At 68.4% G+C, this 46,583-nt stretch carries 38 protein-coding genes; 17 read left to right on the top strand and 21 right to left on the bottom strand.

Annotated elements, in window-relative coordinates; translation table 11 throughout:
* Window positions 1–319 precede the first annotated feature (319 nt).
* Together H0X91_RS27785 and H0X91_RS27790 are read right to left on the bottom strand one after the other, a co-directional pair.
* Window positions 320–514: a YqaE/Pmp3 family membrane protein gene (locus H0X91_RS27785; protein WP_058902411.1), complete on the bottom strand. Its 195-nt coding sequence runs from the start codon at window positions 512–514 to the stop codon at window positions 320–322.
* 179 nt (window positions 515–693) lie between these two features.
* On the bottom strand, window positions 694–2,370 hold the full coding sequence (locus H0X91_RS27790) for an alkaline phosphatase family protein (protein ID WP_006487965.1): 1,677 nt from the start codon (window positions 2,368–2,370) through the stop codon (window positions 694–696).
* A 251-nt stretch (window positions 2,371–2,621) separates the two neighbouring features.
* Between H0X91_RS27790 and H0X91_RS27795 the strand changes: the two genes are divergently transcribed.
* Window positions 2,622–2,843, top strand: a complete 222-nt coding sequence (locus H0X91_RS27795) for a hypothetical protein (RefSeq protein WP_034178311.1) — start codon at window positions 2,622–2,624, stop codon at window positions 2,841–2,843.
* Window positions 2,844–2,911: 68 nt separating this feature from the next.
* On the opposite strand, the gene H0X91_RS27800 is transcribed toward H0X91_RS27795, so the two are convergent.
* Window positions 2,912–6,733, bottom strand: a complete 3,822-nt coding sequence (locus tag H0X91_RS27800; RefSeq protein ID WP_196433530.1) for a DUF748 domain-containing protein — start codon at window positions 6,731–6,733, stop codon at window positions 2,912–2,914.
* A gap of 151 nt (window positions 6,734–6,884) precedes the next feature.
* Window positions 6,885–8,321, bottom strand: a complete 1,437-nt coding sequence (locus tag H0X91_RS27805; protein ID WP_006486342.1) for a DUF1254 domain-containing protein — start codon at window positions 8,319–8,321, stop codon at window positions 6,885–6,887.
* 447 nt (window positions 8,322–8,768) lie between these two features.
* Between H0X91_RS27805 and H0X91_RS27815 the strand changes: the two genes are divergently transcribed.
* Together H0X91_RS27815 and H0X91_RS27820 are read left to right on the top strand one after the other, a co-directional pair.
* The gene (locus H0X91_RS27815) at window positions 8,769–9,092 is read left to right on the top strand and encodes a type II toxin-antitoxin system HicB family antitoxin (protein ID WP_034203176.1); all 324 of its coding nucleotides are present in this window, start codon (window positions 8,769–8,771) and stop codon (window positions 9,090–9,092) included.
* A gap of 189 nt (window positions 9,093–9,281) precedes the next feature.
* On the top strand, window positions 9,282–12,332 hold the full coding sequence (locus tag H0X91_RS27820) for a heavy metal translocating P-type ATPase (RefSeq protein ID WP_196433531.1): 3,051 nt from the start codon (window positions 9,282–9,284) through the stop codon (window positions 12,330–12,332).
* A gap of 134 nt (window positions 12,333–12,466) precedes the next feature.
* Here H0X91_RS27820 and H0X91_RS27825 read toward each other — a convergent pair whose 3' ends face one another.
* The 4 genes from H0X91_RS27825 to H0X91_RS27840 all read right to left on the bottom strand — a co-directional run bounded on the left by H0X91_RS27825 (window position 12,467) and on the right by H0X91_RS27840 (window position 15,647).
* Window positions 12,467–12,946, bottom strand: a complete 480-nt coding sequence (locus tag H0X91_RS27825) for a GNAT family N-acetyltransferase (RefSeq protein ID WP_034203175.1) — start codon at window positions 12,944–12,946, stop codon at window positions 12,467–12,469.
* Between the two features lie 214 nt (window positions 12,947–13,160).
* On the bottom strand, window positions 13,161–13,316 hold the full coding sequence (locus tag H0X91_RS27830; RefSeq protein ID WP_006481665.1) for a hypothetical protein: 156 nt from the start codon (window positions 13,314–13,316) through the stop codon (window positions 13,161–13,163).
* Between the two features lie 175 nt (window positions 13,317–13,491).
* The gene (locus tag H0X91_RS27835) at window positions 13,492–14,856 is read right to left on the bottom strand and encodes a flagellar hook-length control protein FliK (RefSeq protein ID WP_196433532.1); all 1,365 of its coding nucleotides are present in this window, start codon (window positions 14,854–14,856) and stop codon (window positions 13,492–13,494) included.
* Window positions 14,857–14,948: 92 nt separating this feature from the next.
* A complete protein-coding gene (locus H0X91_RS27840; RefSeq protein WP_006481660.1) occupies window positions 14,949–15,647 on the bottom strand; it encodes an MgtC/SapB family protein in 699 nt (232 codons plus the stop codon).
* Between the two features lie 115 nt (window positions 15,648–15,762).
* On the opposite strand from H0X91_RS27840, the gene H0X91_RS27845 reads away from it, so the two are divergent.
* Window positions 15,763–16,872 carry an AGE family epimerase/isomerase gene (locus H0X91_RS27845; RefSeq protein ID WP_043204485.1) on the top strand — a complete coding sequence of 370 codons (1,110 nt, stop codon included), beginning with the start codon at window positions 15,763–15,765 and terminating at the stop codon, window positions 16,870–16,872.
* Here H0X91_RS27845 and H0X91_RS27850 read toward each other — a convergent pair.
* A complete protein-coding gene (locus H0X91_RS27850; RefSeq protein ID WP_196433533.1) occupies window positions 16,845–18,464 on the bottom strand; it encodes a methyl-accepting chemotaxis protein in 1,620 nt (539 codons plus the stop codon). The genes H0X91_RS27845 and H0X91_RS27850 overlap by 28 nt on opposite strands.
* 281 nt (window positions 18,465–18,745) lie before the next feature.
* Here H0X91_RS27850 and H0X91_RS27855 point away from each other — a divergent pair, with 281 nt between their 5' ends.
* On the top strand, window positions 18,746–19,189 hold the full coding sequence (locus tag H0X91_RS27855; RefSeq protein WP_006480333.1) for a PaaI family thioesterase: 444 nt from the start codon (window positions 18,746–18,748) through the stop codon (window positions 19,187–19,189).
* 58 nt (window positions 19,190–19,247) lie between these two features.
* Here H0X91_RS27855 and H0X91_RS27860 read toward each other — a convergent pair whose 3' ends face one another.
* The gene (locus tag H0X91_RS27860; RefSeq protein ID WP_048987747.1) at window positions 19,248–20,300 is read right to left on the bottom strand and encodes a CaiB/BaiF CoA transferase family protein; all 1,053 of its coding nucleotides are present in this window, start codon (window positions 20,298–20,300) and stop codon (window positions 19,248–19,250) included.
* Window positions 20,301–20,425: 125 nt separating this feature from the next.
* Window positions 20,426–21,175, bottom strand: a complete 750-nt coding sequence (locus H0X91_RS27865) for an IclR family transcriptional regulator (protein ID WP_048987749.1) — start codon at window positions 21,173–21,175, stop codon at window positions 20,426–20,428.
* A 134-nt stretch (window positions 21,176–21,309) separates the two neighbouring features.
* Here H0X91_RS27865 and H0X91_RS27870 point away from each other — a divergent pair, with 134 nt between their 5' ends.
* From H0X91_RS27870 to H0X91_RS27900, 7 genes are all read left to right on the top strand, one after another.
* Window positions 21,310–22,092, top strand: a complete 783-nt coding sequence (locus H0X91_RS27870; RefSeq protein ID WP_006481671.1) for a crotonase/enoyl-CoA hydratase family protein — start codon at window positions 21,310–21,312, stop codon at window positions 22,090–22,092.
* An 80-nt stretch (window positions 22,093–22,172) separates the two neighbouring features.
* Window positions 22,173–23,393: a CaiB/BaiF CoA transferase family protein gene (locus H0X91_RS27875; protein WP_006481673.1), complete on the top strand. Its 1,221-nt coding sequence runs from the start codon at window positions 22,173–22,175 to the stop codon at window positions 23,391–23,393.
* A complete protein-coding gene (locus H0X91_RS27880; RefSeq protein WP_006481661.1) occupies window positions 23,390–24,187 on the top strand; it encodes an enoyl-CoA hydratase/isomerase family protein in 798 nt (265 codons plus the stop codon). Before H0X91_RS27875 ends, H0X91_RS27880 begins: the two co-directional genes overlap by 4 nt.
* Before the next feature lie 81 nt (window positions 24,188–24,268).
* The gene (locus tag H0X91_RS27885) at window positions 24,269–25,321 is read left to right on the top strand and encodes a porin (RefSeq protein WP_006481652.1); all 1,053 of its coding nucleotides are present in this window, start codon (window positions 24,269–24,271) and stop codon (window positions 25,319–25,321) included.
* A gap of 10 nt (window positions 25,322–25,331) precedes the next feature.
* Window positions 25,332–26,654 (top strand): MFS transporter, encoded by a 1,323-nt coding sequence (locus H0X91_RS27890; RefSeq protein WP_006481669.1) that lies wholly within the window; start codon window positions 25,332–25,334, stop codon window positions 26,652–26,654.
* A gap of 38 nt (window positions 26,655–26,692) precedes the next feature.
* Window positions 26,693–27,847 carry an acyl-CoA dehydrogenase family protein gene (locus tag H0X91_RS27895; RefSeq protein WP_006481666.1) on the top strand — a complete coding sequence of 385 codons (1,155 nt, stop codon included), beginning with the start codon at window positions 26,693–26,695 and terminating at the stop codon, window positions 27,845–27,847.
* A gap of 38 nt (window positions 27,848–27,885) precedes the next feature.
* Complete coding sequence (locus H0X91_RS27900) at window positions 27,886–28,824, top strand: alpha/beta hydrolase (protein ID WP_006481650.1); 939 nt, start codon at window positions 27,886–27,888, stop codon at window positions 28,822–28,824.
* 58 nt (window positions 28,825–28,882) lie between these two features.
* Here the strand turns inward: H0X91_RS27900 and prpF are convergent, their stop codons facing one another.
* The 4 genes from prpF to prpB all read right to left on the bottom strand — a co-directional run bounded on the left by prpF (window position 28,883) and on the right by prpB (window position 34,884).
* Window positions 28,883–30,073 carry a 2-methylaconitate cis-trans isomerase PrpF gene (gene prpF / locus H0X91_RS27905; RefSeq protein WP_196433534.1) on the bottom strand — a complete coding sequence of 397 codons (1,191 nt, stop codon included), beginning with the start codon at window positions 30,071–30,073 and terminating at the stop codon, window positions 28,883–28,885.
* A gap of 24 nt (window positions 30,074–30,097) precedes the next feature.
* A complete protein-coding gene (gene acnD, locus H0X91_RS27910) occupies window positions 30,098–32,692 on the bottom strand; it encodes a Fe/S-dependent 2-methylisocitrate dehydratase AcnD (RefSeq protein WP_006481668.1) in 2,595 nt (864 codons plus the stop codon).
* 85 nt (window positions 32,693–32,777) lie between these two features.
* Complete coding sequence (gene prpC, locus H0X91_RS27915; RefSeq protein WP_196433535.1) at window positions 32,778–33,950, bottom strand: bifunctional 2-methylcitrate synthase/citrate synthase; 1,173 nt, start codon at window positions 33,948–33,950, stop codon at window positions 32,778–32,780.
* A gap of 40 nt (window positions 33,951–33,990) precedes the next feature.
* Window positions 33,991–34,884: a methylisocitrate lyase gene (prpB, locus tag H0X91_RS27920; protein WP_006481649.1), complete on the bottom strand. Its 894-nt coding sequence runs from the start codon at window positions 34,882–34,884 to the stop codon at window positions 33,991–33,993.
* 170 nt (window positions 34,885–35,054) lie between these two features.
* Between prpB and prpR the strand changes: the two genes are divergently transcribed.
* Window positions 35,055–37,043: a propionate catabolism operon regulatory protein PrpR gene (prpR, locus tag H0X91_RS27925; RefSeq protein ID WP_059722160.1), complete on the top strand. Its 1,989-nt coding sequence runs from the start codon at window positions 35,055–35,057 to the stop codon at window positions 37,041–37,043.
* 15 nt (window positions 37,044–37,058) lie between these two features.
* Here the strand turns inward: prpR and H0X91_RS27930 are convergent, their stop codons facing one another.
* Entirely contained in the window at window positions 37,059–37,688 is a 630-nt protein-coding gene (locus H0X91_RS27930; protein ID WP_006494358.1) for a CGNR zinc finger domain-containing protein, read from the bottom strand.
* 121 nt (window positions 37,689–37,809) lie between these two features.
* On the opposite strand from H0X91_RS27930, the gene H0X91_RS35270 reads away from it, so the two are divergent.
* Complete coding sequence (locus H0X91_RS35270; protein WP_006494357.1) at window positions 37,810–37,935, top strand: hypothetical protein; 126 nt, start codon at window positions 37,810–37,812, stop codon at window positions 37,933–37,935.
* Window positions 37,936–37,964: 29 nt separating this feature from the next.
* Window positions 37,965–38,348 (top strand): VOC family protein, encoded by a 384-nt coding sequence (locus H0X91_RS27935; RefSeq protein ID WP_006481651.1) that lies wholly within the window; start codon window positions 37,965–37,967, stop codon window positions 38,346–38,348.
* 186 nt (window positions 38,349–38,534) lie between these two features.
* Here the strand turns inward: H0X91_RS27935 and H0X91_RS27940 are convergent, their stop codons facing one another.
* Complete coding sequence (locus H0X91_RS27940; RefSeq protein WP_006481667.1) at window positions 38,535–39,383, bottom strand: ureidoglycolate lyase; 849 nt, start codon at window positions 39,381–39,383, stop codon at window positions 38,535–38,537.
* A gap of 663 nt (window positions 39,384–40,046) precedes the next feature.
* Between H0X91_RS27940 and H0X91_RS27945 the strand changes: the two genes are divergently transcribed.
* Together H0X91_RS27945 and H0X91_RS27950 are read left to right on the top strand one after the other, a co-directional pair.
* Window positions 40,047–40,868, top strand: a complete 822-nt coding sequence (locus H0X91_RS27945) for an IclR family transcriptional regulator (protein ID WP_062910186.1) — start codon at window positions 40,047–40,049, stop codon at window positions 40,866–40,868.
* 176 nt (window positions 40,869–41,044) lie between these two features.
* Window positions 41,045–41,596, top strand: coding sequence for a hypothetical protein (locus H0X91_RS27950; RefSeq protein ID WP_034178622.1), 552 nt, complete (start codon window positions 41,045–41,047; stop codon window positions 41,594–41,596).
* A gap of 655 nt (window positions 41,597–42,251) precedes the next feature.
* On the opposite strand, the gene H0X91_RS27955 is transcribed toward H0X91_RS27950, so the two are convergent.
* From H0X91_RS27955 to H0X91_RS27970, 4 genes are all read right to left on the bottom strand, one after another.
* On the bottom strand, window positions 42,252–44,609 hold the full coding sequence (locus H0X91_RS27955; protein ID WP_060211046.1) for a GNAT family N-acetyltransferase: 2,358 nt from the start codon (window positions 44,607–44,609) through the stop codon (window positions 42,252–42,254).
* 581 nt (window positions 44,610–45,190) lie between these two features.
* Window positions 45,191–45,496: an H-NS histone family protein gene (locus H0X91_RS27960; RefSeq protein ID WP_006494353.1), complete on the bottom strand. Its 306-nt coding sequence runs from the start codon at window positions 45,494–45,496 to the stop codon at window positions 45,191–45,193.
* A 103-nt stretch (window positions 45,497–45,599) separates the two neighbouring features.
* Entirely contained in the window at window positions 45,600–45,872 is a 273-nt protein-coding gene (locus H0X91_RS27965) for a hypothetical protein (protein ID WP_012493616.1), read from the bottom strand.
* Between the two features lie 61 nt (window positions 45,873–45,933).
* Window positions 45,934–46,461 carry a BON domain-containing protein gene (locus tag H0X91_RS27970; RefSeq protein ID WP_080330673.1) on the bottom strand — a complete coding sequence of 176 codons (528 nt, stop codon included), beginning with the start codon at window positions 46,459–46,461 and terminating at the stop codon, window positions 45,934–45,936.
* Window positions 46,462–46,583 lie beyond the last annotated feature (122 nt).

The raw sequence follows: 46,583 nt of genomic DNA on the forward strand, positions 1-46,583 counted from the left end.
GAGCGCGGCCACGATCTGCTCCACCGAATATTGCTTGCGCTTCATCGCCAACCTCCCGTTCCTATTGGGAAAATTGCCTCCGAAACACTAACACTCATTTGTGTCCAGGATTTCTAGAGCAGATCAGTCGAACGATGGACGGGGCGGCCGTTTTGTCATTGGGCAGCGGTTTCGGCTGGATACATCAAGCCGAACAACGCACGAATCCGCCATTTAGGCAGAAATCCATGCAAATCACATCGCCGATGTGAATGAAATATATAGATTTCTACCGAAATACGAACCACGCGGCCGAATCACCCCACCGCGCACTGCGCGTCTACGGCCGCCCGCGCAGCGCCGCCTCGATCTTGCGATCGGTCTTGTACTGGCTCAACGCATACACCGACCAGATCGCGGCCGGCAACCAGCCGATGATCGTGAGTTGCAGGAGCAGGCAGATGATCCCGGCGATCGGGCGGCCGATCGTGAAGAACTGGAACCACGGGAGCAGCAGGGCAAGCAAAAGGCGCATGAACGGTCCTCTCGGTACGTCGTTGAACGGGTGATGCGCGACGAATATGCCGGTGCACGCGCCTGAATTCAAGCCATGCACCGGCATCGCGGCGCCGTGATCCGCCCGGCGCCGCGTTCACCCCACTCAACTTCCGAAACGCCCGCGTCATGCCGCGGACGCACCGCCCTTCCCCACGCTCAACGCCCGATACCGAGCCCCGGCAGCACGCGCGTGTTCTCGGCCACGACCGCCTGCAGCAGGCGCGGGTCGGCGCCGAGCAGCGCGAGGATCGTCGGCGCGACCTGCTTCGTGCCGACGAGGTCGTTCACCGTGCGCGCACGATGAATGCCCGGATACGACACGAGCAGGCCGAGGTGGCTGTCGTCCGGCGCGTTGCCGCCGTGCTCCTCGTCCTTCTTCGTGCTCGACGTGTAGATCACGCCCGGATTCGGCTGGACGACGATGTCCGGCGTGCGGCCGTTGGCCGGATCGCCGAAGCGCTCGGCGAGCGCCGCGCCGTACAGCACGTACGCCTGCGGGCCGTCCGCGCAGATCCCCGGCGCGTTGCAGCCGAGGTTCGCCTTCAGCGTCTGCACGACGGCCGTGCGCTGGCTGCGGTCGCGCAGCCAGATCAGCCCGACGTCGTCGGTCTGCACGAAGCCCGTGCCGACCAGGCCCGAACCGTCGTTCAGGTTGCCCGTCGTCGTGTTGTTCTGGCCGAAGTTGCCGTTCGGGTCGAGGAAGTTGTTCGCTTCGAGCAGCTTCGTCAGCGTGTCGCCGTTCTTCACGAGCTTCGTGTGATCGCTCGGCGACTGGCCGTGCTTCGACGTGACGATCACGGCCGTCGACGAATACAGGTTCGCCTGCTTCAGCGCCGCGACGACATGGCCGATCGCGTCGTCGACATACGTGATCGCGTTCGCGACCTGCCCGTTCGGCGTGAAATCGGCGTCGAGATAGCCGCCGCCCTTCGCGACCGGCGCCTTCTGCGCGACGCTCAGCGTCTGGAAGTTCGCGCCGAACAGCGTCGGCACCGGTGCGGTCTTCGTGCCGGTCGAATCGCGGCCGCCGATCTGGTTGATCAGCGCCTGCACGTGCAGGTTGTCGAAGCGCGCGGTGTGCGAATAGACGTCGGTGTACGCGGTGTTGGTCGCCGGGTCGATCGAATTGATCTCGGTGCGCATCAGGTCGTCGACGCCGGTGCCCGACGGGCCGTTCAGCCAGTCGTAGCCCCACGCGTGCTTGTCGGCCCACGCGGTGCGCGCATTCGGCACGCCGGCCTTCACCGCCTCGAACACCGTGTTGGTCTTCACGTAGTTGTGCGGGTAGACCGGCACGCACTGGCCGTTGACCTTCGCATGCGGGATCGCCTGCGGATTGAACGCGCCGCCGCCGTCGAGGTGCACGAGCGCGCCGCCGTTCTGCGCATCGATGCCGGTCGTCTCGTCGAACACGACGTTCCAGCCCTGCTTGCCCGAGCACGTGGTGTCGCTCGGCGCGTACAGGTTGCGGTCGTACGACACGTCGTAGAACAGGCCGGCCGTCTTCGGCGAGCCGCCCGTCACGAGCGCGGCGAGGCCCGGGAACGAATCCGACAGGCCCGGCGTATACGCATTCGCATACGTCACACCGCTCTTCGCGAGCACCGCGATGTTCGGACACGTATTCGCGCCGATGCAGCGCGCGAGATCCTGTTCGTGCAGGCCGTCGATGCTCAGCAGCAGCACGTGCTTCACGACGCGGCTCGCCCGGCCGTTGTCCCCGCCCTGAGCGTTGCCGTCCTGTTGCGCCGCATGCACGCCCGCGCTGGCGAGCGCCAGCGCGCCCGCCACCATCGCCGCCATTTTCCGTTGCTTGATGAACCTGGAAATCATCACCCCACCTCACCGATTGATGTTGAACCACGTGACCTGCCTTCAGGCGCGCAAAATATCGCCGGATCGTGCGGCGCTCGGATGAAGCGGGGCTTTCTGTTCTCTGTCAAACGTAACCAATCGCAAATGACATCACGCGGTCGCAATCCGCGGCCCTCGCGTGCGCCGGCCCGTGCGGCGGGATTTTTTTTCGGGTTGGCCCGCGACTATTGGCGTGCGATAAAGGGTTTTCCCTGACCCGGAGCACGAGTATGTCGACCCTGGAAGCTCTCCGGTTCGTGCTGGACGATGCACGTACCCCTGAAATCATCCGTCATCACGTCGTCGACGCGCTGCAGTACGCGTTGCGCAACTACGGACCGGTGTTCACCGCGAAGGAAATCGAATGGCTGACGCAGTGGGACGACGCGCGTCTGCCGCTGGCCGCGAGGAAGGAACTGGACAAGCGCGAACCGGCGATCGCCGGCCGCTGAAAAAAAGCCGCCGCGCCCGACGAGTACGGGCGCGGCGGCGGATGCGGGATGACGGACGGCGGTAACGCTTACTGCAGCCCGAAGTCGACGCGGGTCGTCGCGCCCTTGTCCGAGATGCCCTTCGCATCGAGCTTCGGCGCGACGACGAACATGCGGCTCGAATCGATCTTGCCGTCGAGGTACTGGCGCACGGCCTGCGCGCGCTGCTGCGCGAGCGCACGCAGCGCGTTGTCGTCGGCCGGCGCATGATCGGCGAGCGCCTGCTTCATGTCCGCATCGGGCAGCGTCTTCTGCAGGCCCACCAGGTTGCGCGGCTTCTTGAAGTCGGCGGCCTTGTACGCGCGCGTCAGGTACTTCGAGTATTCGGCCTTGTCGACCTTCACCGACATCGGATCGACGCTCTCGCCCTGCCCGACCACGTCCTTCAGCTTCTGCTGGCGCACCAGCCGCTCGACGTACGCGTCACGCAGCCCCGGCGTGTCCTGCGCCGGATCGACGCGGCCGATCAGGTCGAGGCGGATCGACGGCTTCTCGGTCAGCATCTTCACGACCGTGTCGAGCTTCTTCTGCTGCGTGTCGGTCAGCGCATACGATCCCGGCGCGAACTCGACGTAGCCGAGATCCTCGCCGCCGCCGCCGAACGCATTCGCGAGCAGCGTGAACGGCGACGTGACGGCCTTCGCGATCAGGTTCAGCACCGCATGCCAGATCAGCCCGCCGACGCTGAACTCCGGATTCGACAGCGAGCCCGACACCGGCAGGTTCACGTCGATCTGGCCGCGCGTGTTTTTCAGCAGCGAGATCGCCAGCTTCACCGGCAGCTTCGTCGCCGTGTCGTTCTCGACCCGATCGCCGAACGTCAGCTGATCGATGAAGATGTGGTTGTTCGCCGACAGCTGGTCGTTCGCGAGCTGGTAGTGCAGGTCGACGTTGAGCTTGCCCTTCGTGATCGGATAGCCGGCGTACTTCGCCGAATACGGCGTGAGGTTGGTCAGCTCGATGTCGTGCGCGGTCGCCGTGAGGTCGAGCGCCGGCTTCTCGATCAGCGGGTTCACCGAGCCCTTGATCGAGATCGGCCCGTTGCCCGCGAGGTTCGCGGCGACGTCGACCGGCGCGGACGTCGTCGAATCCGTGCCGAACGCGCCGACCGTGCCCTTGATCGCGACGAGGTTCGCCGTGTAGTTCGGCTTGATGAAGTTGTCCGTGTACGTGACGCGGCCGTTCTGCAGCACCAGTTCGCCGAAGTGCATCCGCACCGGGTTCTGCGGCTGCGGCGCGGCCTTCACGACCACCGTCGCCGACGCGGCGGCCGGCACGGACGCCTGCTGCGCGGCCGCGGCCGATGCGGCCTGCGCGGCGGCCGGCGGCGTCACGCCCGGCGACAGCGGCACGGGCTCGCCCTTGCTCGCGTCGCGCGTGAGCGACTGCGCAGGGCCCGTCTCCTTCGCGACCACGTCCTTCAGGTTCAGCCGCCCCTGCGCATCGAGCAGCACGCGGCCGTAGAAGTTCGAGAACGTCACGCGCGCGGCGTCGACGTCGGTGCCCTTCTCGTCGTAGTTTGCCTTCAGGTTCGACAGCGCGAGCGAGCGCCAGCCGGCGAACGGGTCGGACGTCGCCTTGTCGAGCATCCGCACGTCGACCAGCGCGACGTCGCCGCGATAGGCCGCGCGCGGCGTGTCCTTCACCTGCGCGAACGTCAGGTTGCCCTGCGCGTTGAGCAGCGCGCTGGCGATCGTCGCGTTCAGCGCGCTGCCGAAGTACGGCTCGAACGCGGCCGCGTCGAGGCGGTTGCCGTTGATCTTCAGGCCGAGCTTCAGCGGCTGCGCGGTCACGTCACCCGTCACGTTCAGCGAGCCCTTGCGGTTCAGCGTCGCTTTCAGTTGCACGGGCAGCGGCTTCGTCAGGTCGTCGCTCACCTTCTGCACCGACAGCTCCAGCGGCTTGATCGCCAGCTTCACCGGACGCGGCGTCGACAGGTCGGTGAAGTTCGCGGACGCCTCCTTCACGTTCAGCGCGTCGATCCGGTAGTGCCACGACGGCGCGGCGGCCTGCGCCTTGCGCGCGACCGTGCGCTTCGGCACCGCCGCCTGCGCGGGTTCGGCGAGCGCCGCGAGGTCGATCTTGCCGTCCTTCAGGCGCTTCACGTCGAGCGCGAGCCCGCTTGCGTCGACGCTCGCGATCTCCGCGGTGCGCGCCGCGACGTCGACCTTCGCGATCTTCGCGCTCGCGTCGGGCAGCACGATCGCGGGCGCCTTGTTGTCCGGCGCGGCGATCTTCAGCGACTTCAGGCTGACCGTGCTGTCGGCGACTTCCGCGGCGAGCGGCGTCTTGCCCCAGTCGGTCTTCGCGTTGACGGTCGCGCCGAGCGTGCCGTCGAGCACGCGTGCGCGCGTCGCCTCGCCGAGGTACGGCTGCAGCGCCGGCAGCGCGAGCGCGGCGACCGTCAGCTTCGTGTCGGCCTGCTTCGCGGCGAGATTGAACGCGCCTTCGGCCGTCACGTCGCCGCCGCGCGACAGCGACGTCGACAGCGTGTATTTCGCGGGCGTCTTGCCCTGCAGCGAGAAACCGTCGAGCGTCGCGGCGAGCTTCGTCAGCGACATCGCGGTCGGCGTCGCCGGCACACGGTCGTCGACGTTGATCGTGCCGCCGTCGATCGCGACATGACGGATCGTCAGGTCGAGCGGCGGCGCTTCCTTCGCGGCGGCGCTACGTTCGGCCTTCGCGCCGCTGGCGGCGGCGACGGCGCCGGACGCACCGGATGCGGCGGCGACGGCCGACGCGGCCGGCTTGCCAGCCCCGGCCTCGACCTTCGGCGCGGCGGCCGGTTGCGCGACGAGCTTCTCGACGTTCAGCACGCCCTGCTTGTCGCGCGACAGGTCGACCACCGGCCGGTCGATCCGGATCTCGTCGAAGTGCATCGCGTTGCGCAGCGGCTCGAGGCCGGCCGCCGCGACGTGCACGCCGCGCGCGGCGAACAGCGGCGCCGACGCGCGGTCGGTCACCTTCGCGTCGTTCAGGTCGACGGTGCCCGACACGCGCAGCGCCGGCGTCTCGCCGCTCATCACGAAATTGACCGTGAGGTTGCTGCTGAGCAGGCCGCTCGTCACGGCCACCGGCAGCTTCGCCGGCACGTACGAGATCAGCTTCGGCACGTCGAGGCGGTCGAACTTCAGCGCGATCTCCGATTCGCGCGACTGCGCGAACGGCTTGGTCTTGCCGTCGATCGAGATCGGGCTGCCGTCGAAGCGCGCGCGCAGCTTCGGCTCGACGAAGATGTCGGTCTTCGAGGCGAGCGTCGCGATGTACGGGATGCCGAGCGTCCAGTTGTCGACCACGTGCTTTTCGTTCAGCAGGCGATCGTCGAAATCGATCCGGCCGTCGTTGACCTGGATGTTCGACACCGAGAATTGCGTCGGCTTGCTGTCGGGCTTCGGCCTCGGCGACGAGAACTTCTCGATCAGGTCGGTGAAATTGAAGCGCTGCGCATCGTAGCGGACGATGTGAAAGCGCGGCGAGTCGAGTCGGACCTCGTTGACGATCGGCGCGCCGCGGAACAGCGACGACCACGACGGCCGCACGACCAGCTTGCCGATGTCGATGAAATCGCCCTGGCCGCCGCGCTCGCCGAGGTGGATGCCGTCGGCTTCGAGGTTCAGCGTATACGGGTTCAGCGCGATGCGCTGGATCGTGGCCGGCCGGTCGAGCTGCTTGCTCAACTGCTGTTCGGCGACATGGCGGATCAGCGGCGGCGCCGCGAAGAAGCCGAGCAGTCCGAATAAAACGATGAAGATCAGCACCCCGATGCCGATACGCCGGGTGCGGCGCGAGCGTGCAACGCCGCCGAGGGCATGGAGGGTCGAGGGTACGGTTTCTTTGTCTGCGCTTGCCATGCTTGAATGCCTCGGGAATGGATGCCGGGCCGCACCGGATAACCGGGCGGCCGCGCACGCTATCCCGAAAGTATAGGCTCAGGAGGTGACGGTACGGAGGTCGGGCGCCGCCGCAGCGCCCGCCGGTCGGACAACGGCGACGGTCAACCGTTCATTTCCGGACGATGACGGGCGGCATCCAGGACCCGTCGCTCGCCTGCGGCTTCGGCGCGTACAGGCGCAACGCGAGCGCGAAATCGGTACGCGGCGCCGGCAGCCAGTTGGCCGCATGCGTGCCGCCCGGCGACGCCGACACGACGATGTCGATCGAGCCGTCATGGTTGCGGCGCAGCCGGTCGCGATCGCCGAGCGAGCGGCGCGCCGACCCGACGTCGGGCAGCGCGCCGTTGGTCGTGTACGGCGTGAGCGTCCAGAATGCGCGCACCGGCGGCAGCGCGCCCGGCGCGAAATGCAATACGTAGCGGTTCGCGCCGTTCAGCGGATGGCCGTCGCTGTCGACGCGGGCGACCGCGAGCGTCTCGTCGTCGCGCGTCGCGGTGCCGAACTGCGTGTAGGCCGCGTACGCGCGCAGTGCGTAGTCCTGGCCGTACTTGCCGGCCGTATCGCCGATCCAGCTCCAGCCGTTCGCGTTCAGCAGGTTCGACGGCGCCGCCGCGAGCCGCGCGCGCGCCTCGGCGACGCCGGCCGTCGCGGCCGTCAGACGGTCGCCCGTCCACAGCACCGGGTAGCCGGCCGTCACGCCGATGTCGGCGAGCGATTCCTGCGCGTGCGCGTCGTCGGCCGGCGCCGGATTGTCCTGCAGCGCCCGCGCGAAGCGCGTGAAGAACGCCTTCGGGTCGAGCGCGGCGACCTGCTCGGCCGGCGTGCCGCCCCCCACCGCCTCGGACGGCGCGCTGCCCGCATGGACCGCGACCGACGCACCGCGCTCGGCGCCGGTGTACACCGACAGCGGCACCACGCGGATCGCGCGCTGCAGTTTCTTCACGTTCGTCAGGTCGCGCCCGCCGCTCGTCTGCAACCGCACTTCGAGCCACGCATTGGCGGACGGCACGTCGACACGCAGCACGCCCTTCGGCAACGTGCCTTGCCAGTCCTTCGCGGCGAAGGCAATCGTTTGCGATCGGCCGGCACCACGGGGGCCGCGTGCGGCGACGCTCGACGACGACCACAGCACGTTGGTCCACATGTCGAGCGCACGCGCGTCCCAGTAGCGGCCGCGCGTGTCGGGCAGCGTGACGATCACGGGTTCGGCGGCGACATCGAGCCAGCCGGTCGAGTCGAGCGTGTCGACGCCCGGCAGCGGCGGGTTGACCGCGCCGACGGGCGGCAGCGCCTGCGCGTGGCGCAGCGTGTTGAGCGGCGCCTGCCCCGGTTGCGCGCCGTCGCCGCCCGTCGCGGCTTCCTTCGCGACGTCCATCAGCACGAGCGGATACGCATAGATATAGGAGTCGGCAACTTCCGCCCGCATCCAGCCGGTTTTCCGCTGGATCGCGTCCGGTTGCGACGCGCATCCTGCAAGCAACGCCGCAATGGCCAGCGACGCGCACGCGCGTCGCAGAGAAACTGATTCTCGCTGGTTTTCAATCATCGATTACTGGCCGAATATCGTTCTTTTCAGTCAACGCCCTGTTCGTCTCGCGAACGGCTAAAACAGGGCACCCCAGCGTACCCGGATGACCGTTTCGCTACGTTTCGTAACGGTGGGCGCTGATGTCAGGCCGGTATCATAGCGCCTAAGGGCATCCCCCAATATGCCGAATAACGGGTAAAACGGTAGTCGAACTATCAACGAATCTGAAATATTGCACAGGATTCGACAAAAATCTGAAACGGCGCCATCGCGCCGGAATGATGGCCAGACGAGGGCCGTCGACGATGATCGACCAATGGTGTCACTATTGACACCACAGGCTACGCCAAGCGAATGGAAGATCCTCGACCAAATGACGCGCAAACCCGCGAAGGTGCGCTTCATCGATCTGTTCGAGATCTCGCAGGTTCTCGACGCGATCGATCGACTGAAGGAACAGAAATCATGACCCAAGACCACTTTACGTACCGCGTAACGTGGTCCCCGGAGGACGGGGAGCACGTCGGCCTCTGCGCGGAATTCCCGTCTCTTGCGTGGCTCGACGCAACACCGGAAGGCGCGCTGGTCGGCATTCGCCGGCTCGTCGCCGACGTCGTGCGCGAGATGACGGCGAATGGCGAGACGGTGCCCGAACCGATCGCCGACCGAACCTACAGCGGCGAATTCAAGGTTCGCATCCCGCCGCAGGCGCACCGCGCGCTGGTCATCCAGGCCGCCGAGCAAGGCGTCAGCCTCAATCGCCTCGCAAGCGCCAAGCTCTGCGCCTGAGCGCACCCCCCCCGGCACGCTCGGTCGCCCGGTCGTCCGTCCGGAAGCCGGGCGATCGCTTTTTCCGCGTTGTGACAACCTGTGTACATCGACCTGCGTCGCATCGTCGCCGGCGCTTGACCTTACCATCATGGGAATGTTGATACTGGAACCATTCGCGGCACGAACCGCGCTTTTGGGGAATCCGACATGACTGAACCACTTGCCTCCGCGGCACGGCAAACGATCGCGCTGAGCGTCGACGGCATGCATTGCGGCGGCTGCACGGGCCGCGTGCAGCGCGCGCTGGCCGCCGTGCCGGGCGTCGTCGATGCGGCGGTCGATCTCGATACACAGGCGGCGACGGTCACCGCGCAGGACACGGTCGAGCCCGAGCGGCTCGTCGACGCGATCCGTGAGGCCGGCTACCACGCAGCGGTGCGCGACGCGGCCGTCGAAGCCGGTGCGGTCACGCCGGCGGCGCGCGAAGCAACGCCGCCTGCGCCGGCCGCCGCCGCGACGATCGAACTCGATATCGAAGGCATGACCTGCGCGTCATGTGTGTCGCGCGTCGAAAAGGCGCTCGCGAAGGTGCCGGGCGTCACGCGCGCATCGGTCAACCTTGCGACCGAACGCGCGACGGTCGACGCGTCGGCCGGGGTTTCCGCCGCGCAATTGGCAGATGCCGTGAAACAGGCCGGCTATGGCGCGACGCCGACAGCGTCGGATACCAATGCCCCGGCCGCCGCCCCGACCCGCCCCGCTACGCCCGCGAGCATCGAACTCGACATCGACGGGATGACCTGCGCGTCGTGCGTGTCGCGTGTCGAGAAGGCGCTCGCGAAGGTGCCGGGCGTCACGCGCGCCTCGGTCAATCTGGCAACTGAACGCGCGACGGTCGACGCGTCGGCCGACGTATCCGCCGCCCAGCTTGCCGAAGCGGTGAAACAGGCCGGCTACGGCGCGACACCGGCGGCCGTCGCCACGCCTGCGGCCCCCGCCACTTCCGCGGCCGCCGACGTCGAACTCGACATCGGCGGCATGACCTGCGCGTCCTGCGCCGGCCGCGTCGAAGAAGCGCTGGCCGCCGTGCCGGGCGTCGCGCGCGCGACGGTCAATCTCGCGACCGAGCGCGCGTCGGTGCACGGCGCCGGCGCACTCGACGCCGCCGCGCTGATCGCCGCCGTCACCACGGCCGGCTACCATGCATCGCTTCCCGCCGCGTCACCCGCCGGCGCAACGGCCGGCGCCGACGCGCAACCGGCCGGCCCCGCGCCGGACGCCGACGCACGCAAGCGCCGCGAGGCCATCCGCGAACGCAACCTCGTGATCGGCGCCGCCGTGCTGAGCGCGCCGCTCGTCGCGCCGATGCTCGCCGCGCCGTTCGGCCTCGACCTGATGCTGCCCGGCTGGCTCCAGCTCGTGCTCGCGTCGATCGTGCAGTTCGGCTTCGGCGCACGCTTCTATCGCGCGGCCTGGCATGCGGTGAAGGCGCGCACCGGCAACATGGACCTGCTCGTCGCGCTCGGCACGTCGGCCGCGTACGGGCTGAGCCTGTGGATGCTGCTGCGCGATCCCGCGCATCCGGGCCATCTGTATTTCGAAGCGTCGGCCGTCATCGTCACGCTCGTGCGCTTCGGCAAGTGGCTCGAATCGCGCGCGAAGCGCCAGACCACCGAGGCAATCCGCGCGCTGAACGCGCTGCGCCCCGACCGCGCGCGGGTCGTCGAGCACGGCGTCGAACGCGACGTGCCTCTATCGCACGTGCGCGTCGGCACGCACGTCAGCATCCGGCCCGGCGAGCGCGTGCCGGTCGACGGGCGGATCGTGTCGGGCCGCTCGCACATCGACGAATCGCTGATCACCGGCGAAAGCCTGCCCGTGCCGAAGGACGACGGCGACGCCGTCACGGCCGGCTCGATCAACGGCGAAGGCGCGCTCGTCGTCGCAACCACCGCGATCGGCGCGGAGACGACGCTCGCGCGCATCATCCGCCTCGTCGAATCCGCGCAGGCCGAGAAGGCGCCGATCCAGCGGCTCGTCGATCGCGTCAGCGAGGTGTTCGTGCCGGCGATCCTCGGCATCGCCGTGCTGACGCTGGTCGGCTGGCTGATCGCCGGCGCCGGGATGGAAACCGCGATCCTCAACGCGGTCGCGGTGCTCGTGATCGCCTGCCCGTGCGCGCTCGGTCTCGCGACGCCGGCCGCGATCATGGCCGGCACCGGCGTCGCGGCCCGGCACGGCGTGCTGATCAAGGACGCGCAGGCGCTCGAACTCGCGCAGCGCACGACCGTGATCGCGTTCGACAAGACCGGTACGCTGACCGAAGGCAAACCGTCCGTGACGGCGTTCGACGCCGTCGGCGTGCCGCGCGACGAAGCGCTCGCGCTCGCGGCGGCCGTGCAGCGGCAGAGCGACCATCCGCTCGCTCGCGCGGTGGTCGCCGCGCATGACGCCGACGTGGCCGCACGGGGCGGCGCAGCCGCGCCGGTCGTCGCGACCGATGCGCGCGCGGTGGCCGGGCGCGGTGTGGAAGCGCACGTCGGCGGGCAACAACTTGCGCTCGGCAGTACGCGCTGGCGCGACGAACTCGGCATCGCGGTACCGCCGGCGCTCGACGCGCGCGCGGCGGAACTCGAACGCGCCGGCAACACGATCTCGTGGTTGATGCGCGTCGATGCGCCGCGCGCGGTGCTCGCGCTGATCGCATTCGGCGACACCGTGAAGCCGGGCGCCCGCGACGCGATCGCGGCGCTGTCGGCGCGCGGCGTCGCGAGCGCACTCGTGACGGGCGACAACCGTGGCAGCGCGGCGGCCGTCGCGGCGGCGCTCGGCATCGGCGAAGTGCACGCGCAGGTGCTGCCCGACGACAAGGCACGCGTCGTCGCCGAGCTGAAGCGCACGCACGGCGGCGTCGTCGCGATGGTCGGCGACGGGATCAACGATGCGCCCGCGCTCGCCGCGGCGGACGTCGGCATCGCGATGGCGACCGGCACCGACGTCGCGATGCACACGGCCGGCATCACGCTGATGCGCGGCGACCCGGCGCTCGTCGCCGACGCGATCGACATCTCGAAGCGCACGTACCGCAAGATCCAGCAGAACCTGTTCTGGGCGTTCGTGTACAACCTCGTCGGCGTGCCGCTCGCGGCGCTCGGCTTGTTGAACCCGGTGATCGCGGGCGCCGCGATGGCGTTTTCCAGCGTCAGCGTCGTAACCAACGCGCTGCTGCTGCGGAGATGGAAAGGCCGCGCGCGTTGAGGCGGCAAGCGATGAATGGCGGACGGCCGAACGGGCCGTTCGGCGTTCGATCGACGGGAAGGATCGGGAAGACGGCCGGCTACGCAGTGCGCCGAACCGACAGCACGCGACGATGCATCGCGATGCCGGCGGATTCAGTTCGACACGACCGGTTTGATCAACGTCGTGGTGATCGGCGCGAAGCCGCATGCTCGATACAGCGCACGCGCCGCCGCGTTGTGATTGAACACCGACAGCCCGATCTCGGTGACGCCGTACCGGCGCGCCTCGGCGTCGAGCGCATCGAGCGCGCGCGTGGCCCAGCCCTGGCGGCGCCGGGACGGGACGATGTCGAGGTCGTAGATGAACAGCGTGCGGTTCGGCCCTTCGGGGACGATCGCGTACCAGAGGTCGCCCACCGTGTCGCCGCTAGCGCCATCGATGAGTGTGACGAGGGTCTGGCCGGCGGTCAGCAGGCCGTCCGGCAGCAGCGTGTCGAAACAGGCGCGCGCACGGTCGGGCGCGTCTTCGACAGCATTTTGTCCGGAGGAAACGAGGTCGCGCGCGTAGCCGTCGATGGCTCGCGTGCGGTACGCGTGGAATTCGCCGGCCGTCATCGGCCGCATCTGCAACATGGCCCGGTCGCCGTGAACGGAATCGGACTTCCAGTGTAGCGGGACACTCGCACCGGCGCGCGATGCGGCGGTGGACACGGGCAGGCAGGTGCGGCGGACGCCGCGCCGAATCAGCGAATCAGCGAATCAGCGAATCAGCGAATCAGCGAATCAGCGAATCAGCGAATCAGCGAATCAGCGAATCAGCGAATCAGCGAATCAGCGAATCAGCGAATCAGCGACGGTACAGGACGATCGGCACGAGGTGCGCACGACGCACGCGCTCGGCTTCGGCACGACGCGCGGCGTACGAGTATTCGGCGTCGAGCGGCAGGTGCGGGGACACGAACAGGTCGTCGATCTTTTGCAGTAGGGCGAGGATGAAGCTCATGTGAGACTCCTGACAGATGTGACTAGGGTTTTCCCTTAGATGACCTCCATTCTAAGGGTTTTCCCTTAACTCTGCCAGTGCGCTGCATCGGTTTGCCGCACGCACGCGACAGCCGCGCGTCGGTGCGAAACGGCGATCCTTGCTGCGCCGGGCTTCCGGGATAGGGTCGAAACGATTAACGCGTGCGGCGGACCCGCTTTGCGACGGCCGCCTCGCGGTTCGCGTTGCGTTGCAGCCGGTCGACTTGCGACAGCAGCGCTTCGTGGTGCTCCTCGAGCGTCATCAGCGTGGCCTGCTGCGTCGACAGGTCGGCCGCGAGACGATCGATCCGTTGCTGCTTGGTGGCGACGTCCTGCTTCAGATGCGCGATCTGCCGCGTTTGCAGCACCAGCGCGACGAGCCCCGCCAGCACGACGACGGCCAGCGCGAGCAGCAAGCGGTTGACGCGGCGCATCTCGCGATCGGCCGCGCGGGTCAGGCCGTCGACGTCGGCCTGCAGCGCGGCGAGCCGGTCGGTCAGCGGGCGCAGGTGGGTGTCCGGATCGAAGGCCGGCGCGGCCGGTTGCGTACGCTCGGACGATGGCCTGGTCACGAACGACGCGACGGATGCCACCGGCTGTGCAACCGGCGACGGCGAAGCGTCGGGCTGCGCCGCTGCGTCGCGAGGCTTCGCGAATGGCGTGGCGATGACCGGTTCGGGCGGCTGTGCGGACGGTGCCTGCGTCTGCGGCTCGGCCGGCGCAGCCGGGACCGACGGCGGGTTCGAATCGACCGCTTCCGGCTTCGAATCGACGCTCGGCGCAACCGGCACGGCCGGCGTCGCCGCCGCTTCGTTGGCATCGGCAGCCGCCCGGCGTTTGCCGCCCGACGACGCGCGGCGTTCCTTCGCGGCATCACCGGAAGATTTCCCTTCGCGGGATTTGACGACCGCCGCCTCGACTGCAGGCTGCGCGGCTTCGACGTCCGCTGCTTGCGATTCGACCGTCCGCGCCGCAACGCCATCGGCGGCTTGCAGCTTCGTCGCCGCCTTCGCGGCACCGTCGATCACGGGACCATCGATCTTCGTGGCGGCGCCAGCGCCCGCGGGCAAATCGGCGGCCTGCGCTGCAAGACGCTCTGCGGATGCGCTGTAGACGTTCGCGGCCGTCCCGCCTTCAGGCGTCGAAACGGCCTCGACCGCCGCAACCGTCGCCGCCGCACTCTCCGCTTCCGCACGCGTTGCCAAGGCCGCATCCGCTGGCGGACTGAACCCGTCCAGCATGGCCTGTCGACCGTCGTCGACACCGGCTGCCGCATCGCCCTCCACGCTCGCTTCATCGTGCGCCGCCACCGGCATGCGCTCGCCCGGCTCGAGCACTGGATCGCCGAACAGGTCGAGCGTCCGTTCGTCGCGCGGCGCGTCGCCGGCCGGCGCGCTGCCGGATCGTGCCGTCGCCCGGGCGGACGTGCTGCCTGCGGCAGCGGCCGAGCGCGGGCGCGAACGGGCCGACGAACGGGTGGAACGGGAGCGGGAGCGAGGCGTGGAAACGGATTCGGTCATGGAAATCGGATGGCGGGGCCCGCAGGCGCGGACCCGGATGTCGAACGGAATCGGTGATCGGCCATTGTCGCACGCCCCGCAACCGATTCACGCTATTCGTCGCCCGACAGCCCGTTCCCGCCGTCGAAACGCGTGACGCCCGGAAGCGCGCGCAGCTTGTCGCAGATCGCCTTGTATTCGAGTTCCGACACGCGCGCCAGCGCGATGCGCACCTCGTCCTGCTCGCCCGTGTCGTCCGCGCGCTGCACGATGAACTGCTTCACGCGCGCACTGTCGGGGCCGAGCGCCGCGTGCAGCGAATCGAACGTCAGCGTGCCGCCGGCCACCGTCAACGCGAGCTGGCGCCGCTGGCGCACCGTGAAATAGCGTCGCTCCAGCGGCTTGATGCCGGCCAGGATGATCAGGATGATGATGGTCGCCGAAATGGACGCGACATAGAGCCCGCCGCCCACCGCCAGGCCGATCGCGGCGACCGACCACAGGCTCGCGGCCGTCGTCAGCCCGCGCACGATCTCGCCGCGCAGCAGGATCGAGCCCGCGCCGAGGAAACCGATGCCCGACACGACCTGCGCGGCGATCCGCGACGGATCGAGCACGACGTGGTCGCTGGTGCCGAGCACGTCGGCGAAACCGAACGCCGACACGATCATGATCAGGGTCGAGCCGACGCACACCAGCATGTGCGTGCGCAGGCCGGCCGCCCACGACAGGCGCTCGCGCTCGAAGCCGATGACGCTGCCGAGCGCCGCCGCGAGAACGAGCCGCATCACGAGTTCCAGGTTGCTGAGCATCCTATTTCTCTCCTTTTTTTGGTGCCGGCCGCGCGGAATGTTTTATCCTTGGCCCCGGCCGCGCCGATTCTCCGGGCCGCGCCGACACGTTTCGATCCAAGCGCTCAACCCCGCCATGTCCGTTTCCGACTCCGCTTCCGCCCAGGCCGCCCAGCTGCGCCACCATTTCGCGCACGTCGTCTTGCCGATCTGGCGGGGTTCAGGGTTCGACCCAGCATTGCAACTGCCGTTCGAGGCCGTCGATCCGGCCACCCATGCGCCGCTGCCCGTGACCCGTTATCGCGCAATGGCGTGCGCAAGGCAACTGTTCGTGTTCGCGCAGGCCGGCGACACCGCGCACGCGGCCACGCTGTTCGACGCGCTGTGCCGGCACTTTCGCGACCCGCGCCACGGCGGCTGGATCTACAGCGTCGACGCGCAGGGCGCGCCGCTCGACACGACCAAGGATCTCTATACGCATGCGTTCATCGTGTTCGCATGCGCCGCGTGGCATGCGGCGTCGGGCGACGCCGCCGCGCGCACGGTGGCCGAAGCAACCGCCGCGCTGATCCAGGACCGCTTCGCGCCGCGCCCCGGCGACGCGCTGCTCGATGCCGCACGCCACGCCGATTTCTCGTCGTCCGGCAGCGGCGCGCTGCAGAATCCGCTGATGCATCTGACCGAAGCGTGGCTCGCGGCCGCCGATGCGTTCGGCGATACCGCGTTCGACGATGCGCTCGCGCGCACCGCGCAGGCCGTCGAGCGCACGTTCGTCGATGCGGCGACCGGCTGCGTGGCCGAGCTGCCGCTCGGCGCGGCCGACAACCGTTTCGAGCCCGGCCATCAGTTCGAGTGGTTCTATCTGGTGGATGCGGCCGGTGCGCGGCTCGCGCGGACCGGGCTGCCCGCCGCGCTGTCGCGCGCGTTCGCGTTCGCCGAGCAGTACGGCGTCGATCCGCGGACGGGCGGCGTGTGCGCGGCGCTCGACGCGCACGGCGCATGCATCGACGGCACGCAGCGGATCTGGGCGCAGACCGAATACCTGCGCGCGCTGGCGACGCACGGCGGCACGCCGGCCTCCGCGCCGCTCGCGCGGCAGATCGAGCGGTTCGCCGCGCGCTTCCTGCATCCGCGCGGCTGGTTCGAGTGCAAGACGGCGGACGGGCAGGTGTCGCGCGCCGACATGCCGTCGACGACGCCCTACCACCTCGCGACCGCCTACGCGGCGCTGCCGACCGGCGCGTAACCCGCCGCGGCGAACGACGGCGCCGCGCGCTCGCCATGCGCGGCGCGCCCGTCGCCCAGTTCGAACACCGACACCGCCTGCATCAGGTGCGCGGTCTGGTCGTTCAGCGACGCGGCGGCCGCCGCGACTTCCTCGACCAGCGCCGCGTTCTGCTGCGTGAGCTGGTCCATCTGCGTGACGGCCTGGTTCACCTGCTCGATCCCGACGCTCTGCTCGACCGACGCCGCGGTGATTTCCGACATCGTCTGCACGACCCGCGTGATCGACGCCGACACCGTGCGCATCGCGTCGCCGGCGCGCTCGACGAGCGCCGCGCCGCCGTTGATCTGCGCGACCGAATCCTCGATCAACGCCTTGATCTCCTTCGCCGATTGCGCGCTGCGCTGCGCGAGCGAACGCACTTCGCCCGCGACCACCGCGAAGCCGCGCCCCTGTTCGCCGGCCCGCGCGGCCTCGACCGCCGCGTTCAGCGCGAGGATGTTGGTCTGGAACGCGATGCCGTCGATCACCGAGATGATCTCCGCGATCCGCCCCGAACTCTGCGCGATGCCGCGCATCCGGTCGATCACGCTGTCGACCACGCCGCCGCCGTGGCTCGTCGCTTCGAGCGCCGCGTCGGCCAGCGCGCTCGCCGCGCGGGCGCTGTCGGTGTTCTGCCGGACCGTCGCGGTCAGTTCCTCCATGCTCGCGGCGGTTTCCTCGAGCGACGCGGCCTGCGTGCCCGTGCGCGCCGACAGGTCGGCGTTGCCGCCCGCGATCTCGCCCGCGCCGAGGTGAATCGCGTCGGACGCCTGGCGCACCGTGCGCACGGTGCCCGCGATGCTCGTCTGCATCGCGGCGAGGCCGCGCAGCATCCGGTCGATCTCGAACACGCCGCCCGCCTGCACGGCTTCGTCGAGACGGCCTTGCGCGATCCGCTCGAAATGGCGGCCGGCCTGCTCCAGCGGCGCGACGACCGCGCGCCGCGCGGCCGCGTAGATCGCCGCGCTCGCCGCGAGCATCGCCACCAGCAGCACGATGCCGACCGACTTGAACCACAGCATGCCGCCGTCGATAGTGTCGAGCGCCGCGCGGCTCGACGTGCCGCCATAGTCGGTGAAGCGATGCAGCTCGGCGATGTACGCGTCCTGGAAGCCCTGGGTCGGCTGGTCGAGGAACGCCTGGATGTTGTCGGCGTCGAGGAACTGCACGAGTTCGCCCAGCGCGCCGCGCAGCGCGCGATAGCGCTCGGTGAGCGCCGCGACGCGCGCGCGGTTGGTGTCGTCGACCGCCTGCGCGGCCGTCAGTACGGCGAACGCCTTGTCCGCTTGCGCGAGCGACGTGCCCGCGTGGCGGATGATGTCTTCGGGCTTCGGCCCGCCGCGCACCATCCGCGTGCCGGCACGCGACAGGTTGATGCGCGCGTCGAGCAGTTGCTCGGTCGCCCGGCTGGCCGCGTCGACCTGCGCGATCGCGACATTCGACAGATCGTCGACGCCGCTGCGCGTCGACGTGAGCGCCCAGAAGCCGAGCGCTTCGATCGCGAACAGGAAGAAACAGAACACGGTCAACACGCCGAGCAGACCCGACGCGAGCTTGATTTTTCCGAACATGGGGGATTCCTGGAGAGCGGACGATGAGGCGATGCCCCGGCATTAGCGGCATTTCTTCGTCGGACTTTAGGCGGAATCAGCGGCAACGCAGGTCAAGTGCGCGCTTCGCTCGCGCATTCGCGTCGAATCGCGCGCAAACGCGGAGATCTTGTGTATTCGGCGCAATAATCGCGTTGCATCGCGCCAGGATTTGCACGAAACGCGGACGAATTTCCTTGCTTATCCGGAGCCCCCTTCCTAGAGTTCAGCGCAAGCGGGCACGCATTTCGAAGGAAAGTTCGATGACCGACATCACGGACCACGCGCGCGGCGCATTGCGCGCGCAGCCGTTCAGCATGCTGCTGGGCACGGAGCTGATGCACATCGGCGACAACGAAGTGTCGCTGTGCCTGCCCGTGCGCGAGGAATTGCGGCAGCAGCACGGTTTCGTGCACGGCGGCGTCATCAGCTATCTCGCGGACAACGCGCTGACGTTCGCCGGCGCGCTCGTGCTCGGCCCGCGCGTGATCACCGCCGAATACAAGATCAACTATCTGCGGCCGGCCGTGAACGGCACGCTCGTCGCCCGCGCGAAGCTCGTCTACGCTGGCCGGCACCAGGCGACCTGCCAGTGCCATGTGTTCGTCATCGACGGCGATCACGAGCGGCTCGTCGCGATCGCGCAAGGCACGATCAACCGCGTCGGCGACGGCAAGATGCCGGATGCGCCGGTGGAAACGGCGTGAGAACGGCCTGAACGGCCGGCGCCCAATATCGCGGCCGCCTGGCGCCCAAGTCGCGCCGCTAGGCCGCGTCGTCCCCCACCAGCGGCAAAAACCGCGGCGCCACCCGCGCCCGCACGTTCCCGTGCTCATCCGTCCGATAGATCCCGCGCGCCGCGTTGTGCGGGTGCACGGCCGCGTCGGCCACGCTCAGCACCGGCGCGAAACACGCATCGGTGCCTTCGAGCAGCGCGCGCCAGTGCGCGGACGGCTGCCGCGCGAACACGTCTGCGAAACGCGCCTTCAGCGCGGGCCAGCGCGCCCGGTCGTACTGCGACGCGGGATCGACGTCGGTCAGCCCGAGCCGTTCGACCAGCAGCGCATAGAACGGCGGTTCGAGCGCGCCGATCGTCACGCATTCGCCGTCCGCGCAGCGATACACGTCGTAGAACGGCGCGTCGTGGAACAGGCTCGGCTGCGCACCGTCGAGCTGGCCGTTCGCGCGCGCCCACAGCGCGAGCGAACCGAGCATCGACACGATGTCGACGATCGCGCCGTCGACCACCCGCCCCGGCCCGCCGCCGCGCACGTCGAGCAATGCGCAGACGATGCCGAACGCGAGCCCGAGCGCGCCGCCCGCATCGCCGACGACCGTCGGCGGCACGCCGGGCCGACCGTCGCGGGGCGCGGACAGCGACAGCAGCCCGGTCAGCGCGACGTAGTTCAGGTCGTGCCCGGCCGCGGCTGCCAGCGGTCCATCCTGGCCCCAGCCGGTCATGCGCCCGTAGACCAACTTGGGATTGCGGCGCGCGCAAACGTCGGGCCCGAGGCCGAGCCGCTCCATCACGCCGGGCCGCAAGCCCTCGATCAGCGCATCGGCTTGCGCGATCAGATCGAGCGCGGCGTCACGCCCGGCCGGCGCCTTCAGGTCGAGTTCGACGATCGTCTTGCCTTCGCGCAACAGATCGCCGTCGCGAGCCCGCAGCGCGTCCGGCGCGCTGGTTCGGCCGGACGGGCGCGCGATCAGCGTGATGCGCGCGCCCATGCCGGCGAGCATCCAGCCCGCGAGCGGGCCGGGGCCGAGCCCTTCGAATTCGACGATGTGGATGCCGGCAAGCGGCGCGTTCAATGACATGGTGACCTCGCTGAAATGCAGTCGGAACAGGGGCGGCGAAGCTTTCCGATTCTATGCGAATGCCTGCGCCCGCCAGCTTCGCGCGACCAGCGCCTGTTCACACCGATAACGGGCTTGCGCGGGCCCTACGCCCGCTCGGCCAGCGCCGCCTGCATCGCGCGCACGATCGCGTCCCGATGCGGGTCGATCCGCTCGACCGGCCCAGCCACGCCCATCGCCAGCGGCAGCCCGTTCCAGCCATCCGCGATCACCATCGAGATCATCGCGGCGCCCTGCGTCACGGTGTGCGCCGAATACGAATAGCCGAGCCGGCGGGTCTGTTCGACCTTGTCGAGCACGACGTCCTCGTCGATCGTCCTGCCCGACTTCCCGATCCGGCGGATGCTGCGTGACACGAGCCGGCGAATCGTGCTGTCGGGCTGGATGCTCAGCAGCGCCCAGCCAAGGCCCGACATGCAGATCTCGCGACGCGTGCCGATCGGCGCATAGAACTGCACCGGAATCGAATGCGAGCCCTCGACCGCGTCGATGTACTGCACGTACAGGTCGCTCTGCACCGCGATCACGACCGCCTCGTGCGTGCGCGCCGCCAGCCGCTTCGCGACCGCATGCCAGTGCCGCCGGCTGCCGGCCGCCGAATCGACCAGCGCTTCGCCGAGATTGACGAGCCGCGCGGTGGGCGCATACGCATGGGTTGCATCGTCGTAGGCGAGATAGCCGAGCGTCTTCATGCTGGTCAGCAGCGCCGCCGCGCTCGACCCCGGATACCCGCAGCGCGTCGCGATCTCGCGCACGCTCAGCGGCCGCTGCAAGGTGCTGAAGAGTTCCAGCACCTCGAACACGCGCGCCGCGCTCTTGACCACGTTTCCGCTCATCCCGCCCTCTCCGCAGCGACCGGCACGGGCCTTCCACGTATGTGGAACGGAATTTCCCGCCGCCAACCGTCGTGACGATACTAGGCTTCGGCCCGCGGCGTGAAGTCCCGCGGCACAGAACACACGGAGACAACATGGCAGCCTTTTTGATCCGTGAACGGCAGGGCGCGATCCTGACCGTCACGATGAACCGCCCGGACACCCGCAACGCAATTTCGGACACCGATGCGATCGACGCGCTGACCGAATGCTGCGACGAAGCAAACCGTGACGAATCGATCCGCGTGCTGATCCTGACCGGCGCCGGCACGACGTTCTCGTCGGGCGGCAACGTAAAGGCGATGCGCGCGTTCGTGGAAGCGGGCCCGCACGACCCTGCTGCGATCCGCACCAGCTATCGCCGCGGCATCCAGCGGCTCGCGCATGCGTTCGAGCACCTCGAAGTGCCGGCCATCGCAGCGGTCAACGGTCCGGCCATCGGCGCCGGCACCGATCTCGCGTGCATGTGCGACATCCGCATCGCCGCCGAGCGTGCGCGCTTCGCGGAGAGCTTCATCGCGCTCGGTCTCGTGCCGGGCGACGGCGGTGCGTGGTTCCTGCCGCGGATCGTCGGCGCCGCGGTCGCCGCGGAAATGTCGTTCACCGGCGATGCGCTGGACGCGCAGGCCGCGCTGCGCTGCGGACTCGTGTCGCGCGTCGTGCCCGATGGCGACCTCCTCGCGCATGCGCACGAACTGGCCGGCCGCATCGCGCATCACTCGGGCACCGCACTACGCCTGACCAAGCGGCTGCTGCGCGAAGGCCGCCACGCAAGCCTCGACACGCTGCTCGACCTGTCGGCGTCGTACCAGGCGTTCGCGCACGCCAGTCCCGACCATCGCGCGGCCGTCACCGCGCTGTTCGCCGCGCGCGGCTGAACCCGCGACGCATCGCGGCCGTGCGGCCGGCACAGGCCGGCCTGCCGGCCCGTCGAACCCACATCGAAGGAGACATCGTCATGACCAGCAGCAACGAAGGCGCACTCGCAGGGGTGCGCGTGGTGGACCTGAGCCGCGTCTATGCGGGGCCGTTCTGCGCGCAGACGCTCGCGGACCACGGCGCCGACGTCATCAAGATCGAACCGCCGCAGGGCGACGAAACGCGCGACTGGGGCCCCGCGATGCCGAACGGCATCTCCAGCTACTACTGGGGGCTCAACCGCAACAAGCGCAATCTCGCGCTCGACCTGTCGCATCCCGACGGACGCGACGTGCTGTTCCGCGTGCTCGAAACGGCCGACGTGCTGATCGACAACTTCAAGCAGGGCACGCTCGAACGCTGGGGCATCGGCTACGAAGACTGCCTGCGCGCGCGCTTTCCGCGCCTCGTCCACTGCTCGATTTCCGGCTACGGCACCGACGGCCCGCTTGCGCGGTTTCCGGGCTACGACGCGGTCGCGCAGGGTCTCGCCGGCTTCATGTCGATCAACGGCGAACCGGGCGGCATGCCGCTCAAGGTGCCGTTTCCGGTCGTCGATTACGCGGCCGGCCTGAGCGCCGTCTCCACCATTCTGATCGCGCTCGTCGAGCGGACACGCTCCGGCCTCGGGCAGCACGTCGACATCGATTTGTTCAGCACCGCGCTGTCGATGCTGCATCCGGTCAGCACGAGCTGGATGGCAACCGGCGACGTGCCCGTCGCGACCGGCAACGTATACGGCGCGATTGCGCCGTACGGCGTCTATCCGTGCAAGGACAAGCCGGTCGCGACCGGCGCCGGCAACAACCGCACGTTCGCGCGGCTCGTCGACGCGCTGGGCGTGCCCGAGCTGGCGCGCGATCCGCGCTTCGCGACCAATGCACAGCGCGTCGCGCATCGCGATGCGCTCGACTCGCTGCTCGGCCAGCTGACCGCCGAACTGCAGGCGGACGACGTCGTCGAGCGGCTGATGCACGCCGGCGTCGCGACGGGGCCGGTGAACACCGTGGCCGATGCGTTCGGCCATCCGCAGGCGGCGCGCAACGCGATGTTCGTCGACACCGACACGTACATCGGCGCGGGCATCCCCGCCAAGCTGTCCCGCACGCCCGGCGCGATCCGCCGGCCGCCCCAGCCGTTCGCCGCCGACACAGACGCCGTGCTCGACGCATTCGGGATCGACGCGGCGCGCCGCGACGCGCTGCGGCAGGCGGGCGTGCTGCCCGACACGCGGGCAGACGTGGCCGGGAGCGCGTCATGACCGCCCCGCGCTTTTCTTCACCGACGGACGACGATGCGCCGTCGATCCTGCGCGACGACGCCGACGGCGTCGCGTGGCTGACGATGAATCGCCCGCACGTCGCCAATGCGCTGTCCGCCGACGCGATCCGGCGCCTGTGCAACGAACTCGTCACGCTCGACGACAACCCGTCGATTCGCGTCATCGTGATCCGCGGCGCGGGCGAACGCGCGTTCAGCGCGGGCGTCGATCTCGGCGACCCCGAGATCCGCGGGATGCAGCCGATGCGCGGACTCGCGCGCAACGTCCACGAGCTGATCCTGGAACTGCGCAAGCCGACCATCGCGGCCGTCAACGGCCATGCAATCGGCGGCGGCTGCGAAATCGCGCTCGCGTGCGACCTGCGGATCGCCGCCGATAACGCGACCTTCGCGTTGCCCGAAGCGCGGGTCGGCATGGGCGCGAACTTCGCTAGCGTGCTGCTGCCGCGCATGTTGCCGCACGCGATCGCGATGGAGCTGCTGTTCACGGGCCGCCGCTTCGACGCAGACGAAGCGCAACGCGTCGGCCTGCTGAACCGCGTCGTGCCGGGCGCCGCGCTCGACGACACCGTGCGCGAGCTGGCGCAGACGATCGCCGCGAACGCACCGCTCACGATCCGCCGCATCAAGGAAACCGCGACCCGCAGCCAGGGGCTGCCGGTGGCCGCCGCGCTGCGGCTGGACGTCGGCCCCGACGTCTACGCGAGCGAGGACCGGATCGAGGGCGCCCGCGCGTTTCTCGAGAAGCGCAAGCCGGTGTTCAAGGGGCGCTGAGCCCGGCACCGCACCGCGACACCCGCGCGCACCGCTCCCAGAACGCGGGCGCGCCAATAAAACATGGACGGAGACACCTTCATGCAACGAAAAGCATTCCTGGTCAGCGCGTGCGTGCTGTGCGCCACGCCGGCGCACGCGTCGTCGGTCACGCTGTACGGGATCGTCGACAGCTACGTCGAATTCGATCGCGTCGGCAGTTTGTCGAGCATGCGGCAAAGCGGCGGCGGCGCATCGACGAGCCGCTTCGGCCTGACGGGCGTCGAGGATCTCGGCGGCGGCACGTCGACGAAATTCGTGCTGGAAAGCGGCTTCTCGCCGGCCGACGGATCGTTCCAGGGCGGCACGCTGTTCTACCGGCAGGCATACGTGTCGCTGCAGAACGCGCGCTACGGCGACCTGCGGCTCGGCCGGCAATACACGCCCGCGTTCTACGTCGTGTACGACGGCGATCCGTTCGGACTCAACGAGCGGCTGTCGCCGCTCGCGCTGCTCGCGACGTCGACGGACACGATCACGAGCAACACGACGCCACCGATTCCGCGCTTCAACCAGGCGGCGTCGTACCTGAGCCCCGACTGGAACGGCCTGCGCGTGATGGCCACGTACGGCTTTCCGACGCCGAACGCGCTGTCGACACAGGCTGGACGCAACTACGGCGCCGGGCTGCAGTACCGGATCGGCGGCCTCTATGTCGGCGCCGGCTTCCAGGGCGATACGTCGGCCGGCAACCTGGGACCCGTCGTCGCGCCGTCAACGACCCGCCACTACGTGTTCGCGACCAACTACGCATTCGCGCGGGTCAAGCTGTACGCCGCGTTCCTGTACGGCGTCGGCACGGCGGCGCGCCTGCCCGCGTTCTCGACCGCGAGCGTCGGTGCGTCGATCAACGTCGGCGCGCTCGATCGCGTGCTCGTGTCGGTGGTGCGCCGCGACGTGAAGGGTTCGGCAAACGACGCGACTGCGCTCGGCGTCGGCTACGACCATCCGCTGTCGAAGCGGACTTCGCTCTACGCCCGCTATCTCTACATGAAGAACGGCGGCGACGCCCGCAATACCGTCGTCGCCGGCCTGCAGCCGCAAGCAGGCGGCACCGAGCAAGTGTTCGCGCTCGGCATCGTTCACCGCTTCTGACGGAGTGCCCATGACCCCGACCCTTTCGACCCACCCGGCCGTCGACGACGACGGCGCGACGCAGGCGCTGTATCGCCGGATCTCGCGCCGGCTGCTGCCGTTCCTGATCCTCTGCTACACGCTGTCGTTCATCGACCGGATCAACATCGGCTTCGCACACGCGCAGATGGCCGCCGAGCTGCACTTCTCCGACGCCGTCTACGGGCTCGGTGCGGGCATCTTCTTCATCGGCTACATGGCGTTCGAGATTCCGAGCAACGCGTGGCTCGCGCGGATCGGCGCGCGGCGGACGATTGCCCGGATCATGGTGCTGTGGGGCCTCGGCTCGGCCGCGACGATGTTCGTCACGACGCCCGCGCAGTTCTACGCGTGCCGCTTCCTGCTGGGCGTGTTCGAGGCCGGCTTCTTCCCCGGCATCCTGTTCTATCTCGGCGCGTGGTATCCGCCACGGCAGCGCGCCAAGGCGTTCGCGCTGTTCATGACCGCGCTGTATCTCGCAGGGTTGATCGCCGGCCCCGTGTCGGGCGCGATCCTGTCGTACTTCGACCGCTTGGGCGGCCTGAGCGGCTGGCAATGGCTGTTCGTCGTCGAAGGGCTGCCGAGCAGCGCGCTCGGCCTCGTCGCGCTACGCTTTCTCGACGACCGGCCGGATGACGCACGCTGGCTGTCGGACGCAGACAAGGCCACGCTGCGCGCCGCGCATGCGCAGGCCGAAGCCGATACGCCGGCCGCGAACGCGGCGCGGTCGTTGCTCGCGCACCGCGATTTCTGGCTGCTGTGCGCGGCCAATTTCGCGATCGCGGCCGCCGGCTACGCGCTGGTGTTCTGGATGCCCGTGATCCTGCATCGCGGCGGCTTGCATGGCGCGATGCAGATCGGGCTGATATCCGCGCTGCCGTACCTGTGCGGCATCGTCGGCATGCTCGCGATGGGCTGGCGCACCGAGCGCCGGCGCGAATGGCGCAAGCACGGCGCCGTCGCGATGCTCGCGTGCGCGGCGGCGCTCGCTGGTCTCGCGAGCAGCGCCGGCACGTCGCATCTGATGATCGCGCTGTGCATCGCGGTCGCCACGCACGCCGCGGCGCTGCCCGCGTTCTGGGTGCTGCCGGGGCTCGCGCTGCCGAAGCGCTCGATGGCGGTCGCGATCGCGGCGATCACGATGACCGGCGCGATCGGCGGATTCGCGAGCCCGTTCCTGATGGGCGTGCTCAACACGGCCACCGGATCGATGCGCGGCGGCCTCTATTTCAATGCCGCGCTGCTGGCGGCCGGCGCGCTCGCGTTGCTCGGGACGCTGCGCGCCCGCGCGGCGGCGCGCGCGAACGCCGGCTGACGGCACGGCTTCTTCCTCTCCTGTACGCACCTACCCACATGAATTTCGAACTCGAACTCGAACACCGGATGATCCGGGATCTCGTCGCGCGTTTCGTGAAGGACGAACTGATTCCGCTCGAAGCGGCGGTGATGGCGCGCGAGGCCGACGGCCAGCGCTTCGGGCTGCTCGTCGACGAACGTGCGCACCTCGACGAGCGCTCCCGGCAACTCGGCCTGTGGGGACTCGACGCGCCGCTCGACGTGGGCGGCTCGGATCTGCCGGCCGTCGCGATGGTCGGCGTGAACGAGGCGATCGGCACGACCGTCACCCCGTACATCCTGCCGCCCGACTCGCCGAACCTGCGGATGCTGTGCGATGCGGCCGACGATGCGCAGCGCGCGCGCTATCTCGACCCGTACGCACGCGGCGCCACGCGTGCCGCGATGGCGATCTCCGAGCCGGGCGCCGGCTCCGACCCGGGCGCGCTGTCGACGACCGCCGTGCACGACGGCGACGGCTGGGTGCTGAACGGCCGGAAGATCTGGATCAGCCACGCGGCCGATGCCGACTGGACGATCGTGATGGCGCTGACCGATCGCAGCAAGGGCAAGCGCGGCGGCATGTCGGCGTTCATCGTCGATCGCGACACGCCGGGTTTCATCATCGAACGCCGGATTCCGATGATCGGCGGGCTGTCGACCTACGAAATCGTGCTGGAAGACTGCCGCATTCCCGCCGCGCAACTGCTTGGCCCGGAAGGCGCCGGCTTCACGCCGATGCAGGCCCGGCTCGCGAACCGGCGGCTGGAGATGGCCGCGTGGTGCATCGGCCGCGCCGAGCGCGCGGTCGCGCTGCTGTGCGACCATGCGAAACAGCGCACGACCTTCGGCGTGCCGCTCGCGGAGCGTCAGGCGGTCCAGTGGTGGGTCGCCGACGCGCTCACGCAGATCCACGCATGCCGCCTGATGACCTACGAAGCGGCCGCGCGCGTGGATGCCGGGCAGGATGCCCGCACGCAGATCTCGATGGTCAAGGTGTTCGCGACCGAAATGGCGTGGACCGTGATCGATCATGCGATGCAGACGCTCGGCGCGATGGGCATGACGAAGGAAATGCCGTTGCAGCAGATGGCCAGCGAAGCGCGGCTGATGCGCATCTTCGAAGGCCCGACCGAGGTGCACCGTTGGGTCGTCGCGCGCAGCGTGCTCTGACCGCGGCGCGCCGCCCACTTCCACGATGGAGCCCTGCGTTGAACACCCTGCATCTCGTCGATCCTGAAATCCGCCCGCTGCTCGAGACCTGGCCGACCGTCACGCTCGATGCCGACAACCTCGCGCAGTCGCGCCAGCGCGTGCTGCCGCTGCCGCCGCCCGACCCGACCGGCAGCACGCTCGAACGCCGCACGGTGCCCGGCCCGTCCGGCGCGCCGGACGTCCCGGTCCTCGTCTATCTGCCCGACGGCCACGCGCGCCCGCTACCAGCGATCGTCCACCTGCACGGCGGAGGCTTCGTGCGCGGCGCGGCGAAGGAGCTCGAAGCGGTGCACCGGTTGCTCGTCACACACCTCGGCTGCGCGCTGATCTCGATCGACTATCGCCTCGCGCCGGAAACGGTGTTTCCCGGTGCGATCGAAGACTGCTACGCGGCGCTCGCATGGGTGTTCCGTCACGCCGATACCCTCGGCATCGACGCCGCGCGGATCGGCGTGGCGGGCGAAAGCGCGGGCGGCGGGCTGGCCGCCGCGCTGGCGCTGCTGGCCCGCGACCGCGGCGAATTCCCGCTCGCGTTCCAGCACCTGATCTATCCGATGCTCGACGATCGCACCTGCACGCGCCCGCCGCATCCGCATGCCGGAGAATTCATCTGGCATGCGGCCAACAACCGGTTCGGCTGGACCGCGCTGCTCGGTCACGCCCCGGGCATCGACGGCGTGTCGCCGTACGCGGCGGCCGCGCGCGCCACGCGGCTCGACGGCCTGCCGCCCACGTTCCTGTCGGTCGGCTCGCTCGACCTGTTCCTCGACGAAAATCTCGACTACGCGCAGCGCCTGCTGCGCGCAGGCGTGCCGACCGAACTGCACGTGCTGCCCGGCGGCGTCCACGGATTCGACCTCGTGCCCGGCGCGCGAGTGTCGGAAACGGCGCGCCGCCTGAGCCACGACGCGCTGCGCCGGTTCCTGCACGGCTGACCAAAACAATGCGGGCGGCCGAAGCCGCCCGCATCCGCGCCGATCCCGACGACCACGCTCAGAACGCATCCCCCGGCACCCGCACCCAGCCTTCCATCAACACGCGCGCGCTGCGGCTCATGATCGCCTTCGTGACGGTCCACTCGCCGTTCTCGCGCCGCGCTTCCGCGCCGACGCGCAGCGTGCCCGACGGATGGCCGAAGCGCACCGCGTGGCGTTCGCCGCCGCCCGCCGCGAGATTGACGAGCGTGCCGGGGATCGCCGCGGCCGTGCCGATCGCAACCGCCGCCGTGCCCATCATCGCGTGATGCAGCTTGCCCATCGACATCGCGCGCACCAGCAGGTCGACGTCGCCCGCGTTCACGCGCTTGCCGCTCGACGCGACGTAATCGGCCGGCTTCGCCACGAACGCGATCTTCGGCGTGTGCTGCCGCGTCGCGATTTCGTCGAGCGTGTCGATCAGGCCCATGCGCAGCGCACCATGCGCGCGGATCGTCTCGAACTTCTCGAGCGCCTTCGGGTCGCCGTTGATCGCGTCCTGCAGCTCCGTGCCCGTGTAGCCGATCGCTTCCGCGTCGACGAAGATCGTCGGGATGCCTGCGTTGATCATCGTCGCCTTCAGCGTGCCGATGCCCGGCACGGCGAGATCGTCGACGAGGTTGCCGGTCGGGAACATCGAGCCGCCCGCGCCTTCTTCCTCCGCGGCCGGATCCATGAATTCGAGCTGCACCTCGGCGGCCGGGAACGTGACGCCGTCCAGCTCGAAGTCGCCCGTCTCCTGCACCGCGCCGTTCGTGATCGGCACATGGGCGATGATCGTCTTGCCGATGTTCGCCTGCCAGATCCGCACGGTCGCGACGCCATCGCGCGGCACGCGCGCCAGATCCACCAGCCCGCCGCTGATCGCGAACGGGCCGACCGCCGCCGACAGGTTGCCGCAGTTGCCGGTCCAGTCGACGAACGCGCGGTCGATCGCGACCTGACCGAACAGGTAGTCGACGTCGTGCCCCGGCCGCGTGCTCTTCGACACGATCACCGTCTTGCTGGTGGACGACGTCGCGCCGCCCATCCCGTCGATCTGCTTGCCGTACGGATCGGGGCTGCCGATCACGCGCAGCAGCAGCGCGTCGCGCGCGGCGCCCGGCGTCTGCGCGGCGTCCGGCAGATCCTGCAGCCGGAAGAACACGCCCTTGCTGGTGCCGCCGCGCATGTAGGTCGCGGGAATCCTGATTTGAGGAATATGAGCCATGTCTGTGTTCTCAATGTGCGCCGGTCAGGCTGCCTGCGACGATTCGAGGAAGTCCTGCGCGAACCGCTGCAGCACGCCGCCCGCTTCGTAGATCGACACTTCCTCGGCCGTATCGAGCCGGCACGTCATCGGCACCTCGACGCGTTCGCCGTTCCTGCGATGAATCACGAGCGTGAGATCGGCGCGCGGCGTGCGCTCGCCGATCACGTCGAAGGTCTCGGTGCCGTCGATGCCGAGCGTCGTCCGGTTGGTGCCCGGCTTGAACTCGAGCGGCAGCACGCCCATCCCGATCAGGTTCGTGCGGTGGATGCGCTCGAAGCCTTCGGCGGCGATCGCCTCGACGCCCGCGAGCCGCACGCCCTTCGCGGCCCAGTCGCGCGACGAGCCCTGGCCGTAGTCGGCGCCGGCCACGACGATCAGCGGCTGCTTGCGATTCATGTACGTCTCGATCGCTTCCCACATCCGCATGACCTTGCCTTCCGGCTCGACGCGCGCGAGCGAGCCCTTCTTCACCGCGCCGTCGACGACCGCCATCTCGTTGACGAGCGTCGGGTTCGCGAAGGTCGCGCGCTGCGCGGTCAGGTGGTCGCCCCGGTGCGTTGCGTACGAGTTGAAGTCCTCTTCCGGCAGGCCCATCTTCGCGAGGTACTCGCCGGCCGCGCTGTTCGGCAGGATCGCGTTCGACGGCGACAGGTGGTCGGTCGTGATGTTGTCGCCGAGCACCGCGAGCGGGCGCATGCCCTTCAGCGTGCGCTCGCCGGCCAGCGCGCCTTCCCAGTACGGCGGACGGCGGATGTACGTGCTCTGCGCGCGCCAGTCGTACAGCGGCGCCGCGCGCTCGCCCGCATCGGCGCTGCGCGCGAACATCGGCTCGTAGACCTTGCGGAACTGTTCGGGCTTCACGCTCGACGCGACGATCGCGTCGATCTCCTCGTCGGTCGGCCAGATGTCCTTCAGCGTGACGGGCTGGCCGTCCGGATCGTGGCCGAGCACGTCACGCTCGATGTCGAAGCGGATCGTACCGGCGATCGCATACGCGACCACGAGCGGCGGCGATGCGAGGAACGCCTGCTTCGCATACGGGTGAATGCGGCCGTCGAAGTTGCGGTTGCCGGACAGTACGGCCGTCGCGTACAGGTCGCGATCGACGATCTCCTGCTGGATCTTCGGATCGAGCGCGCCCGACATCCCGTTGCAGGTCGTGCACGCGAACGCGACGATGCCGAAGCCAAGCTTCTCGAGTTCGGGCAGCAGGTTCGCTTCTTCCAGATACAGTTCGACCGCCTTCGAGCCGGGCGCGAGCGAGCTCTTCACCCACGGCTTGCGCGTGAGGCCCTTCGCGTTCGCGTTGCGTGCGAGCAAGGCGGCGGCGATCACGTTGCGCGGGTTGCTGGTGTTCGTGCAGCTCGTGATCGCGGCGATGATCACCGCGCCGTCGGGCATCTCGCCCGGCTTCTCTTCCCATTGGCCGGCGATGCCGCGCGCGGCGAGATCCGACGTCGGCAGCCGCTTGTGCGGGTTCGACGGGCCGGCCATGTTGCGCACGACGCTCGACAGGTCGAACGTCAGCGTGCGCTCGTACTGCGCGTTCGCGAGCGTATCGGCCCACAGGCCCGCTGCCTTCGCGTAGGTCTCGACCAGCTTCACCTGCTCGTCGCTGCGGCCGGTGAGGCGCAGGTAGTCGATCGTCTGGCCGTCGATGAAGAACATCGCGGCGGTCGCGCCGTATTCGGGCGCCATGTTCGAGATCGTCGCGCGATCGCCGAGCGTGAGGCTCGCCGCGCCTTCGCCGCGGAATTCCAGGTACGCGCCGACCACTTTTTCCTTGCGCAGGAACTCGGTCAGCGCGAGCACCACGTCGGTCGCGGTGATGCCGGGCTGGCGCTTGCCGGTCAGCTCGACGCCGACGATGTCGGGCAGGCGCATCCACGACGCGCGGCCGAGCATCACGTTCTCGGCTTCGAGCCCGCCGACGCCGATCGCGATCACGCCGAGCGCGTCGACGTGCGGCGTGTGGCTATCGGTGCCGACGCAGGTGTCCGGGAACGCGACGCCATCCTGCGCCTGGATCACCGGCGACATCTTCTCGAGGTTGATCTGGTGCATGATGCCGTTGCCCGGCGGGATCACGTCGACGTTCTCGAACGCCTTCTTCGTCCACTCGATGAAGTGGAAGCGATCCTCGTTGCGGCGATCCTCGATCGCGCGGTTCTTCGCGAACGCGTCCGGATCGAAGCCGCCGCATTCGACGGCGAGCGAGTGGTCGACGATCAGTTGCACCGGCACGACCGGGTTCACCTTCGCCGGGTCGCCGCCGCCGTCCGCGATCGCGTCGCGCAGGCCGGCGAGATCGACGAGCGCCGTCTGCCCGAGGATGTCGTGGCACACCACGCGCGCCGGGAACCACGGGAAATCGCGTTCACGCTTGCGCTCGATGATCTGCTTCAGCGAATCGGCGAGGATCGCCGGATCGCAGCGGCGCACGAGGTTTTCGGCGAGCACGCGCGACGTGTACGGCAGCGTGTCGTACGCGCCGGGCGCGATCGCGTCGACCGCGGCACGCGCGTCGAAATAGTCCAGCGACGTGCCGGGCAGGGGTTTGCGGTTGGCGGTATTCATGATGTGGGGCGGAAATCTGGGTATGACGTTCCGCGCGCGCCGGCGGCCCGCATCCTCACGGGCGCCGGCACGCGCGGCGGGCGTTTCAGCGCTTCTCGATCGGCACCAACTGCAGGTCTTCCGGGCCCGTGTAGTTCGCGCTCGGGCGGATGATCTTGTTGTCGATGCGTTGCTCGATGATGTGCGCGCTCCAGCCGGACGTACGCGAGATCACGAACAGCGGCGTGAACATCGCGGTCGGCACGCCCATCATGTGATACGACACGGCGCTGAACCAGTCGAGGTTCGGGAACATCTTCTTCGCGTCCCACATCACCGATTCGAGGCGCTCGGCGATGTCGTACAGCTTCAGGTCGCCCGCTTCCTTCGACAGCTTGTGCGCGACGCCCTTGATCACCTTGTTGCGCGGATCGGAGATCGTATAGACCGGGTGACCGAAGCCGATCACCACTTCCTTGTTCTCGACGCGGCGGCGGATGTCGGCTTCGGCGTCGTCAGGCGAGCTGTAGCGGCTCTGGATTTCGTACGCGACTTCGTTCGCGCCGCCGTGCTTCGGCCCGCGCAGCGCGCCGATCGCGCCGGTGATCGCCGAGTAGATGTCCGAGCCCGTGCCCGCGATCACGCGCCCCGTGAACGTCGATGCGTTGAATTCGTGCTCCGCGTACAGGATCAGCGACGTGTGCATCGCCTCGACCCACGACTTCGACGGCGTCTTGCCGTGCAGCAGGTGCAGGAAGTGGCCGCCGATCGAATCGTCGTCGGTTTCCGTTTCGATGCGCTTGCCGTTGTGCGAGAAGTGATACCAGTACAGCAGCATCGAGCCGAGCGACGCCATCAGGCGGTCGGCGATGTCGCGCGCGCCCGGCAGGTTGTGGTCGTCCTTCTCCGGCAGCACGGTGCCGAGCACCGACACGCCGGTGCGCATCACGTCCATCGGATGCGCCGACGCCGGAATCTGCTCGAGCGCGGCCTTCAGCGCGCTCGGCAGGCCGCGCAGCGCGCGCAGCTTGGTCTTGTACGCAGCCAGTTCGGTCAGGTTCGGCAGCGTGCCGTGCACCAGCAGGTGCGCGATTTCCTCGAATTCGCACGATTCGGCGACGTCGAGAATGTCGTAGCCGCGATAGTGCAGGTCGTTGCCGGTCTTGCCGACCGTGCACAGCGCGGTGTTGCCGGCCGTCACGCCCGACAGCGCCACCGACTTCTTCGGCTTGAATGCGCCTGCGGCGGCCGGTGCTGCTGCGTCTTTCGTCTCGCTCATGTTTTGTTTCTCCAATGGGTATCGGGGGATGCGGGCCGCGTTACTTCTTGCCCTGCGCGAACAGTTCGTCGAGCTTGCGCTCGTATTCGTGATAGCCGAGGAAGTCGTACAACTCGGCGCGCGTCTGCATCGTCGGCACGGCCGCCTTCTGCGTGCCGTCGCGGCGCAGCGTCTCGTAGAAGTTCAGCGCGGCCTTGTTCATCGCGCGATACGCGCCGCAGCAGTACAGCGCGATGTCGACGTTCGCCTCGCGCAGTTCGTCGACGGTGAACAGCGGCGTCGAGCCGAATTCGGTCAGGTTCGCGAGGATCGGCACCTTCACGGCAGCCTTGAAGCGGCGGTAGTCGTCGAGCGTCTTCATCGCTTCCGGGAAGATCATGTCCGCGCCGGCTTCGACGTACGCGACCGCGCGCTCGATCGCCGAGTCGATCCCTTCCGCGGCGGCCGCGTCGGTGCGCGCCATGATCACGAACTGGTCGTCGGTACGCGCATCGACCGCGGCCTTCACGCGATCGACCATTTCGTCGATCGGCACGACTTCCTTGCCAGGACGGTGGCCGCAACGCTTCTGGCCGACCTGGTCCTCGAGGTGCACGGCCGCGACGCCGGCGTTGATGAACGAGCGGACCGTGCGCGCGATGTTGAATGCACCGCCCCAGCCCGTGTCGATGTCGACCAGCAGCGGCAGGTCGGTCGCGTTGGTGATCCGGTTCGCGTCGATCAGCACGTCTTCCATCGTGCTGATGCCGAGGTCGGGGATGCCGAGCGAGTTCGCGGCGACGCCGCCGCCCGACAGGTACACGGCCTTGAAGCCGACGGCCTGCGCCATCTTGGCCGCGTACGCGGTGATCGCGCCGACCACCTGCAGCGGCTGCTCGGCCGCGACTGCCGCGCGGAACTTCGCGCCGGCGCTCTGAAGATGCGTATTGCTCATGAACGGCCTCCTGATGGAATGCCCGATAACAGCAAGGACCGGGCCAGCTTGCGAAACGTCGCTAACCCACTGATTCTTAAGCACCCGCCCCGGGCGAGGCGGCGCCGGAATATTTCAATTCGGCAATTTCGTGTTTCAAAAATGAAATCGCGCGCGCATAATCGGCGGTCATGGACCTCTCTTCGACCAAGCCCGTCGGCCCGGCCGACCGCACGGTGCGTCCGCGCATCTGGGCAATGGGCATCAGCCGCCTGCGCGACCTGTTTCGCGAGATCGCCGGCGAGTTCGACGAACGCGCCGACGTGCGCATCGTGACGCGCGCCTATGAGGATGCGCTCGGCGCGATCGCCGAGGCTGGCACCGCGCGGCCCGACGTGATCGTCGCGGCCGGCTCGAACGGCGGCTTCCTGAAAACGCGTGCGCAGGTGCCGGTGGTGGTCGTGTCGCCGACCGGCTTCGACGTGATGCAGGCGCTCGCGCGCGCGCGACGCGACGCGACGCGGATCGCGCTCGTCAGCGCCGGCGAAACGCCGCCCGAAGTGCGTCGCTTCGTCGCCGCGTACGGCCTCGACGTGCAGTTTGCGTCATATCAGTCCGCGCAGGAAGCGGAAGCCTGCGTGCACGACCTGCGCGATCGCGGCATCGAGACGATCGTCGGCCCCGGCCTCGTCACCGATCTCGCGGCCAGCGCCGGCATGGGTGCGGTATTCCTGTATTCGCACGCGTCGGTGCGCAAGGCCGTCGAGACGGCGCTCGAAGTCGCGTATGCGACGCACGCCGAGGCATTCCGCCGCCAGCGGCTCGACACGCTGCTGCAGCATCTGCGTGACGGCGTGGTCGCGCTCGACGCGCACGGCCGTGTCGAAGCGATCAACGAGCGGCTCGCGTCGGCGCTCGGGGTCGAACCCGCGGCGGCCGTCGGCCGCGCGCTCGTCGACCTGCGGCCCGAACTGCGCACGCTGCGCGGCGAGGACGGCGACGCGCTCGCGACCGTGCGCGGCGTGCGCTACGTCGTGCATCGCGGGCCGCTGGTCGATCGCGGCGTCACGTCGGGCAGCGTGCTGACGTTCCAGGAATCGCGCGCGGTCGAACGGCTCGATCGCGCGCTGCGTTCGCAACCGACCACGCAGCAGTTCGCGGCCCGCTATGCGCTCGACGACGTGGTCGGCGCCTCGGCGCCGATGACGCGCGTACGCGAGCTCGTGCGCCGCTATGCGAAATCCGACGCGACCGTGCTCGTGCTCGGCGAAAGCGGCACCGGCAAGGAAATGATTGCGCAGAGCCTGCATGCGCTGTCCGCGCGGCGCAGCTATCCGTTCGTCGCGGTCAACTGCGGCGCGTTTCCGGAAGCGCTGCTCGAGAGCGAACTGTTCGGCTATGAGGAAGGCGCATTCACCGGCGCGCGGCGCGGCGGCAAGACCGGCCTGTTCGAGGCCGCGCATCGCGGCACGCTGTTTCTCGACGAAATCGGCGAGATGCCGCCGTCGCTGCAGAGCCGGCTGCTGCGCGTGCTGCAGGAACGCGAAGTGATCCGCCTCGGCTCGACCGAGCCGATCCGCATCGACGTGCGCGTGATCGCCGCGACGCACCGGCCGCTGCTCGCGGCCGTCGAGGCCGGCACGTTCCGCGCGGATCTCTATTACCGGCTCAACATCCTGAACGTCGGCCTGCCGCCGCTGCGCGAACGCGCGGCCGACATTCCCGCGCTCGCGGCGACGCTGCTCGTGCAGGCCGCGCGGCGCGAGCCGCGTCTCGCCGAACGCGTGCGCGACACCGACGACGCGCTGCGCGTGCTCGGCGCGACGCAAGCGACGCTCGCGCGCTACCGCTGGCCGGGCAACGTGCGCGAGTTGCAGAACGTGGTCGAGCGGATCGCGGTGGAGCTGGCCGAGGACGTCGACGAGAGCGATCCGGACGCCGCGTGTGCGGCGCTCGCCGCCGGCGCGCTGCAGGTGATCGCGCCCGAGCTGTTCGCCGCGCCGCCCGACGCCGGTGGGGGCGCCGACGACGATGGACAAACGCTCCACGCACGCCGCCGTCGCGCGGAAGCCGACGAGATCCGCGCGGTACTCGACGCGTGCGGCGGCGACCGCGATCGCGCCTGCGCGATGCTCGGCATCAGCAAGACGACGCTGTGGCGCAAGCTGTCGGCGAAATAGGTTCGGGCCGCCCCGTCATTCGGCCTTGTGATAGTGGCGATACGCCTTCGCGCGATTTCCGCACGACGACATCGAGCACCAGCGTCGGCTGCCGTTCTTGCTGTCGTCGATGAACAGCCACTGGCATGCATCGTTCGCGCAGCGCTTGACCTTCGCGAGCCGCGCGCCGCCGAGCAGGTCGATCGCCGACCACAGCACCGGACTCAGCAGCCCCGCGAGCGTCGCACCTGACGCATCGATCCGCCACGCGTAGCGGCCGTCGACGCGCGCCAGCGCAACGCGCGGCGACGCTTCCGCCAGAAAGCCGCCGAGCAGCGCGAGATCGTCGGGCTGTGGCTCGCGCTGCTCCGCTTGCGCGTGAAAGAGCCGGTAGAGCGCCTCGCGCAATGCGAGCGCCTGCGCGAGCATCGGAGGCTCGTCATTCTTCTTCGGGTTCGGATATTGCTCACGACACGCGTCGACCAGCCCGGCCGGTACGCCGGCCTGCTCGCGGCACCACGCGAGCAGGTCGTCCAGCGCGCCGAAGGTTTCCGTCGGCGGGTCGCTGCCGCGCCAGTACAGCGTGTTCGCGAAATCGAGGCTCAACGTCTCGGGCGGCGCCGGGATCAGGCAGTCGATCGCGACGGAAGGTTGCGTTTTTCTCATGACGCGATCGTATCTAACCACCATGCCGGTTGACAAGCGCCGGAGCGATTTCTAACATAACCGGCATGGTGGTTAAAAAAGGTTGCTGCACCGACGCTCCCTTCAATCCAAGGAGACACAGATGATCGATCGCTTTTCGTTCAGCGTTATCCACACCGTCGCCGGCCGCACGTACGAGGCGAGTACGCTCGGCGCGCTTCGCTGCAAGCGGCTGGCATGGTGCCTCCAGGCAGGTTTGCCGTTCTGACGTCCCCCTCAGTTCAAGGAGAACCACAGATGATCGATCACCTTTCATTCGGCGTTGCACACGTTGGCCGCAGCCGCACCTTCTACGACAGCACGCTTGGCGCACTCGGCTACAAGCGTCTGTATAGCGACGACAACGCGATCGGGTACGGCACGACCGAGCCCGAGCTGTGGTTGCAGCACGCGGCTCGCCCGGTCGTCGCCGATCCCGATTCGGGGTTGCACCTGTCGTTCAAGGCCGCGTCGCCGGTCGAGGTCGATGCGTTCTACCGCGCCGCGCTCGAGCACGGCGGCAAGGACAACGGCGGCCCCGGCAAGCGCGAGCACTACGGCCCGGGCTACTACGCGGCGTTCGTCGTCGACCCCGACGGATATCGGCTCGAAGCGCATTGCGAACTGGACAACGTGGTCTGATCCGCTTCGCACCGCCGCGGACATACGACAAGGGCCGATTCCGCATCGCGCGGAATCGGGCCCCTGGTTCGAGCTGCCTCGTCGTTCGGGGCGCGCCGCTCGCCGCCGGCATTCATGCCGACGTGGCGGGCAGCATGGCCAGCGCGGGGGGCTGCGTCCTCCAGCCGGCCCGCGTCGCTCACGCGCTCATTGCGCGTGGCGCGTGCTCTGCAACTGCTCGCCGAGCCCGTCGATCCCGAGGCGCACCATCTGGCCGGCCTTCAGGAATACCGGCGACGGCTTGATCCCCATGCCGACGCCCGGTGGCGTACCGGTCGTGATTACGTCGCCCGGCTGCAGCGTCATGCAGGTCGACAGATACGCGATCAGCTGCGCGACGGTGAACACCATCGTGCGCGTGTTGCCGTTCTGATAACGGTGGCCGTCGATTTCGAGCCACAGGTCGAGACGCTGCGGATCGGGTACCTCGTCGCGTGTGACGAGCCACGGGCCGATCGGGCCGAACGTGTCGAAACCCTTGCCCTTGTCCCACTGGCCGCCGCGCTCGATCTGCCATTCGCGCTCGGACACGTCGTTGACGACGCAGTAGCCCGCGACGTAATCGAGCGCGCGCGCTTCGTCGACGTCCTTGCACTTCGCGCCGATCACGACGCCCAGTTCGACTTCCCAGTCGGTCTTGACCGACCCCTTCGGGATGTCGATGCCGTCGTTCGGGCCGCAGATCGAGCTCGTCCACTTGCCGAATACGACCGGCTCCTTCGGCACCGGCATGCCGGCTTCGGCTGCATGGTCGGCATAGTTCAGGCCGATGCCGATGAACTTGCCGACGTGGCCGACGCACGCGCCGATGCGCGGCTCGCCCGACACGAGCGGCAGCGTGGCCGGATCGATCGCGCGCAGCCGTGCGAGACCCGCGTCGGACAGCACCTCGCCGGCAAGATCCGGCACATGCGCGGACAGGTCGCGAATCCGGCCGGCCGCGTCGAGGATGCCGGGCTTTTCCTGGCCGGGCGGGCCATAGCGAAGCAGTTTCATCGTGCTTAACCTCTGTTGTCGAATGGGACAGGATACCGGCCGACGCGGCCTTTCGCAGCCGCGCGCCGGACTGATTGTCGATCGTCGATTGCACGCGTCGGCGCCGCATGCGGGATGCCGTCGACGCGCGAGGGTCGCGCGGGCGCAGCGATCGCGGCGCCGTACGGAAGTACGGCGCGCATCGAACGGGCGGCCGCCGGTCTGCGCATCGGCGACGACGGCCCGGCATCCGCGACGCGTGCCGGTCCATGCCGGCCGGCTGCACGCGCGGCCGCGCCGTCGCTGGCCCGCAAGCCTTTGTACCATCGGCCGCGCGCCGTGAAATGACGCGCGACGGATACCGACTATTGGTGCGCCTGCCGACGCTGCGGCGCAGCACGCGCCGCACCGGCGTCGGTGGAACGACCATCGTTCGCAGTGGCGCCTGCCATCGGTGCATGAATACTGGCTATTCGGGGTGCCCCTGTCATCGGAAACGTTTGCCCATCCGTTCTTGTCCGGTAATGATCGGTAAAAAGACGCTGCATTGCACACTGTATGTTTATTGCTAAGCTCATACGGATGGCTTTCATTGCCATCCGCGGGCCCGCCCTATACGCGTGCAGAACCGGCCAGCGTGCGTCGCCAACCGATCGACGGTAATCCCCCAACCTCACACCGACAATGCAGACAACCAACGACCCGCTTCCCGGCAGCGACGCACGGGAATCGATGGCCGCTATCGACCGCTATCGCGCACCCGCGCTCGACAAGGGCCTCGATATTCTCGAACTCCTGTCCGAGCAGAAGGAAGGACTCACCCGCACCGAAATCACGAAGGAACTCGGCCGTAACGCGAGCGAGATCTACCGGATGCTCGAACGCCTCGTCGCACGCCGCTACGTGATGCGTTCGACCGGCGGCGACCGCTATACGCTCAGCCTCAAGTTGTTCGCGCTTGCGCACCGGCATCCACCGATGAACCGGCTGATCGCCGAAGCGCTGCCGCCGATGCAGCGCTTCGCCGATGCCGCCGAGCAATCGTGCCACCTGTCCGTCTACGATCGCGGCAACCTGCTCGTGATCGCGCAAGTGGACGGGCCTGGCCCGTGGGGCGTGTCGGTCCGGCTCGGCTCGCGCGTCGGGCTCGCCGATACCGCGTCGGGACGCACGCTGCTGGCGTTCCAGGGCCCCGAGCAACGCGCGCACATGCTGGCCGAGCACCGCAAGGTCAAGGGCGAAACGCCGCTGAACGAGCAGGAGCTCGCGAATGCATGCCAGTCGATCCGGCAGTCCGGCTACCTGCGCCAGGACAGCCGCCAGGCCTACGGCGTGACCGACCTGACCGTGCCGATCCTCGGGCCCGCCGGCCATGCGATGGCCGTGCTGACGTGTCCGTACATGCGACGGATCGATGCGCACATGGCGCCGACCGTCGACGTGGTCGTCGACGCACTGCGCGACACGGCCGCCCGTCTGTCGATGTGCCGCACCGAGACCTGCTGACGCGCGGGTTCGCCGCCAACGCGCACCGGGCATCGCGCAGCGGCGCCGGGTGCGATTGCGTACGACGCCCGCGCGGTGCCCGATGCGCGATGTCGCATCGGGCAGCCGCGGCGCTACGCTAGAATAGCGGCCCTCTCAAACACTACGGCGGCCGGTTGTCGCGGCCGTCGTGTCCGATGGATGTCATGGCCAAACTTCTGAACGATCAAGAATTCCAGCGTTTCTCCGAACTTCAGCAGAAGCAGGCAAGCTTCACGATCACGCCCGAGGAAGCGGACGAACTGCGCGATATCGTCGCGCGCGCGCAGAAGAAGCGCGACGATCGTGCCGCCGCAATGCAGGCGATCGAGAACTACATCGAGCAGTTCGACATCACGCCTGACGAACTCTTCTCGCCCGAGCAGATCGGCGACGCGGCGCGCACCTACGGGCTCATCACGGCGACCAAGAAGGAACGCACGCTGCCGCCGTCGATCACGTTCAACGGCAAGCCGTACCAGTGGACCAAGACGCTTCCGGACGACGTGCGCGGCGCACTGTTCGACGCGTTCACGTCCGGCGAGTCGGTCAAGCGCTTCATCGCGATGCCGAAAGACGCCGCGCGCTGTGCGCTGACGATCGCCCGCCTCGAGCGCGAAACCGGTGCCGTCTATGCCGATCCACACCTCGAGGAACTCGCGATTTCGCGTGATCAGGTGAACGACGCGGCGTCGAAACTCGCTGCGTGAATGTGATCGTGGGCACGCTTCCTGCGTGCCCACACCCGCGCGTCACGCCGGCATTGGCCGGCGCGGCGCCCGCGGCAGGCGTGCGTTCGCATGCTCCCGAAAAAGCTCACCTCGGCATCCCGCAAGCGCTCACCGCAGTCTCCCGTAAAGTCTCACCGAACGCTCCTGGAGACGCTTACTGACGCCTCCCGAACATCCTCACCGATCGCTCCTGCAAGTGCTCACCGAGGTGTCCCGGAAAGGCTCACCGGCCCTTCCCGCAGGCGCTCATCGGCCGTTCCCGGGAAAGCTCACCGAACGCTCCCGTATCGGCTCACCGCGCTGTCCCGGAAAAGCTCACTCGCCGCTCCCGAAAAGTCTCACCTTCGTGATGGCTTTGCATGTGCGAAGCCGGAATAGGGCCACGAATGCGTGCAAGCACATCGCTTGAAACGGTTGCGCAGGGCGAATATCGCAGCACGCTGGCGCGCCTCTGCCGACATGATGCGGGCTTCACGATATCGCCTCGACCGGCAGGTTCGCCACGTCAGCGAGCGCTTCATGCCGGATACTGGTTTCAACTCCTTTGCATTCCTGAGTGACCGTGCGGCATGGCGAGACATTGCAGCATCGACGCCATGCGTTACCTTCGCAACGTGGGACCACAGACTGACGCCTACGGCTGCAACTTCATCCTGAACCCGACGACGCCCGGCTCCTCCGTCGTCGATACCGCAAACCCGCACGATTTCGCGAGCGAAATCATCGCCGTATTCTCGCGCAACGCCTCGCCGACCATCCACGCGGTGCCGCGCGAGCGTGCGTAGTCGATGATGCGCATCATCATCAGCCGGCCGAGCCCCTTGCCCTTTTGGTCGGGCCGTACCGCGATCGCGAACTCCGCCGTCTCGTTGTCGGGATCGGCGACCGCGCGCGCCACCGCGAGCGTGTGGTCGCGCCCCGACACATCGGTGAACGACACGATGAACGCCATCTCGCGGTCGTAGTCGATCTGCGTCATGCGCGCCACCTGCGAATGATCGAAGCTGCGCACCGCGCCGAAGAAACGCATCCGCAGATCTTCCGGCGTCATCGCACCGAGCAGTTCGTTGTGTGCGGCCTCGTCCTCCGGACGGATCGGACGGATCGTCACCGTCTCGCCATGCCACTCGAGCGTCTGCTCGAGGTGCCGCGGATACGGCATGATCGCGAGCCGGCTGCGCCCTGCAGCCAACGTGATGCGCGGCGCGACGACCCATGCGCGGTCGGACAGCACGCGCAGCGTGACCGACATCGCAACGACTTCGCGCACGTCGCAAACGACCTGCGACAGCGCCGTCAGCGCGTCGAGCGTCGGCTCGACGGGCGTGCTGCGCGCATACGGCGAGCGCTCCATCACCGCGCGGGCGAGCACGGTGTTCAGCGGCGGCAGACCGTAGACGACGAACGGCGCCGATACGCCATCCGCCGGCGGCACGGCGTAGCGAAACACCGGACCGAAGTTCGAATCGTCATACATGTCGACCGTGATATCGACGACCTTCTTGCCGGCCGGCTCGCTGGATTGCTCGCCCTGCAGACCGAAATGGGACAGCCAGCGCAGCGCGGCTTCGCCGGCCAGTTCATGCTGCCCGGCTTCGACCATGCGGCGCGCGTCGGCCTGAGCGGACGCCACGCATTCGGCCGGCTGCGGCGGCGTGCCCTCCGGCGTCTGCATCAGCAGCTGGCGCCCGAGGTTGTAGTCGACGAGACGCGCATACGCACGTGCGAGCCGCTGCGGCGTCGTGTGCACCGGAATACCGTTCGCGTGCAGCGCATCGCGTGTCGCCGCATCGACCGCGCCGAAGAAACACGCGAGGATGCCGCGATGCGCGTACTGCCGCGAATCGATCAGCGTGCGCGCGACCAGGTCGGCCGGCGCACTGTGTGAAGTGGAATGAACGACGAACAGCGTGCCCGTCTGCGGAAACGGGGCGAGCGCCTTGATCGCCGCGGCAAAGTGTTCGGGGCGTGCATCGTCGCCCAGCGTGAGCGGATTGCCCGGCGCCGCGAGATGCGGCAGCGCGGCCGCGACGGCCGACGTGGCCGCGGGCGACCAGCCGGTCAGCACGTCGCGCACCTCGGCCACCGCATCGACCGCGAGTTTCGCCACGCCCGCATCGCTGGTCACGAGCGTCGCCGCCCCCCGTGCGGTGACGCGGCCCACGCCGAGCGTCTCGATTTCGTCGAGCAGGTCGTCGAGCGCATCGACGCGCACCATGCCCGCGCGCTGGAACGCCGCCGTGTAGAGCGCATCGCCGGGATCGGCACGGCCGGTACGTAACGCGAGCACCGGCTTGTTGCGTGCGGCCGCGCGCGCCGCCGACATGAACTTGCGCGCCGCGCGCACGGTATCGAGCTCGAGCAGGATCGCGCGCGTGCCGGGATCGCTCGCCAGATAGTCGAGGACGTCACCCGCATCGACGTCCGATTCGCTGCCGAGCGCGACGACATGCGAAAAGCCGAGGCCCCGCGCATGGGCCCAGCCGAGCACCGCGTTCGTCAACGCATTCGATTGCGATACCCATGCAACGCCGCCCGATCGCGCCGTATACGCAGGCGCGCCGAAATGCGCATGCCGCGCCGGCGACAACACGCCGAGGCTGCCGGGCCCGACGATACGGAGCACGAACGGCTTCGCCGCCTTCAGCGTGCGATCGACCGCGGCGCGATCGGCATCGGTGCGCGCCTCGCCGACGATCACCGCGACCCGCGTGCCCAGCTCACCGAGCTTGCGCACGATGCCGGCCCAGGTCGCGGGCGGCGTGCAGATCACGGCAACCGACGGCGGCGCGGGCAATCGGTCCACATCCGAGACGACCGCATGCCCGTCCAGCTCGCGATATTTCGGATTGACCGGCCAGACAGGCCCCTGGAACGCGCCGTCGAGCACACGCGACCACACCATCGCGCCGATACTGCCCGCGCGCGACGACGCGCCGACGACCGCAACGGACTTGGGCTGGAACAACGCATCGAGATGGCGAACGGTCACATCGGCTCCCTGCGGTGACGAAAGACGACACGATCGGCATGCGGCCACGCGGGCCGTGCGCCGATCGACGCGAACCCCAAGCATAGGCGAAGCGCCTGCGACTGCCTATATGCCGAACGGCCGACTATTCGACGGACGTCAACGCTCGCATCATGGGTCTGCAACACACGCGGCCCGGCATCGCAGTGCCGCTCGCACGATGCAGGCAACGCGGCACGATGCTGCAGTCGCGCGCTCAAAGGTGAGGTTTTACAGGAGCCATGGTGAGTATCTTCGGGAATCGCACGACATACCGCGCCAATACGCGAAAGGTGATGAAAGTCCGCGTCGCGCATGCACCGCGAAAATGGCGAATGCCAATGCGCGTGCATTGCGCCATTACGCGCCTGTTTACGGAAATTCCCCGCAATATGCAGTCGGATCGCGGCGAATTCGCAAAACGGGATCCGTTCATTGCGCGGCATTGCACTTCAATTCGCGACGGAAAATCGCATGGCGACCGCCCAAAAACAAAACGGTGCGAAGGCCGCATGGCCGTTCGCACCGTCAGTCGATACGCGAAAGGTGAGGATTTTCGGGAGTCAGTCCTTGATCAGGAAACGTCCGCGATTCTTGCCGAGCCATGCCGGCGCCCGCCCGCGACCACTCCAGGTCTCGCCCGTCTTCGGGTTCAGGTACTTCGGCGGCAAGGTCCGCTTGGGCTTCGCGGCGGCAGCGGCTGCGCCCGATCCTGCCGGGCGAAAACCGAGTTCTTCCGGCGTAATGTCGTATTCGTCGATTTTCGCGCGGATTTCGGCAATCGCGTCGGCAATCGCCTTTTCACGTTCCTTGTCGATCTTTTGCTGAAGCCGTTCGAGCTGTGCGGACAGTTGCCTGTAGGTCGCCATATGGATGGGACTCCGTGAGTGTTATTCGTGAAAAATAGGTAACACCAAGCAAACAGAAAAGCGCTTCGCCCGATCGTGGTCTCCTCAGCCGGTCATTTCGGGATCAATAACCGCTCTTCTTCTTGCACGCGAAGAGAAGATTTCGCACGGCGTCATCCGTCGATTGCTGGATCACGTCGAAATCTCCGTTGCACATGGCCCGGGCATTGTCCGTGCAATTGCTCCAGTCGCTGCCGGTGCATTGCACCTGAGTGGTCGGGCGCCCGTCCGAAGTGAACAGCGGAGCACCGCCACCGCACCCGCCGAGCCCTGCAACCAGAGCCAACATCACGGCCGCCCGAGGCCACCGACAGACCGACGCAAGCATGTGTTTCATTATGGTTCCCGTCAACCTTTTTTTGAATGTCGCGAGTATGCCATGGGCGGCCCGTCGAGCGTCAGTCCGGCGCGCGGTCGGGTTGTCCGCGCGCCTTGTACGGCAAGCGCTTGCGCGGATCGTCGGTGATGCGAATGAACACCTGCTCGACGTCCGGAAGCGCCTCGAATTCGCGTTGCAACGCCTGGCGATCGACGCTCGTATCCGCACATCCTTCGACGTAGATGAAACGTCGCTGCACGGTGATCCACAGGCTCGTGCCGCGCAGACGATCGGAGCCGGCGAAGTGCGCCTTCGCCGCATCGGCGATCGACGCGTCGTACATATACGAGTTCGGCTTCGTGCAGCGATGGGCGAGCCAGCAGGTCGTGCCGCGTTCGGCGCGATAGTGCGCATCGTCCGTCATCTCCGCGCGCGTCATCCACGGGCCGAGCGGCAACGGGCATTCGGCGACGTCTTGCGACAGCACGACGAACGGGTCGTTGTACCAGTTGCGCCGCGCGTCGGCCGTGTCGGCGTCGCCGGCCTGCGCGAATGCGAAGCTCGCCAGCAACATGGTCAGCGCCCCTGCGATGCCGATCCGCTTCATCGTGATCTATATGAACGCGTCCCGTTTGCAACAGTTTTCGTGTGTTCAGACAGACAGGATGGGCTGCAGCTCTATATCCGGCCTTGTTGCAGCCAGTACTGCCGCTGCGGGCCCCTATGAAA

The sequence above is a fragment of the Burkholderia sp. 9777_1386 genome, assembly GCF_015712265.1.
Lineage (GTDB): Bacteria > Pseudomonadota > Gammaproteobacteria > Burkholderiales > Burkholderiaceae > Burkholderia > Burkholderia cenocepacia.

Coding starts and splice junctions, on each gene's coding strand:
- H0X91_RS27785 (WP_058902411.1), bottom strand. CDS start 514: ATGCGCCTTTTGCTTGCCCTGCTGCTCCCGTGGTTCCAGTTCTTCACG.
- H0X91_RS27790 (WP_006487965.1), bottom strand. CDS start 2,370: ATGATTTCCAGGTTCATCAAGCAACGGAAAATGGCGGCGATGGTGGCG.
- H0X91_RS27795 (WP_034178311.1), top strand. CDS start 2,622: ATGTCGACCCTGGAAGCTCTCCGGTTCGTGCTGGACGATGCACGTACC.
- H0X91_RS27800 (WP_196433530.1), bottom strand. CDS start 6,733: ATGGCAAGCGCAGACAAAGAAACCGTACCCTCGACCCTCCATGCCCTC.
- H0X91_RS27805 (WP_006486342.1), bottom strand. CDS start 8,321: ATGATTGAAAACCAGCGAGAATCAGTTTCTCTGCGACGCGCGTGCGCG.
- H0X91_RS27815 (WP_034203176.1), top strand. CDS start 8,769: ATGACCCAAGACCACTTTACGTACCGCGTAACGTGGTCCCCGGAGGAC.
- H0X91_RS27820 (WP_196433531.1), top strand. CDS start 9,282: ATGACTGAACCACTTGCCTCCGCGGCACGGCAAACGATCGCGCTGAGC.
- H0X91_RS27825 (WP_034203175.1), bottom strand. CDS start 12,946: ATGTTGCAGATGCGGCCGATGACGGCCGGCGAATTCCACGCGTACCGC.
- H0X91_RS27830 (WP_006481665.1), bottom strand. CDS start 13,316: ATGAGCTTCATCCTCGCCCTACTGCAAAAGATCGACGACCTGTTCGTG.
- H0X91_RS27835 (WP_196433532.1), bottom strand. CDS start 14,856: ATGACCGAATCCGTTTCCACGCCTCGCTCCCGCTCCCGTTCCACCCGT.
- H0X91_RS27840 (WP_006481660.1), bottom strand. CDS start 15,647: ATGCTCAGCAACCTGGAACTCGTGATGCGGCTCGTTCTCGCGGCGGCG.
- H0X91_RS27845 (WP_043204485.1), top strand. CDS start 15,763: ATGTCCGTTTCCGACTCCGCTTCCGCCCAGGCCGCCCAGCTGCGCCAC.
- H0X91_RS27850 (WP_196433533.1), bottom strand. CDS start 18,464: ATGTTCGGAAAAATCAAGCTCGCGTCGGGTCTGCTCGGCGTGTTGACC.
- H0X91_RS27855 (WP_006480333.1), top strand. CDS start 18,746: ATGACCGACATCACGGACCACGCGCGCGGCGCATTGCGCGCGCAGCCG.
- H0X91_RS27860 (WP_048987747.1), bottom strand. CDS start 20,300: ATGTCATTGAACGCGCCGCTTGCCGGCATCCACATCGTCGAATTCGAA.
- H0X91_RS27865 (WP_048987749.1), bottom strand. CDS start 21,175: ATGAGCGGAAACGTGGTCAAGAGCGCGGCGCGCGTGTTCGAGGTGCTG.
- H0X91_RS27870 (WP_006481671.1), top strand. CDS start 21,310: ATGGCAGCCTTTTTGATCCGTGAACGGCAGGGCGCGATCCTGACCGTC.
- H0X91_RS27875 (WP_006481673.1), top strand. CDS start 22,173: ATGACCAGCAGCAACGAAGGCGCACTCGCAGGGGTGCGCGTGGTGGAC.
- H0X91_RS27880 (WP_006481661.1), top strand. CDS start 23,390: ATGACCGCCCCGCGCTTTTCTTCACCGACGGACGACGATGCGCCGTCG.
- H0X91_RS27885 (WP_006481652.1), top strand. CDS start 24,269: ATGCAACGAAAAGCATTCCTGGTCAGCGCGTGCGTGCTGTGCGCCACG.
- H0X91_RS27890 (WP_006481669.1), top strand. CDS start 25,332: ATGACCCCGACCCTTTCGACCCACCCGGCCGTCGACGACGACGGCGCG.
- H0X91_RS27895 (WP_006481666.1), top strand. CDS start 26,693: ATGAATTTCGAACTCGAACTCGAACACCGGATGATCCGGGATCTCGTC.
- prpF (WP_196433534.1), bottom strand. CDS start 30,073: ATGGCTCATATTCCTCAAATCAGGATTCCCGCGACCTACATGCGCGGC.
- acnD (WP_006481668.1), bottom strand. CDS start 32,692: ATGAATACCGCCAACCGCAAACCCCTGCCCGGCACGTCGCTGGACTAT.
- prpC (WP_196433535.1), bottom strand. CDS start 33,950: ATGAGCGAGACGAAAGACGCAGCAGCACCGGCCGCCGCAGGCGCATTC.
- prpB (WP_006481649.1), bottom strand. CDS start 34,884: ATGAGCAATACGCATCTTCAGAGCGCCGGCGCGAAGTTCCGCGCGGCA.
- prpR (WP_059722160.1), top strand. CDS start 35,055: ATGGACCTCTCTTCGACCAAGCCCGTCGGCCCGGCCGACCGCACGGTG.
- H0X91_RS27930 (WP_006494358.1), bottom strand. CDS start 37,688: ATGAGAAAAACGCAACCTTCCGTCGCGATCGACTGCCTGATCCCGGCG.
- H0X91_RS35270 (WP_006494357.1), top strand. CDS start 37,810: ATGATCGATCGCTTTTCGTTCAGCGTTATCCACACCGTCGCCGGCCGC.
- H0X91_RS27935 (WP_006481651.1), top strand. CDS start 37,965: ATGATCGATCACCTTTCATTCGGCGTTGCACACGTTGGCCGCAGCCGC.
- H0X91_RS27940 (WP_006481667.1), bottom strand. CDS start 39,383: ATGAAACTGCTTCGCTATGGCCCGCCCGGCCAGGAAAAGCCCGGCATC.
- H0X91_RS27945 (WP_062910186.1), top strand. CDS start 40,047: ATGCAGACAACCAACGACCCGCTTCCCGGCAGCGACGCACGGGAATCG.
- H0X91_RS27950 (WP_034178622.1), top strand. CDS start 41,045: ATGGATGTCATGGCCAAACTTCTGAACGATCAAGAATTCCAGCGTTTC.
- H0X91_RS27960 (WP_006494353.1), bottom strand. CDS start 45,496: ATGGCGACCTACAGGCAACTGTCCGCACAGCTCGAACGGCTTCAGCAA.
- H0X91_RS27965 (WP_012493616.1), bottom strand. CDS start 45,872: ATGAAACACATGCTTGCGTCGGTCTGTCGGTGGCCTCGGGCGGCCGTG.
- H0X91_RS27970 (WP_080330673.1), bottom strand. CDS start 46,461: ATGAAGCGGATCGGCATCGCAGGGGCGCTGACCATGTTGCTGGCGAGC.